At 35.9% G+C, this 57,671-nt stretch carries 51 protein-coding genes (2 of these 51 cut by a window edge); 32 read left to right on the top strand and 19 right to left on the bottom strand.

Translation table 11 applies throughout. The annotated features are described in order from the left end of the window. On the bottom strand, positions 1-1,383 hold the start of the coding sequence (locus CRV04_RS10205) for a molybdopterin-dependent oxidoreductase (protein ID WP_128996746.1). The gene continues 1,572 nt to the left of window position 1, outside the view; the window shows 1,383 of its 2,955 coding nt (coding positions 1-1,383); the start codon lies at positions 1,381-1,383; its stop codon lies off the left edge, out of view. A gap of 12 nt (positions 1,384-1,395) precedes the next feature. Beyond that, positions 1,396-2,514: a sulfurtransferase gene (locus CRV04_RS10200; RefSeq protein WP_228126535.1), complete on the bottom strand. Its 1,119-nt coding sequence runs from the start codon at positions 2,512-2,514 to the stop codon at positions 1,396-1,398. Positions 2,515-2,732: 218 nt separating this feature from the next. Here CRV04_RS10200 and CRV04_RS10195 point away from each other — a divergent pair, with 218 nt between their 5' ends. Genes CRV04_RS10195 through CRV04_RS10175 form a run of 5 tightly spaced genes read left to right on the top strand, consistent with a single transcriptional unit; the run spans position 2,733 to position 6,090 of the window. Beyond that, positions 2,733-3,287, top strand: coding sequence for a hypothetical protein (locus tag CRV04_RS10195; protein ID WP_128996745.1), 555 nt, complete (start codon positions 2,733-2,735; stop codon positions 3,285-3,287). Positions 3,288-3,291: 4 nt separating this feature from the next. After that, a complete protein-coding gene (locus CRV04_RS10190) occupies positions 3,292-3,660 on the top strand; it encodes a hypothetical protein (RefSeq protein ID WP_128996744.1) in 369 nt (122 codons plus the stop codon). Then, the gene (locus CRV04_RS10185; RefSeq protein ID WP_128996743.1) at positions 3,653-4,687 is read left to right on the top strand and encodes an Mrp/NBP35 family ATP-binding protein; all 1,035 of its coding nucleotides are present in this window, start codon (positions 3,653-3,655) and stop codon (positions 4,685-4,687) included. Before CRV04_RS10190 ends, CRV04_RS10185 begins: the two co-directional genes overlap by 8 nt. A gap of 46 nt (positions 4,688-4,733) precedes the next feature. Next, positions 4,734-5,501, top strand: coding sequence for a FlgO family outer membrane protein (locus CRV04_RS10180; RefSeq protein WP_228126534.1), 768 nt, complete (start codon positions 4,734-4,736; stop codon positions 5,499-5,501). 7 nt (positions 5,502-5,508) lie between these two features. Further along, entirely contained in the window at positions 5,509-6,090 is a 582-nt protein-coding gene (locus tag CRV04_RS10175; protein WP_228126533.1) for a FlgO family outer membrane protein, read from the top strand. Here CRV04_RS10175 and recJ read toward each other — a convergent pair. The 6 genes from recJ to mnmG form a co-directional block, all read right to left on the bottom strand. After that, on the bottom strand, positions 6,085-7,650 hold the full coding sequence (recJ, locus tag CRV04_RS10170; RefSeq protein WP_128996742.1) for a single-stranded-DNA-specific exonuclease RecJ: 1,566 nt from the start codon (positions 7,648-7,650) through the stop codon (positions 6,085-6,087). The two genes, CRV04_RS10175 and recJ, sit on opposite strands and share 6 nt — an antisense overlap. A gap of 5 nt (positions 7,651-7,655) precedes the next feature. Further along, positions 7,656-9,266, bottom strand: a complete 1,611-nt coding sequence (locus CRV04_RS10165) for a CTP synthase (RefSeq protein WP_128996741.1) — start codon at positions 9,264-9,266, stop codon at positions 7,656-7,658. Between the two features lie 129 nt (positions 9,267-9,395). Further along, a complete protein-coding gene (gene ccoG, locus CRV04_RS10160) occupies positions 9,396-10,781 on the bottom strand; it encodes a cytochrome c oxidase accessory protein CcoG (protein ID WP_128996740.1) in 1,386 nt (461 codons plus the stop codon). A gap of 443 nt (positions 10,782-11,224) precedes the next feature. Beyond that, positions 11,225-11,545 (bottom strand): branched-chain amino acid transporter permease, encoded by a 321-nt coding sequence (locus CRV04_RS10155; protein ID WP_128996739.1) that lies wholly within the window; start codon positions 11,543-11,545, stop codon positions 11,225-11,227. Beyond that, positions 11,532-12,227 carry an AzlC family ABC transporter permease gene (locus CRV04_RS10150; RefSeq protein WP_128996738.1) on the bottom strand — a complete coding sequence of 232 codons (696 nt, stop codon included), beginning with the start codon at positions 12,225-12,227 and terminating at the stop codon, positions 11,532-11,534. Before CRV04_RS10150 ends, CRV04_RS10155 begins: the two co-directional genes overlap by 14 nt. Before the next feature lie 21 nt (positions 12,228-12,248). Continuing rightward, positions 12,249-14,129, bottom strand: a complete 1,881-nt coding sequence (mnmG, locus tag CRV04_RS10145) for a tRNA uridine-5-carboxymethylaminomethyl(34) synthesis enzyme MnmG (protein WP_128996737.1) — start codon at positions 14,127-14,129, stop codon at positions 12,249-12,251. Between the two features lie 429 nt (positions 14,130-14,558). Here mnmG and ribE point away from each other — a divergent pair, with 429 nt between their 5' ends. Then, the gene (gene ribE, locus CRV04_RS10140; RefSeq protein ID WP_128996736.1) at positions 14,559-15,167 is read left to right on the top strand and encodes a riboflavin synthase; all 609 of its coding nucleotides are present in this window, start codon (positions 14,559-14,561) and stop codon (positions 15,165-15,167) included. Here ribE and mreC read toward each other — a convergent pair. Genes mreC through CRV04_RS10105 form a run of 7 tightly spaced genes read right to left on the bottom strand, consistent with a single transcriptional unit; the run spans position 15,151 to position 21,657 of the window. Continuing rightward, complete coding sequence (gene mreC / locus CRV04_RS10135; RefSeq protein WP_128996735.1) at positions 15,151-15,960, bottom strand: rod shape-determining protein MreC; 810 nt, start codon at positions 15,958-15,960, stop codon at positions 15,151-15,153. The genes ribE and mreC overlap by 17 nt on opposite strands. Beyond that, positions 15,953-16,984, bottom strand: coding sequence for a rod shape-determining protein (locus CRV04_RS10130; RefSeq protein ID WP_128996734.1), 1,032 nt, complete (start codon positions 16,982-16,984; stop codon positions 15,953-15,955). The genes mreC and CRV04_RS10130 overlap by 8 nt, the downstream gene beginning before the upstream one ends. A gap of 14 nt (positions 16,985-16,998) precedes the next feature. Next, entirely contained in the window at positions 16,999-18,219 is a 1,221-nt protein-coding gene (gene clpX / locus CRV04_RS10125; RefSeq protein WP_128996733.1) for an ATP-dependent Clp protease ATP-binding subunit ClpX, read from the bottom strand. A 23-nt stretch (positions 18,220-18,242) separates the two neighbouring features. Continuing rightward, the gene (lpxA, locus tag CRV04_RS10120; RefSeq protein ID WP_128996732.1) at positions 18,243-19,025 is read right to left on the bottom strand and encodes an acyl-ACP--UDP-N-acetylglucosamine O-acyltransferase; all 783 of its coding nucleotides are present in this window, start codon (positions 19,023-19,025) and stop codon (positions 18,243-18,245) included. Positions 19,026-19,031: 6 nt separating this feature from the next. Next, positions 19,032-19,475, bottom strand: a complete 444-nt coding sequence (gene fabZ, locus CRV04_RS10115; RefSeq protein ID WP_128996731.1) for a 3-hydroxyacyl-ACP dehydratase FabZ — start codon at positions 19,473-19,475, stop codon at positions 19,032-19,034. Positions 19,476-19,531: 56 nt separating this feature from the next. After that, entirely contained in the window at positions 19,532-20,575 is a 1,044-nt protein-coding gene (gene lpxB, locus CRV04_RS10110; RefSeq protein ID WP_128996730.1) for a lipid-A-disaccharide synthase, read from the bottom strand. After that, on the bottom strand, positions 20,572-21,657 hold the full coding sequence (locus CRV04_RS10105; protein WP_128996729.1) for an epoxyqueuosine reductase QueH: 1,086 nt from the start codon (positions 21,655-21,657) through the stop codon (positions 20,572-20,574). Before CRV04_RS10105 ends, lpxB begins: the two co-directional genes overlap by 4 nt. Positions 21,658-21,807: 150 nt before the next feature. Between CRV04_RS10105 and CRV04_RS10100 the strand changes: the two genes are divergently transcribed. After that, positions 21,808-22,101, top strand: a complete 294-nt coding sequence (locus tag CRV04_RS10100; protein ID WP_228126532.1) for a hypothetical protein — start codon at positions 21,808-21,810, stop codon at positions 22,099-22,101. On the opposite strand, the gene CRV04_RS10095 is transcribed toward CRV04_RS10100, so the two are convergent. Then, on the bottom strand, positions 22,091-22,816 hold the full coding sequence (locus tag CRV04_RS10095; RefSeq protein ID WP_128996728.1) for an IclR family transcriptional regulator: 726 nt from the start codon (positions 22,814-22,816) through the stop codon (positions 22,091-22,093). The two genes, CRV04_RS10100 and CRV04_RS10095, sit on opposite strands and share 11 nt — an antisense overlap. Positions 22,817-23,216: 400 nt before the next feature. Between CRV04_RS10095 and CRV04_RS10090 the strand changes: the two genes are divergently transcribed. From CRV04_RS10090 to CRV04_RS10065, 6 genes are all read left to right on the top strand, one after another. Beyond that, on the top strand, positions 23,217-24,350 hold the full coding sequence (locus tag CRV04_RS10090; RefSeq protein WP_128996727.1) for an HpcH/HpaI aldolase/citrate lyase family protein: 1,134 nt from the start codon (positions 23,217-23,219) through the stop codon (positions 24,348-24,350). A 15-nt stretch (positions 24,351-24,365) separates the two neighbouring features. Further along, positions 24,366-26,885: an aldolase/citrate lyase family protein gene (locus CRV04_RS10085; RefSeq protein ID WP_164969145.1), complete on the top strand. Its 2,520-nt coding sequence runs from the start codon at positions 24,366-24,368 to the stop codon at positions 26,883-26,885. A gap of 9 nt (positions 26,886-26,894) precedes the next feature. Continuing rightward, entirely contained in the window at positions 26,895-27,950 is a 1,056-nt protein-coding gene (locus CRV04_RS10080; RefSeq protein ID WP_128996726.1) for a MaoC family dehydratase, read from the top strand. 21 nt (positions 27,951-27,971) lie between these two features. Continuing rightward, on the top strand, positions 27,972-28,955 hold the full coding sequence (locus CRV04_RS10075; RefSeq protein ID WP_128996725.1) for an HpcH/HpaI aldolase/citrate lyase family protein: 984 nt from the start codon (positions 27,972-27,974) through the stop codon (positions 28,953-28,955). A gap of 306 nt (positions 28,956-29,261) precedes the next feature. Continuing rightward, positions 29,262-30,104 carry a DUF5718 family protein gene (locus CRV04_RS10070; protein ID WP_128996724.1) on the top strand — a complete coding sequence of 281 codons (843 nt, stop codon included), beginning with the start codon at positions 29,262-29,264 and terminating at the stop codon, positions 30,102-30,104. Between the two features lie 151 nt (positions 30,105-30,255). Then, positions 30,256-32,646, top strand: coding sequence for a methyl-accepting chemotaxis protein (locus CRV04_RS10065; protein ID WP_128996723.1), 2,391 nt, complete (start codon positions 30,256-30,258; stop codon positions 32,644-32,646). Between the two features lie 22 nt (positions 32,647-32,668). Here the strand turns inward: CRV04_RS10065 and CRV04_RS10060 are convergent, their stop codons facing one another. Both CRV04_RS10060 and CRV04_RS10055 read right to left on the bottom strand, forming a co-directional pair. Next, on the bottom strand, positions 32,669-33,232 hold the full coding sequence (locus CRV04_RS10060; RefSeq protein WP_128996722.1) for a flavin reductase family protein: 564 nt from the start codon (positions 33,230-33,232) through the stop codon (positions 32,669-32,671). Between the two features lie 45 nt (positions 33,233-33,277). Further along, positions 33,278-35,236, bottom strand: a complete 1,959-nt coding sequence (locus CRV04_RS10055) for a GGDEF domain-containing phosphodiesterase (protein ID WP_128996721.1) — start codon at positions 35,234-35,236, stop codon at positions 33,278-33,280. Positions 35,237-35,365: 129 nt separating this feature from the next. On the opposite strand from CRV04_RS10055, the gene nfo reads away from it, so the two are divergent. Continuing rightward, positions 35,366-36,208: a deoxyribonuclease IV gene (nfo, locus tag CRV04_RS10050; RefSeq protein ID WP_128996720.1), complete on the top strand. Its 843-nt coding sequence runs from the start codon at positions 35,366-35,368 to the stop codon at positions 36,206-36,208. A 188-nt stretch (positions 36,209-36,396) separates the two neighbouring features. Here the strand turns inward: nfo and CRV04_RS10045 are convergent, their stop codons facing one another. After that, positions 36,397-37,071, bottom strand: a complete 675-nt coding sequence (locus tag CRV04_RS10045) for an HNH endonuclease (RefSeq protein ID WP_228126531.1) — start codon at positions 37,069-37,071, stop codon at positions 36,397-36,399. 83 nt (positions 37,072-37,154) lie between these two features. Here CRV04_RS10045 and CRV04_RS10040 point away from each other — a divergent pair, with 83 nt between their 5' ends. From CRV04_RS10040 to nuoH, 18 genes are all read left to right on the top strand, one after another. After that, the gene (locus tag CRV04_RS10040; protein WP_128996719.1) at positions 37,155-38,669 is read left to right on the top strand and encodes a type I restriction-modification system subunit M; all 1,515 of its coding nucleotides are present in this window, start codon (positions 37,155-37,157) and stop codon (positions 38,667-38,669) included. After that, positions 38,656-40,047, top strand: a complete 1,392-nt coding sequence (locus CRV04_RS10035; RefSeq protein ID WP_128996718.1) for an RNA-binding domain-containing protein — start codon at positions 38,656-38,658, stop codon at positions 40,045-40,047. The genes CRV04_RS10040 and CRV04_RS10035 overlap by 14 nt, the downstream gene beginning before the upstream one ends. After that, complete coding sequence (locus CRV04_RS10030) at positions 40,044-41,270, top strand: restriction endonuclease subunit S (RefSeq protein WP_128996717.1); 1,227 nt, start codon at positions 40,044-40,046, stop codon at positions 41,268-41,270. Before CRV04_RS10035 ends, CRV04_RS10030 begins: the two co-directional genes overlap by 4 nt. 1 nt (position 41,271) lies before the next feature. Next, on the top strand, positions 41,272-42,369 hold the full coding sequence (locus CRV04_RS10025; RefSeq protein ID WP_128996716.1) for an FRG domain-containing protein: 1,098 nt from the start codon (positions 41,272-41,274) through the stop codon (positions 42,367-42,369). A gap of 11 nt (positions 42,370-42,380) precedes the next feature. Further along, on the top strand, positions 42,381-43,073 hold the full coding sequence (locus CRV04_RS10020) for a DUF3800 domain-containing protein (protein WP_128996715.1): 693 nt from the start codon (positions 42,381-42,383) through the stop codon (positions 43,071-43,073). Then, a complete protein-coding gene (locus CRV04_RS10015) occupies positions 43,070-43,618 on the top strand; it encodes a hypothetical protein (protein WP_128996714.1) in 549 nt (182 codons plus the stop codon). Before CRV04_RS10020 ends, CRV04_RS10015 begins: the two co-directional genes overlap by 4 nt. A gap of 142 nt (positions 43,619-43,760) precedes the next feature. After that, the gene (locus CRV04_RS10010) at positions 43,761-46,859 is read left to right on the top strand and encodes a type I restriction endonuclease subunit R (RefSeq protein WP_128996713.1); all 3,099 of its coding nucleotides are present in this window, start codon (positions 43,761-43,763) and stop codon (positions 46,857-46,859) included. Positions 46,860-46,908: 49 nt separating this feature from the next. Then, entirely contained in the window at positions 46,909-47,826 is a 918-nt protein-coding gene (locus CRV04_RS10005; protein ID WP_128996712.1) for an AEC family transporter, read from the top strand. A gap of 45 nt (positions 47,827-47,871) precedes the next feature. Continuing rightward, complete coding sequence (locus CRV04_RS10000) at positions 47,872-48,228, top strand: hypothetical protein (protein WP_128996711.1); 357 nt, start codon at positions 47,872-47,874, stop codon at positions 48,226-48,228. Beyond that, a complete protein-coding gene (locus tag CRV04_RS09995) occupies positions 48,229-49,962 on the top strand; it encodes an ATP-binding protein (RefSeq protein WP_128996710.1) in 1,734 nt (577 codons plus the stop codon). A 233-nt stretch (positions 49,963-50,195) separates the two neighbouring features. Beyond that, entirely contained in the window at positions 50,196-50,585 is a 390-nt protein-coding gene (locus CRV04_RS09990; RefSeq protein WP_128996709.1) for an NAD(P)H-quinone oxidoreductase subunit 3, read from the top strand. Then, positions 50,567-51,076: a NuoB/complex I 20 kDa subunit family protein gene (locus tag CRV04_RS09985; protein WP_128996708.1), complete on the top strand. Its 510-nt coding sequence runs from the start codon at positions 50,567-50,569 to the stop codon at positions 51,074-51,076. The genes CRV04_RS09990 and CRV04_RS09985 overlap by 19 nt, the downstream gene beginning before the upstream one ends. After that, a complete protein-coding gene (locus tag CRV04_RS09980) occupies positions 51,076-51,900 on the top strand; it encodes an NADH-quinone oxidoreductase subunit C (RefSeq protein ID WP_128996707.1) in 825 nt (274 codons plus the stop codon). Before CRV04_RS09985 ends, CRV04_RS09980 begins: the two co-directional genes overlap by 1 nt. Position 51,901: 1 nt before the next feature. Further along, positions 51,902-53,131 (top strand): NADH dehydrogenase (quinone) subunit D, encoded by a 1,230-nt coding sequence (nuoD, locus tag CRV04_RS09975; RefSeq protein WP_128996706.1) that lies wholly within the window; start codon positions 51,902-51,904, stop codon positions 53,129-53,131. A 12-nt stretch (positions 53,132-53,143) separates the two neighbouring features. Next, positions 53,144-53,449, top strand: a complete 306-nt coding sequence (locus CRV04_RS09970) for an NADH-ubiquinone oxidoreductase subunit E family protein (protein ID WP_128996705.1) — start codon at positions 53,144-53,146, stop codon at positions 53,447-53,449. Position 53,450: 1 nt separating this feature from the next. Continuing rightward, positions 53,451-54,251, top strand: coding sequence for a hypothetical protein (locus tag CRV04_RS09965; protein WP_128996704.1), 801 nt, complete (start codon positions 53,451-53,453; stop codon positions 54,249-54,251). Continuing rightward, positions 54,251-56,707 carry an NADH-quinone oxidoreductase subunit G gene (locus CRV04_RS09960; protein WP_128996703.1) on the top strand — a complete coding sequence of 819 codons (2,457 nt, stop codon included), beginning with the start codon at positions 54,251-54,253 and terminating at the stop codon, positions 56,705-56,707. The genes CRV04_RS09965 and CRV04_RS09960 overlap by 1 nt, the downstream gene beginning before the upstream one ends. Before the next feature lie 3 nt (positions 56,708-56,710). Then, positions 56,711-57,671 carry the 5' portion of an NADH-quinone oxidoreductase subunit NuoH gene (gene nuoH, locus CRV04_RS09955; protein ID WP_128996702.1) on the top strand. Its footprint extends 32 nt past the window's final position, so 961 of the gene's 993 nt are visible here — the first part of the coding sequence; it begins with the start codon at positions 56,711-56,713; the stop codon falls past the right edge of the window.

The raw sequence follows: 57,671 nt of genomic DNA, 5'->3' as shown, positions 1-57,671 counted from the left end.
GGCAATATCTTTTGCCAATTGCACAATCACATCCGGTGAAATGTTGACAAAACACTCTTTGGCACAATACTCTGGCGTAAAAGTTTCGGCATTTTTCTTCAGCATCTCAAATGCAGTGGTTACACGTCGTTTTTGTCCGTGTACTTCAATCTCCCACTCCCCTTCAAGTTCTGGTTCAATATCAAAATCATCCAATCGAAGTGTTTTATGTTCGCTTCCTTCACATCCAGGCATTAAAGCAATTTGTCCTGTTTTTTTATTCATACAGTAAAATTGTTCTTCGGCTGTATGATCCACTTTCCCTTTGGACATAAATTCATGTTCATCATGCCCTTTGATATCTGAGAGTCGCAGCAGTTTTTTACTCTCCACATCAACCAAGAATGGAAGATCCGTATAGACTTTTAAAAATTCTGGTTTATAAAGCTTTTCGTTTAATATGACATTGATTACCCCCATAGCAAGGATATTGTCTGTGCCGGGTTTAATAGGTAACCAAAGGTCCGCACTTTTGGCACTGGCATTAAACTCTGGCGTTATGACAATCACTTTAGCTCCGTTGTATTTTCCTTCCCATACAAAGTGGGCATCTGGAATTCTTGAAACTGAAGGGTTTGCGCCCCAAAATACTGCGGTGTCTACTTGATAAAGAAAATCATACGTACACCCCACATTTCCTTCCCCATAAGCAACAGCTGCACCAGAAAACATATCTCCTAAGTATGAAGCAGGGTAGATTCTGCTTGCTCCCAATTGAGTACAAAATCGAAGAGGTGCCCCTCGTCGACCTTCTGTTAAAAGACCCGTTCCTGCTTGAACCAGAAGTTTATCTGGCCCTTTTTCTTCATCGGTCATGGTGTCCCAAATTTTTTGCGCCACTTTTGTTGCAGCTTCATCCCAAGAAAGACGTTTCCATGTCCCTTTTCCTCTTTGTCCTACTCTCTCCATAGGGTATAAAATTCTGTCTTTTTCATACATGATTTGTGAGTGTTGAACCCCTTTATTACATCCACGTGGATTAAAATCAGGAATTTTTGCATTCACACTTGGGTATCGTGCACTTTGATTTTCTCGTGTGACCACTCCATTATGACTCCATACTTCCCATGCACAGTTACCTTGACAGTTGACACAGTGGTAAGCAAATCCATGCTCCTCTTTTTTCCCATAAGTAAATCCAAACTCATTTCGATACATGTTTTCTGTATAGGAGCTGTTTGGATAGTTGTCTTTTCCATTTTCTATGGTCATTGGTTCTGTTTTTGCAAACAAAAAGCTTTGACCTGCAATCATTGCTGCAGTAGCTCCTGAAATTTTAAGGAAATCTCTTCTTTTCTCTCCGCTTTCGTGCAGAATCTCTTCTTTATTGATTGGTTGCGTCATCTGCTCTTCTCCTTATCTGTTAATTGGTAGGTTCATATCATTTCCCCACTCATCCCAACTGCCGGTATAAACTTTTACATCTTTATACCCCAACATTCGAAGTGCTACAATGACTTCAGTACTTCGTCCAGCACCTACATGACAATATGCATAAATGGTTTGGTCTTTTTTAATGCCATATCGGTCAAATGTTTTTTGTAGAGTTTCAAGGTCCCTAAAAGAGAGTTTATTATCAAAATCAGTGATGTTGTTCCACTCTAAAAAAGTAGCTCCTGGAACATGCCCACCTCGTGCAACGTTGTCCATTTTTCTTTCACCAATAATCTCTGCCATACCTCGTGTATCGATGATTCGATATTTTGATTTTTTACCATTTTCAACCAAATCAAGACTGGCTTTGAGCACATCCTCTTTTGAAGCAATTAAGTCCCAATCGATTTTTTTCGTATCAATTGTATAAGTTACAGGAGTGATTTCGTGCTCTTTCCCTTTTTGAATGTAGGTTTTTTTACTGACGATTTTCATCTGCTTTTTAAGTTCATTGGCTTGTTTTTTATACTTCGCTTCTGATGATTTTTTACCTGCTTCTTTGGCCTCTTTGGCTGCTTTTTTAGCATCTCTTTGCTCATCTTTGAGTTGGTCATATTTAATCTGATTTGGGTCGATGGCTTTTATGGCATCCATTCCTCCATTTAAGATTTTTACTTTATCGTGACCAAAACTTTTAAAGAATGCCCAAACACCCGTTGCATTTGGTCCTCGAAAGTTATCGTAAGCAATTACTAACGTGTCATTGCTGATACCTTTAGAACCGATATACTCTTCGGCTTCTTTAGGACACATAAACAGAGGTGCACAATGCATATGACCCGTGATATCGGCATGGTGAAGATGGTGAGCATACATCTCAACAGAACCTTCAATATGTCCAATAGATTCATACGTATCGTGTGAATCCCCACTGACAAAGACAATATTTTTTTTGCCTAACAACTTAACGGCTTCTTGTGCACTTATTAAGTGCGCTTTCATACTTTTTGTATACCCTTTTGGCCCGTATACGTCATTGGCCAATAAACAGGCTGAAGTCGTTAACAGTAAAAAAAACAGTATTTGAAGTGTTTTTTTCATTGTTTCTCCTAGATTTATTTGAATTTATATCATTCTTGGGATGGAACTAATATAAGCAATTATTATATCTTGGTAGTGTAAAAATAGTGTAAAATTTTTATAAAAACTCCCAACTTTAGGGCTTCTTATAATATATATAAGAAAAAATTATAAAAATAAATTTATACAAGTTTAATTTTTTTCTGCTAACATTTTTGGAAATTTTATGAGGAATACAGATGCAAGAAGCAACGTGGCTTGAAGAGTTAGAGAATAAAGCTTTGGATATAAAAAGAGTGAAGGCAATTTTTGAAGAGGCAAAGGGCAATGCCAAAGTGGAATCGATGATTGCTATGAATCTCTCTTTACGAACTTCAGTGTATGATCCCATGAAAGAGAAAAGTGAAGAGATGAGTTATCTTCTTGAACAATTGGCACACTCTCAATCCATGGAGGCTCGTTGGGCAGTTGCAAAAAACCCTCACACCAGTGTGGAAGTATTGACGTTGTTATCAAAAGATAAAGTGAATTTGGTGCGAGCATTGGTTGCGTGCAATCCTCACACACCCACAGAGATTTTGGACAATTTTTTTAGTGATGAAAAGATTGTTAGAGATGGACTTTCTGGTAACCCTAATACTTCAGAAAAACTTTTAGATACACTCTCAGATGACAGTGATAAAATGGTAAGATTAAGAGTAGCAGAAAATCCTTCAACCTCTAAAGCAACTTTAGAGAAATTGACTCAAGACAGTGTGGTCGATGTTCAAAAAGCCGCACTCAAAAATAGGTGAGACAATGAAAAGAAAAAATCAAGAAGTAAACAAGTATCAATACCTTATTAATCAGCTTTTAACGCTCTTTTTTTCAGGGGTTTATATCACTTCCCAAGAGATGATAGATTTAGCAGCGAATTTGGGCATAGAATTGCCCAGTAAAAGCAGAGAACTCATATTAAAAAATCTCTTTTTAGAAGCAGAGCAAAGGGGTCAGTTAGAATCGCTTTTGGATGGTTTGATTATGTTGTTGCAAGAGAGAATTCAACAATACAATGCACTTAACAGAGACTATGCAGGCATTCAAGAGATTGCTTCTGTGTGGATACACAAAGCCAATACCATGATTCGACTGTTACATCAACAAAAAAGAGCCAACCCTTATGAATAGAACAGAGATTAAAGAGATACTCTCTACGGTCATTTATCCACGTTTAAACAAAAGTATCACGGAGCTTCAACTCATTGACTCTATTAAAGAGCATCAAGAGAGTTTAGAGATTGTTCTGTCTATTTTAGATGACGAAATGTTTGCTTTAGTGAGTGAACAAATTGAGAACACAGTTTTAACAAAAAAGTATGCACAATTGGATATTAAAAAGAAACAAAATGCACCTAAAAAAAGCATGAATTATGGCTCGACACAAAGCCCCAATAATCGAGCAGCGTATGCCAAAAAAATCATTGCAGTTACTTCAGGAAAAGGGGGCGTGGGTAAGAGTACCGTCAGTGCCAATATTGCAGTGGCTTTAGCTCAAGAGGGGTATAAAATAGGCATTTTAGATGCGGATGTGTATGGTCCTAATATCCCCAGATTTTTTGGCGTAGAAAAAGAGAAGATGCAGTGGAATGAACATAATAAAATCATTCCCAGTGAAAACTTTGGGGTGAAGATTATGTCCGTGGGGCTTACCACACCAAGAGCCGATACGCCATTGGTGTGGAGAAGTTCGGTTGCTATTTCTGCATTGATTCAATTTTTAGAAGATGTGGCATGGGGAGAGTTGGATTTTTTAGTGATTGATATGCCTCCAGGTACGGGTGATGTTCAATTGACTATGGCTCAGGAGTTACCAATTACTTCGGCTGTGATTGTAACCACTCCGCAACAAGTGGCACTGGATGATGTGAGTAGGGCAATTATGATGTTTAAAGATATCAACGTTCCTATTGGTGGTTTGGTTGAAAACATGAGTTATTTTATTGCTCCAGATACAAAAAAACAGTACGATATTTTTGGTTCAGGTGCAGGTGAAAAACTGGCCAATGAGTATGCGATTCCTTTTTTAGGAAAGATTCCATTAGAGATAGAAATACGCGAATATTGTGACAAAGGAAAGCTGGTGGTCGCTTTGGGTACAGATGCGCAAAAAGCTCATTATAAGGAGATTGCGAGCAATCTTTTCAAGAGTTTATAAGCAAACATTAAATAAAATCTAGTAATTTTGTATAAGGGGAAAATAGATGCTTAAATTACTTAAAAACTCGTGCTTGGCTTTAGTGGCGAGCGGGTTACTTCTATCTTTAAGTGCACAACAGTTACAAACAAAAGAGATGCCAGTGATGGATCAACCTAAAAAGGCACAAACTGAGCCTGCCGCTGTTCAAGAGATTGAACTTCATGAAGAGGTGATTCAACCAGCACCTGTTCAAGATCCAACACGTGATCCTATTGCTCAAACGGAGCAACACAAACTCGAAGCAGCAAAACAACGACTGGAAGTTGCAGCAAATGTTCAAAAAATTGTAACCACACAAGAGACATTAGAGTCAACCATTGCAAGTTTAGCAACACAAATGATGCAAAACAAAAAAATGCAAACACGAAAACCCGTATTGATTACAACATTCGTACGGTTAGACAACTTAAAGAAGACATCTGAGTTTGGACGAATTGTAAGTGAAAGCTTAATCAATGAGTTATCAAACAGAGGATTCAATGTGATTGAGTTCAGAGGTCAAATGGGTGTTTCTGTGAATGCTCAAGGTGAGTACTATATTACTCGAGATACAAACAAATTAAAAAGCAGTGTAGAAAACACATATGTGGTTGTGGGTACTTACTCAAGACAGTATAAAAACATCATGTTAAATGCAAGAGTATTAGATAACTCAACCGGACAAATCATTTCAACTTCACGATCAACATTTGCTCATGGGTTAAGAAATGATTGCGTCATCTTTAAAGATTGTAAGCCTCCAAGAAGCATCAAAATCGTAAAAGAAGATTAATTAAAATATGAAATTTAAGCATAATCCACTTTCAAGAATGAAGCTCTTCGTGGCTTCATTGCTTTTGCCTCTGCTGTTCAGTGGATGTTTTTATATGAACATTGATGGTTCCAATGACTTTGACAGAATGGTCAATGCCTTAGTGGAAGACTCCTATAAAAAGCTTAAGATGAATATTGAAAAAGATGAAGTGGTTTTGGTTTCAGATTTTGTGAACATTGACCGACTTCAAAACAAATCCAAGCTTGGATTTTTACTCTCTGAAACATTGAAAAATGTCTTATCAAATCAAAACATTATCATACGGGAAGTGGAACTGAGTCAAAACTTTGAAATAGGTGAGCATGGGTTTAATGTATTAAGCCGTGATCACAGTGAGATTGATTCAAATATCTATCAAGAGCGATTTGCAGTGGTGGGTACGTATTCAGTGACCAATAAACGGCTACGGATTTTTGTTAAATTGATTGATATTTATTCAGGGCATATTTTAGGTTCATCAAGTGCTTCAACTCCGATGAATTCAGAAATTGAACGACTTGAACATGTTCCAAAAGAGAACTATATCTACCGACCAATGGTCTTATAATATCTGTTGAACCAGAAACTGTGTTTGCACATTTCCTCTGAAATCATTTTTATTCAGTGATACAATAATATCAATAAACTCTTTGGAAATCAGGGTTGAGGTGTTAAATTTAATTGCTTCAAAAAGATGACCATCGGCACTCAGTTGCAGTTTTAAGTGGTTTTTATCTTTTCCAAAGAGTGTTGATTTGATGACTTGTGCTTGTGAGATTTTAAAGATTGGACGCAGGTTATCTAATCCATAGGGTTCATACTCTTCAATCATATTTAAAAACTCTAAGTCCACACTGGACAGATCCAACTCCCCTAAAGTATCAGGTTCAATATGAAGTGATACATGGCATTCTTGAAGTTGTTCGTTGATTCTTGCTTTAAAGTGTTGCAAGTTCTCTTTATGCAGGGAAAGACCTGCTGCATTTTTATGGCCACCAAAGCCGTGCAGTAAATCTTGTGCTTGTGTGATCACAGAGTGCAGGTTGATATCTCCATTAGCCCTTGCACTTCCTTTGGCCAAATCACCATTAATAGAGAAGATAAAAGCGGGTTTTTTAAACTTGCTTGAGAGTTGTGAAGCCACAATACCAATCACACCTTCGTGCCAATCTTCTCCCCAAACAACCACCGCATTATCTGAAACATCCACCTCATTAATCGCTTTTTGACAGATTTGTTCTTGCAAAGATTTACGATAGTTGTTAAGTTCATTTAAAACTTCCAGTGCTTCATTGGCTTCATACGAAGATTTGGACAATAAAAATGAGAGTGCCGTTGAGGCATCTTCCATACGTCCTGCACTGTTGAGTTTAGGGGCAATAAAAAAGCCTATATCATCCGAACTGAAAGACTCTTTTTGCATCACTTTATTCAGCTCTTTAAGCGCGGGTCTTTGAGAGGTTTTAATGTGTTTAAGTCCATGCTTGACCATGGTGTAGTTCAGTTGAGTCATGGGCATGATGTCTGCAATAATGGCAATGGCTAAGAGCTCTAAAAATTGTGTCATATTTACAGAAAGGTTTAACTCATTTTTAATGGCAGCACAAAAATACCACGCCACTTGTGCTCCACAAATCTCCTTAAAAGGGAACTGGCATCTCTCTTGTTTGGGATTGATAATGGCAATGGCTACTGGTAACTCTGCAGGTACCGTGTGGTGGTCTGTGATGATTAAATCAATCCCTTTTTTCTCAAGCAGTTGCGAAGCTTGTACCGCTGAAATTCCATTATCTACGGTGATAACCAAGCCTTCGTCAATGAGTTCAATGATTTTTGGTGAAAGCCCATAACCATGTTCAAAACGGTTGGGGATGATATACTCAACGGGGTATTGAATTTGCTGAAAAAAATCCACCATAATTGTTGTTGATATCACACCATCAACATCATAATCACCCACAATGGTGATTTTCTCACCATTACGAATGGCTTGAGCAACCCGTTGAGTGGCTTTATCTATATCTTTAAAACTGTTAGGTTGAGGAAGATGTGATAGTTTGGCATAAGGATTGCCCTTATGCCGTGAAGTTAAAATCTGAAAGAGTTTCTCTTTGGTTATTTTTTGCATCACAACTATTTTGCAGCTTGTTTAACAAACTCTAAAATAATTGGATTTGGTGTCTCTAAGTGAGAGGTAAACTCAGGGTGGAATTGTACCCCTACAAACCATTTGTGGTCTTTAAGTTCAACTGCTTCAATCAGACCATGAGACTCACCCGAGATAATCATACCCGCTTTTTCTAACGCCTCTTTATATTTAGGGTTGGCTTCATATCTGTGTCGGTGTCTCTCATAATAGGTCTCTTTATCTCCATACGCTTTTTGAAGTTTTGAACCTTTTTTAGGAGTAAATGGATACTCACCCAGTCTCATTGTACCACCCATTGGTGATTCGTGTGTTCGTACTTGTTTGTTTCCACTTTGGTCTAAGAACTCATCAATTAAGTATATCAGTGGGTTTTTGGCTTCGGGGTCAAACTCTACAGAGTTGGCATCTTCAATTCCCAATACATTTCGTGCGTACTCAATAACGGCCAGTTGCATACCTAAACAAATGCCTAAGTATGGGATGTTGTTGGTTCGTGCATATTCGATGGCTTTGAGTTTCCCTTCAACACCTCGGTGTCCAAAACCACCTGCAACTAAGACGGCATCGCATGTTTGAATCACTTCATATGCACCCGCATCTTCAATTCTTTCGCTGTCGCACCAGTGAATATTTATTTTGGCATTGATGTGTGCTCCTGCGTGAATCAGGGCTTCGGTGAGTGATTTATATGACTCTTTAAGATCCAAATATTTTCCAACAAAAGCAATAGTAACCTCTTCTTGAGGTAAAATAATGTGTTTAACTAAAGTCTCCCATTTTTCCATGTTGGGTTTTAAATTAATGTTAAAGTGCTCACAAATAGGCGTTAAAATCCCCTCTTTTAAGAAGTTCATTGGTACTTGATAAATGGATTGTGCATCCCCCGCTTCAATAACGGCATTGTTGTCAATATCACACGAAATGGCCAATTTCTTTTTTAACTCTTTTGGAAGAGGCTTTTCTGTACGACATACAATCATATGTGGTGTGATACCAATTCTTCTTAACTCTTGAACAGAGTGTTGTGTTGGTTTGGTTTTAAGTTCACCTGCCGCACTGATATAAGGTACTAACGTTACATGAATATTCATCGTATTGGTTTTTGGTAATTCGTGTCGAATCTCTCGAATGGCTTCCATAAATGGTAATCCTTCGATATCTCCAACCGTACCACCCAATTCAACGATTAAAAATTCGTACCCTTTTGCTGCTGCAAAAATTCGGTCTTTGATCTCATCTACAACGTGAGGAATAACTTGAATGGTTTTACCTAAATATCCACCTTCACGCTCTCTTTTAATAACGCTTTGATAGACTTGTCCTGTTGTAAAGTTATTTTGTGCACTTAAAGTTGTATCAATAAATCTCTCATAATTTCCTAAGTCTAAGTCTGTCTCTGCACCATCTGCAGTAACGAAAACTTCTCCGTGTTCTAATGGGCTCATTGTCCCTGGGTCAACATTTAAGTAAGGGTCAATTTTAAGCATACTTACTTTTTGACCTGATTGTTTTAAAATAGTTGCAATAGAGGCTGAAGTAATCCCTTTCCCTAATGAGCTTAATACCCCACCTGTTACAAATATAAATTTTGTCATTTATTGATACTCCGTTGTGAATGATGAATAATTATTTCGCGATTATAACGCAGAGTTGGTTAAGGAAGGGTTAATTAAAACCGAAGTGAAAAAAGTATAAAAAGAGAGACAAAGCTCTCTTTTTATCGTTTATTTATTGAGTTTGTCCGCTCTTGGATAGATGAATACCGCTTTTCTAAATACTTGAATTTTTTCTGGTTCATCAATAGCATAGGCTCTTACTGTTACAGTAATTGGCGTATCTTTTGTGCTGTCATTAACAAGCATGGTATCTGTTGAAAGAATAACCACTTTTTTTGCCAGCTTTTTAGGACTGAGTGTAAATGGTTTGAATCGTTCAATATAGATGTCATCATTGTCAATTATTTCAAGCGCATACTTGTGCTCTTTTGAATCGGTGTTTTGGAACAAGAACAAGAAGTTATTTGAAACTTTGTTGTCTTCTTTAATTTTATAAAGTTGTGTTGTTTTATTAACGTTTAACAACATGTGCTCTTTTTCTCCACCCATAATAAACAAGAGTCCTAAGATAATGACTAAGGCTGCAGTGTACATAATGGTTGATTTTCGTACCACTTTTGTTGGTGTGTCATTGACAATTTCATTGGTACTTGACCATTGAACCAGCGAAGGTCGTCCTAATTTTCCCATGACTTTTGTACAGGCATCCACACACTCTAAACAGTTGATACATTCAAGTTGTAACCCTTTTCGAATATCGATGTGTGTTGGGCAAACCGTAACACAGGCTTCACAAGTGGTACACTCATTACCTTCTTGCAGATCATCAGTTTTGAAAACGACTTTCTCTTTGTGTTCATTGTAAATATTACCACCTCTTTTAGTTGAGTAGATGGCTTGAACGGTGTCATTATCATAAAGTACCGATTGTACTCTTGAGTAAGGGCAAATATAGACACAGAAATCCTCTTTTAATCGAACCACATCATAGATTAAGAAGCCTGCAATAGAAACCACAATGATGATTAAGAACATGTGTTCTGTTGGGTCTTGTAAATATGCAAAGAAGTCTTCAGGTGGAACAAAATACCACATAAAATCTGCAGCAGCTATAAATGCTAATACTGACCATATCAAAATACCGATGATTTTTTTAGAAGCATTTTGTGGTTTTGAGTAATCCGGCTCTTTTTGCTTATTTTTAATTCGACGTAAACCTAAAAGTTTACTCTCAATTAAATCTCTGTAAATCACACGAAAGATGGTTTGAGGACAGGCCCAACCACACCATGCACGACCACCAATAGCAGTAACAGCAAAGATTCCTAAAAAAAGCAACATCAATAAAAATGGCATCAAATAAAGCTCTTGCATGTCAAATGCAACACCCATCAGATGCAGTTGCTTTTTATCAAATGAAAGCAAGAAGATATGATTTCCATCAATTCGGATGAAAGGAATCACCAATGACATTATTGATACCACAAGGTACATATAATATCGTTTGATTCTGTACGGTGACTGTTTAGTCTCTACGGGTTGTGAATTCTCCATAAAATTTCCTTATATAAGCCAAACTTATAGTTTGGCAGGCTCTGATTTTCAGAATTATAAATAAACTAAGCTTATAATTAACATAAATATATATAAGTTCAACTTATAATAAAACAGACTAAAATCGTTCTAAATACCTATAATATGGGTTTTGTTGCTTTTAAAAGATGAGAAAGTAGATTTGTTAATTTTTCGTTTGTGAAATTTCTTATAAAAATCATGCTCATTTTTGTATGTTTCAAAATAAAAAGCAATTTTCCCAATGTATATCCCAATAAACAGAACTTTGCATATCATTCAGACGTTTAAATCTGTATTCTATAGACTCTTTTAGAACAGGTTGATTTCAAAGTTTCAATATACTCCTCTTCATCTAAAATAGAACTGAAATAAAAGGTGAATAAAAGTTCATTTTTGAAATTTTTTTTAAGAATTAATGCAAATCAAAGAAATTGTACCAAGCCCATGTATGAAAGTGTTCCCACGCAAATGGATATAAGATAGTTGTTCAATTTGATATGTAAAAAGGCCGTAATGAGAATGGCGCTTAACTCTTTAAATCCATAGAGTTCATTTTCAAACTCAATATGAGAAAGAGTATAAAAAATAAGTATGGTCATAATAATAGGGGGAAAACTCTTTTCAATAAACACAATCCATTCAGGTGGTGTTTTTTTAACAAAAAAGATAAACGGTAAAACGCGTGTGAGTAAATTGGCAGCAGCCATCACAGCAATAGCAAGAAAGATTTCAGTGTGTGTCATGTTGTATTAATCTCTTTTTTAATAAAAACATACCCACAAGGGCGCATACAATGGATACGATTAACATGTTATCTAAAGGAAAAACAATAAATGCCAAGACAGATGCAACGGCACCAATGAGAAAAGGGGTGTAACTCCTTTTGATTTTGTATTGTTCAATCGCAAGTACAACAAAAAGGGCAGTTAAAGAGAACTCTAAACCATTGGTATTAAAAGTAATAAAGGAACCCAAAAGTGTTCCAAGAAGAGTTCCAGAAACCCAGTAGAACTGATTGAGGGCACTTAAATAGAAGTAGTAATAGTGCTTTTTAAGTTGAGCATCCTCTTTAAGTGTGGTTAAAAGTGCATAGGTCTCATCGGTCAGACCAAAAATCAAATAGGGTTTTAATTTGTTGGATTTTTTAAATTTTTTTAAAACCGATAAACCATAAAAAGCTTGACGAATGTTCACAAACAGCGAAGTGATAAAAATATCCAGTAAACCCAGTTTTGAACTGAAAAAGGTCACCGCTAAAAACTGTAATGCTCCGGCATAGATAAAAAGTGACATTAAAAGGGCGATGTACCACTCATATTCAAAACTTACAACCAGTAATCCAAACGCAAACCCCAGTACAAGGTAACCCATCATTACTGGAACAGAGACTTTTAATGCACTGAAGAATTCGCGTTTATGAAACATCAAAACTACTCGAAGTTAAAACTATTGTTGTGTTTTATTTTGTCGTAAATTAATGTACAGATGAATGACATCAATCGCTGCAGGCGTAATTCCTGAAATTTCACTTGCGTTAAAAAGGGTGGGTGGATTGAACTTTTTAAGTTTTTCAATGGCTTCATTTGAAAGTCCTGGAACACTTCCAAAGTCAAAGTTTTCAGGTATTTTCATTTTCAGCATTTTTTTCATTTTATCGATTTGTTTTCGTTGTTTCTCAACATATCGGTAATATTTTGCTTCAATGATGATTTGCTCTTTTAAATAGGCATCCAACTCTTTGTATTGAGGAACAAGCGCATCAAACTTTTCAGCAGTTACGGTGTTTCTCCCCACAACGTCAAGCAGAAGTACACGATCTTTGATTTTATCTTCACCCAAACTTGCAAGCAGTTCTAAGTTCTCTTTTTTAGAGGTGAACCACTCTGATTTTAAGTATTCAATTGCTTCATCAATCACTTTTGTTTTATGCTCTACTTGTTTGAAAGTTGCTTCATCAATTAAGCCCAACTCATGTCCATATGGAGTAAGTCGCATATCGGCACTCTCTTCTCTTAATAATAGACGATATTCTGCACGAGAAGTGAACATTCTGTAGGGTTCATTGGTTCCTTTTGTAACCAAGTCATCAATTAAAACCCCGATATAGGCTTCATCTCTTCGAAGAACAAAAGGCTCTTTTCCATCAATAGCTAAAGAGGCATTGATCCCTGCCATTAATCCTTGCGCTGCTGCTTCTTCGTAGCCTGTGGTTGCATTGATTTGCCCTGCATGGTACAAGTTGTTGATTTTTTTAGTCTCCATAGAGTGTTTGAGTTCGGTTGGATCCACATAATCATACTCAATGGCATATCCGTATCGGATGATTTTGGCATTTTCCAATCCTACAATGGAGTGAATCATTTCTTTTTGTACATCAATAGGAAGCGAAGTTGAAAGGCCGTTGATATAGTACTCGGTGCACATTGCTGTTTGTGGTTCTAAAAAGAGTTGATGTCTCTCTCTTTCACTGAATCGATTCACTTTGTCTTCAATACTGGGGCAGTATCGTGGACCACTCCCTTTGATTTGACCTGTAAAAAGAGGGGCTCGATCAAAGTTACTGGTAATGGTATCGTGCGTACTTAAGTTGGTGTACGTAATATAACATGGGTACTGTTTTGGACTGAAGTTTGCTTTGTCTGTTCTAAAAGAGAAAGGCGTAGGGATTTCATCTCCGCCATGCGCATCCATCACTGAAAAGTCAATGCTGTTTGCATCAATTCTTGCAGGCGTACCTGTTTTAAGGCGTCCTACATTTAACCCCAACTCTTTAAGCTGTGTTGATAACGTTGAAGAGGGAAGCTCCCACGCTCGACCTGCATCATAGGTGTTTTCACCAATATGAATTAAGCCTTTCATAAAGGTACCTGTGGTTAAAATCACTTTGTTAGAGTTGAACTCTTCACCCAGTTTGGTTTTAACCCCATACACACTTTGTGTGCTTTCATCGTATAAAAGGGCACTCACTTCATCTTGATAGACTTCAAGATTAGGGGTGTTATGGCACACTTTTCTCATATAGTGTCGATACTCATCCATGTCGATTTGTGCTCGACTTCCTTGAACGGCTGCCCCTTTTGAAGCATTTAATACTCGAAATTGAATTCCAGCATAATCCGTACAAAGGCCCATTTCACCACCAAGTGCATCGAGTTCTCGTACCAAGTGACCTTTGGCCAATCCTCCAATAGCAGGGTTACAACTCGCAGCTCCAATTTGCTCAACGAGCATCGTGATTAAAAGGGTTTTTTTACCCATACGTGCAGATGCCAGAGAGGCTTCTATTCCCGCATGTCCTCCGCCGACGACGATAATGTCATATTCCATTAATTTTCCTTTGGAAAAGCCTCTTATGAACCATTACTGCGTTTACAATTTTAAGCAACATAAGTCATTTACGTAGTAGTAAACTCCTTATATTACTTAAAATCAAGCCATGAACTGATTCACAATATGCTTTTCAGATTTTAATCTCGTGTAAAAAAGGGGATAATTCAATTATTTCTTCGTTTACAATTCTTTAAAATGAACTCATTTACTTGAAGTAAACTCCTTCATCAAAAAAAATCAAGTCTTGAAATATTTGTTTCTACCCTTTTTATTTTTTTGGTCTAGGAAATTTTTTAGATAAATGTTTTCTTCCACTTATCTAAAAAATTTGTCATTAACCTCTTAATAAATTTTCGGTATTATATCACATTGAAGTTAGCGTATACTTTATATTAAAAATTAATCATTTAATCACAAAGGATTTTTTTGTTTACAGGTCTGATTCGAGAGATGGCTGAGGTGCTCAGTTTTCAAAACAATTTTTTAACACTTAAAGCCAAACACCACCCTAAAATTGGAGACTCTATTGCAGTTAATGGGGCATGTTTAACCGTTGTTCGAGTCAGCAATGATACGTTTACGGTAGAGCTTTCACCTGAATCACAAAAAATTCTTGCCATGGAGAACTACAAAGGTCAAGTACACATTGAACCCGCCATGATGATGGGTGATCGTTTCGAAGGGCACATTGTGCAAGGTCATGTGGATTGCTTGGGTGTGATTAAATCCATAAACAACAATGGAAACTCAACGGATTACATCGTAGAGTTACCACAAGAATTTATAAAATATATCATTCCAAAAGGCTCTGTTACGATTGATGGCGTTTCTTTGACCATCAATGATGTGATGAAAAACAGTTTCAGACTCACCATCATACCTCATACCATTTCAAATACACTGTTTAAACGATATAAAGTGGGAACAAAGGTCAATTTAGAGACCGATATGTTTGCACGATATATTTATAATATGTTTAAGAACAAAGATGATTTGACGTGGGACAAAGTGGATGCCATTATGGCAAGGTACTGACGTTAGGCTTTTTGATTTTAGGGGTTTTGACTTTCAGAGGTTCCTCTTTGGTGTAGATATGGAAGTACTCTTTTTTAAGAACTTGCGCATAAGGTAGAACAGTTGCTTCTTGGATATCCGCCATTCTTTTTATGTGAACCACTTTTCCTACTTTTAATCCTTCAAAGAAAATATTATCCATCCCTGAAGTGACCACTTCATCGCCTACTTTAATATCGATCCAAATAGGGATGTATTTAACCGTGATGTATTTGCTCTCTTTATGTTCATGCGTAATACCAGGCGCTTTGTTTTCGCCAATAAACACCGAGTAGTTGCACTTCTCATTTCCATTTAAAAGTGCTTGTGCATAACCTGACTTGTTGATGACAATTCCCGCACTGTACTCGCCATCAATCAAAGCTTCAATCTTATTATCCTCTTTTTTCAAATCCAACCATACTTTGGTAAAGTCATTCATGTCCACATAAGAAAGCACTTTGGCAAGTTTGACATCTTCTTCAATGTTGTGCACAGAATCAATGGCAGCTTGAAGGTTTTGCAATTGAGTCTGGGTACTTTGAAACAGAGATTGGAATTTGACCAACTCTTCATTTTGAGCTTTGAGCTCTTTGATCGTTTGGGTTTGTTTAAAATAGGTTTGAGCAATCTCTTCAAAGGTGATTACTTTTTGAATATATTTTGCTTTGAGTTCATTCATAATAGGGTAGTTGTCAGACAGCAGTCTATCTTTTTTAAAGATATAGACCACTGTTACAATCAAAAGTATAAAAAGAAAAACGAGTTTATTCATTAGAGATCAGTTTCAGTAACTCTTCTTCATTTAAAACATTACTTGTACCATATGCTACTGCTAATAATGGTTCATCTGCTACGTTTACAGGAAGTTTAATAATGTCAGCAAGATAAGTATCAAGCCCTCGAATAAGTGCTCCACCTCCTGTTAAGATAACACCGTTATCTACAACGTCACCTGCTAAATCGGGTGGCATGTCCTCTAAGACATTTCTTACAGCAGTAGCTATTTCTTTAAGAGGTTCTTTAATCGCACTTCGTACCCCTTCACTTCCAAGTTCAATGGTTGAAAGAAGTCCTGAATTGTCTCGACCTTTTACTTTGAGTTTAAGTTCAGTCTCTAATTTAACCGCTGTACCAATCTCAATTTTAATATTTTCAGCTGTTCTTTCACCAATATAGAGGTTGTAGTTTTGTCGAACATAATCAATGATGGCTTTATCAAATCGGTCACCTGCAACTTTGATTGATTTACTTAAAACCAATCCACCTAAAGAGGTAACACCAATCTCAGTGGTACCACCACCGATATCAACAACCACATAACCATCTGGGTCTGATACTGGAATTCCTGCACCAATGGCAGCGGCCATTGGCTCTTCTACAAGGAATACTTCTCGTGCTCCTGCACTTAAAGCAGACTCTTTAACCGCTTTTCTTTCCACTTGAGTAATTCCATGAGGAATACAGATGATGATACGTGGTCGAATAAACGATTTTCGTGAGTGCGCTTTTTCAATAAAGTATCGAATCATTCGTTCTGTCATTTCGAAGTCCGCAATAACCCCATCTTTCATTGGACGTACCGCTTGGATATTGAGTGGTGTTTTACCAATCATCTGTTTGGCTTCTTGTCCTACTGCTAAAATCTTATCAACACCATATCGGTCATGCTGTACAGCAACAACTGATGGCTCGTTGATGATGATTCCTTTCCCTTTAACAGAAACGATTGTGTTGGCTGTTCCTAAGTCAATCGCCATATCATTTGAGAAAAGTCCTATTACTTTGTCTAAAAACATATTTTTCCTTTCTTTTATACTACTTTTGGTTCTTTGGATTTGAGTACCACATCTTTAGTGATGGTCACAGTTTTACCTTTAAAGGTGGGTAAGTCATACATAATATCTAACATAATGTCTTCTAAAATTGAACGAAGTCCTCGAGCACCTGTTTTTCGCTCTAAGGCTTGTTTGGCTATTTGTTTAAGTGACTCTTTATCAAATTTCAGAGTTACTTCGTCCATCTTAAAGAGTTTTTGGTACTGTTTTACTAAGGCATTTTTTGGTTCACTTAAGATGTGCACCATGTCATCTTCAGTGATTTCATTGAGTGTGGCAATCATATGTAACCGTCCAATGAGTTCAGGGATAAGACCATATTTAACCAAGTCGTCTGGTTCAACCAGTGTGATGGTGTTTTTATCGTCAGATTTTCCTTTTTTCACTTGGTTAAATCCTAAGACGTTGCCTCCTTGTCGTTTTTCAATGATGCTCTCTAATCCATCAAATGCTCCACCGCAGATGAAAAGAATATTGGTTGTATCCACTTGAATGGCGTCTTGTCCAGGATGTTTTCTTCCCCCTTTTGGTGGAACGTTTACGACACTTCCTTCGATGATTTTAAGCATCGCTTGTTGAACACCTTCACCTGAAACATCCCGTGTGATTGAACGGTTTTCACTCATTCGTGCCACTTTATCAATCTCATCGATAAAAATAATTCCTTGTTGTGCTTTTTGAACATCGCCATTGGCTGCTTGAAGCAGTCGTGTCACCACATTTTCAACATCATCCCCCACATAACCAGCTTCTGTTAAACTGGTTGCATCCGCAATGGCTAATGGCACATCTAAATGTTTAGCAATGGTTTGAGCTAGAAGTGTTTTACCGCTTCCTGTTGGTCCAATAAGCAATACGTTTGATTTGTTAATCTCCGTATCGTCTTCATCTTTTGTTTGTTTAAAAATTCGTTTGTAGTGGTTGTATACTGCCACACTTAAGACTTTTTTAGCACGGTTTTGACCAATGACATAATCATCTAAAAGTGCTTTGAGTTCACTTGGTTTTAAGAGTATTCTCTCTTCGTTTTGAGGTGCTGTCTCTTCTTCTATATCATCTTCAGCTGGTGTAACCCCTGTCATAATATTGTGTGCTGCTGTGACACAAGCTTGACAGATGCACGCTCTATCACCCGAGATGATAGGGTTCTCTTCGCTGTCTTTTGCACCACAAAAATCACATATTAAATTTTCCATATATTACCTATTCTTAGTTTGAATTATTTCCTTGTAAAAGGAATGCCTCGTTTTGTATTAAGTACAAAGTTGGCAAATGCCAAAACGTGTTCGTTATCACTGCTTTGTATAATCTCTTGCGCAACATCACCAATAGGATGCCCACTTTCAAAAATCGCTTTGTACGCTTTTCTAATTGCATCAATATCCGCACGGTCACTGAAACGTCGTCTTAAACCATTGAGATTTAAACCTCGTAAACTCGCACGGTTTCCTTCTGCTAAACAAAATGGCGGAATATCTTGTGTTAAGACTGAACCCCCACCAATCATAGCATGGCTTCCAATTTTGCAAAACTGATGCACAGGAGTGAGACCACCCACAACCACGTAGTCATCAATCTCAACATGACCTGCAAGTGTTGCAACATTTGCAAAGACACAGTTGTTTCCTACAATTACGTCGTGCGCAACGTGTGTGTATCCCATAAAAAGGTTATTATCACCAATTTTAGTGATGCTTCCTCCCCCTTTGGTTCCTGGGTTAAAAAGAGTGAACTCTCGGATTTTGTTGTTGTTTCCAATGATGAGTTCCACATCTTCTCCATCAAATTTCAGATCTTGTGGAATGGTTCCAATGGCTGCATGCGAGAAGATTTGATTGTGTTCACCAATGGTTGTTTTCCCTTCAATAACCGTATGTGCACCAACGCTTGTTCCATTGCCTATTTTTACGTTTGAACCAATGATGCTATAAGCACCAATGGTTACATCATCGCCAATAATCGCACCATCTTCAATGATGGCAGTTTTATGAATATTGCTCATAAAAGACTACTTGTCTACAACCATGGCTTTTAATTCAGCTTGAGCAACAAGTTTATCATCCACATACGCTTTACCGTCAAGTACAATAAGGGTTCCTTTTAATTTTAAAATATCAATTTTGTAAACAAGTTTATCACCTGGTTTTACAGGGCTTCTGAACTTTGCTTTGTCGATACTCATGAAGTAGATTACTTTGTTTTGTAACTCTTCAGTGGTTAAGTCATTGCTTTTTAGTGCTAACACACCACCTGCTTGTGCCATACCCTCTAAAATAAGCACACCTGGGTAGATTGGGTGACCAGGAAAATGTCCCATAAATGCGGGTTCGCTGATGGAAATATTTTTAAATCCAGTAATGCTTTGCCCTTTTTCCATATCGGTGATTCGATCAACGAGTAAGAAAGGGTATCTATGGGGTAGAATCTCTTGTATTTGTGTTACATCTAACATTAATTGTCCTATTTGTTTATAAGTTATAAATTTGGGATATTTTAGCTAAAAGAAAATTATTTTTCAATCAGTTCGGCCACTCTTTTTGAACTGCCATGTTTCAAGTAGCTTCGAAGCAGTTTTGCATTTTCTAAAAACTGCTCTTTATTAATGGCGTGATACTCTTGCATGAGGTTTTCTAATGTGACGGCTTCTTGTAAGAACTCTTTATGCAATGGTGGCAGACCCATTTTATCAAAAAAGATGTTTGCCAAGCCAATATAAGGCAGTTTTACAAACTTTCTTCCTATATAATAGTCCACTTTTTTTGCAATATAGTTCAAGCAAAATGGGGTTCCAATAAGTGCTGCTTCAAGCGTGGCTGTACCACTGCAAATAAATGCAAACTCTGCTTCAATGAGACTTTGGTGTGCACTGTTTGAAATGGTAAAATTTGAAATATCACCATAAGTTTTTTTAATATAGTGCGCATCAAAATGCGATGGAATAACCAAAATGGGCTCTTTGTTTTCAAGTTTGGCAATGATTTTTCGGTAAATGGGCATGAGATTTGTAATCTCAGTTTTTCGGCTTCCGGGCATAAAGACAATTTTATTGCTGTGTGAAAGCTTCTCTTTAAAGGTGGTGATTTCATCCAATAAAGGATGTCCTACATAGTGTATTTTCTCTTTTTTAGAGTACATCTCTTGTTCAAACGGTAAAATAGAACAAAGCGTATCGCAATAGGTTTCGAGTTTCTGTACACGTTTTTTCTTCCATGCCCACGCTTGTGGTAAGATGTAGTAGATAATCTCTTTTTGTGGGTATTGGGCTTTGATTTTTTTAGCCAAGGGCAAGTTAAAACCAGAAGCATCCATAAGTAAAATCTTGTCTGCGTTCTTTGCGAGTTCAGCCATTTGTTTGTTGAGCTTTAAAAAAAATGGCAGTTTTTTAATGGCATCCGTGAATCCCATCACTGCTAATGAGGTTAAGTCATACGTAGGGGTACCTAAGTTTTTATCAAAAATCCCAATAAGCTCAATATCTTTAGGCAGGTATTTAAGCAGCTCTTTTAAGTGAATATTGGCTGAACTTTCCATGGCACATACTAACAGTTTCATTCATTTTCCTTGATGATGACCTCTTTGACGTCATCGTATGTTTTGGCATTGATTTTGATGTCATATCGCTCAGTGTTGAGCTCTTCTAAAACAATTATGGCACTTAAATCATAAGGGTTTTGAGTGATGTGATGTCTGATTTCAAGCTCTTGTTTAAAAGATAAGGGATGAAAATAGAGTTCCTTAATCGTTGCATAAGAGGTTTGGGCAAGGGCATTAAAGGTGTTTAAATCCAAGAGTTTGACTTCATCACGGTTGAGATAGCTAATGCCTTCATGGGTATATTCAATTCGACCACCAGTGTTGTTGCGATTAATCGTTGAGTAACACAGAATATAGGAAGGGATGGTTTGTTTTTTTTGTTGTACCCATCCATGAAGCAGTCGATAGTTTAAAAACCGTTGTTTGATGATTTTATAAGGGGTGTTATTTTTGGCATAGGTATTTCGTTTGCTGTAGAGTTCGAGTCGCTCTTCAATGCTCTCTGGTGTGATTTGAGCATTGACACTTACAAACATCTCATCCATGAGTTTGTCTTGTTGCTCTCTTTGTGCACTCAATCCAAAGATACATCCGCAATAGTTTTGTCGATACAAGCTATGCTTTTTAACGACTTCTCCTTGCAGTTGGGTTCCTTGACCACTTCTGTAATCTTTAAAAATAAACTCCATGTTGTGTTTTTCTGCCAATTCATGGCCGATTTTATCAAGCTTATCTTGCGATTTTTTAGGAGAGATTAAAAGGGTAGTTGTAAATTTATTATGTCCCAGTTCTTTGGCTTTTTCTACACTGTTGCTGAGTCTATCATCAAAACAGACCGTACAACGATCCCCCTTTTCAGGTTCGTTCTCTAAGCCTTTCACACTTTTAAGCCACGCTTCTAAATTGTAAGGTCCTTCAAGCAGTTCAATACCTAATCTGTCACATGAGTATTGTACGTCTAAAAAACGAAGTGCATACTCACTGTAAGGATGAATGTTGGGGTCATAGAAGTACCCGACCAGTTTTTCATCAGGGTATTCTTCTTGGATTTTTTCTAAAAAGTAGTGGCTGTCAACGGAACAACAAATGTGGACAAGCAAAGAGACTCCTAAATCTAATTTGGTATTATTATAGTAAAATATTCCAAAACAAAAGGAATCCATATAAAGAAGCTGTTTTTTTTAACCCTGATTTTATTTTTAAGTGGTTGTGCCATAAAACAACCGCTTCATACCAACAGTGCCACGATTTTGATTAAAACGCCTGCCATGAAGTTTTATGATAAAGGGTTTATCAACCACTATGCCAACTACACACAAGTGCAAGTTTTTTCTGCTGGGAATGTGGTGTTAAATCTTAAAATCTATGACGATCGAGTCTGTCGAGATACCTTTGAGTGTCAAACGCTCAAACAGTTTAACAAAGAGTATTTAAGCGCGTCGTATGAGGATGATTTTATCCAAAAACTTTTCTCACAAGATAATAAAGATATCTATTTTAAAGACAGTGAAAACGGCGTGCTGATTAAAGTCATTAAAGAGTAGGGTTCACCAGTTGAAAAATCTTTTGACCATACTCGTGTAGGGTCTCTAAAGGAAGTCGTACTGACAGACCTGAAATCCCAACTGTTCCTACAAAATCGCCTCGTTTGTCAAAGTAAGGTACGGCCAATGAACACAGACCAAACTCATGCTCTTCATGCCCAATGGCATACCCTCGTTGACGCACCAATTCAATCTCTTCAGTGAATTTTTGCTCATTGGTAATGGTGTGAGGAGTGTATTTTTTTAAAGCAATGGTAGCAATATCAACTTCACCAAATGCAACCAAGATTTTACCAAACCCATTGGTGTGTAAAGGGGCATGCAATCCCACAGAGTCTCTGGTTTTTAAAACACGTTTTGATTTGTCCACTTGGTTCAGATACAACACCGAGTGATTGTCTAAAACACCAATGTATGCACACTCTTGTGTGAGATAGAAAATTTCATCGAGTAAACCTTGTGTGCGTGCGATGATTCTATCACGGTCTTTTTTATAAACAATATTACGCATCAAGTCACTTAAAACAATCTCTTTAGAGTTCTCCACATACTCAATAAACTCTTCGTGTACGAGTGTGGTAATCAGTCTTGACATTGTGCTTTTATCAATATCCAAACGTTGACACAAGGTGTTGGCTGTCAGAGGTTTAGATGAGCGCATGATCTCTTTGAGTATGGATAAGCCTTTGGTCAATGACTTGTTTTGATTTTGCAAAGGTGGCCTTTAAAATTTTTTTTAATAGTAGCATCTTTATATTAAACAATATTTATAAAAATTTTACAGAAATTTTTCAAAAGTTTCTACCAATATAGTAAAAAAGTGTAATTTTTATCAAAAAAATGAAGAAATTTTTTTCAGATACTAAGAATATCAAAAACAATATTCTCACTATGTGAAACTCTTAAATCCTCACCTCTTTAATAGCCCTAAGTTCCGAGTCTCTAGGCTTTATAAAATTTATCTTAAATTAAAAAATTGCTTTTAAAACTTCTGATTCAACTTATACTTTGTATGGATTAATTCGACTACACATTCACATAGAGTGCATGAATAAACATAAATTTTTTCATGATAAATGAATGAAAAATTTAAATAAAACAGAAAGGTAAAAAGTATGACTTCATCATTCGCAGATTTGTCGAAATTGACTGAAAAAGATGATTTAACACCAGTACTTGGTGGATACTGGCCTGGAATCCAAATATATTATCCTCCCATCAAGTTTAATCCACTTGATGGTACATATGAGAGTTTAGAACAAGCAAAGTTTCGATTACAAAAACACGCTTATAAAACAAAAGCACATACACTATTATTTGACTTAGAAGATGGATGTCGAATGAAAGAGATGTCAAGAAAACTCTTGATTGAGGAGTTACCAAAATTTCCAGAACGTGATTTTCAAATCGCTATTCGTATTAACCCTTTTAGAACGGACGAGTACGAAGAGGATTTAAAAATGTTAAAAAAGATTCACAAATATATCGATGTGATTGTTTTAGCAAAAGCGGGAGAAGTCTATGGTGATGCAGAGATTCGAGACCTTTCATCATGGTTGGTTTCTATTGGAAGTAATTTGACGATTCAGCCTATTATTGAGCACCCAAAATCGTTACAAATTGCCGATAAATTAATGAGTCACTCAACCGTACAACATGTTGTATTTGGTATTCATGACTTCTCAAAAGCGATGGCGTATAAAATCACACCTCAAGGGTGGATTGATGAATTGGAGACATTCTTTAATATGTTGACCATGGAAGCCAGAGTTAAAGGACGAGGCGTCATTGGAGGAGTTGAAGTATTGTTAACGCCCAATTCATTGCCCGATTCGTGTCAAGAGAAAAAAGATATTCGACGTTGGTTGGATCTGCATGGCGATGATGCTTCACGACATGTATACTCTCACGCAAAACGAGAGACAGCCATGGGGCTTACAGGGAAGCAAGTAATTACGCCAAACCACATTAATATTTGTAAAGTGGCGTTTACTCCTTCACCCAAAGAGATTGCACGAGATATCGATATCTTAAAAGCAGCGATGGACGCGGATGCTCTTTTAAGTGGAGCGATTCGATATAAAGAGGAGATGTTGGACCCACCAATGTTTGGTAAGTCTTTACAAAACATCTTAAGAGCGTATGCATTGAGAAGTTTAAGTGCTGATGATCAGAAGTTTGCATTAACAGTATTGAATAAAATGCCACTGCATACATTTAAAGAGAACTGGCCTTACGGTCTTATTTAAAAAGGAAGGGATACTATGAAATTGAACGAATACCCACAATTTGAGATAAACGTACCTGAATTTTTAAATATCGGGGTGGCGTGTACGTCAGCACATTTGAACACGCCAAAAGAGAGTGCAACGGCGATGATTATTGAAGACAGTGATTTAGGTACAGCTGAAATCACCTATAAAGAGCTCTCTGACAAATCAGACCGTTTCTCAAACTTTTTAGGAACGATTGGGTTGGATGTACGTGACCGAGTTTTGATTTGTCTGAAAAACTCATTGGCATACCCAACGGCATTTTTTGGAGCGATTAAATCAGGAATTGTAGCCGTACCTACTTCAACACTGTTAAGTGGTTCAGAAGTGAAGTACTTAGCTACGGATTCTCAAGCAAAAGCGATTGTACTGTCGGCTTCAATGTATGACAACTTGTTGCCCTATTTGCAAAATGTGGATGATTTAAAGCACATCATCATTGCAGGTATTGATAGCGTGGATGGGATGGCTCAACCAAAAGGGATGCATATTTATGCTCTTGATGAGGTGTTAAATAAAGCCAGTGCAAAACCAAACCACTACAACTCAAAATCAGGTGAGCCAGCGTATTTGGTTTATACGTCTGGTACAACTGGGTTTCCTAAAGGAGTGTTGCACTCTCACAGGTCATTGGTAGGACGAGAGCCAGCAAGTGAGTTTTGGTTTGATTTTAAAGAGAACGATAGAATCATGCACTCAGGAAAATTCAACTGGACGTATGTTTTAGGTTCAGCGTTGATGGACCCCTTGTATAAAGGGCATACGGTCATTGCGTATGAAGGGCAAAACGATGCAAAAACATGGGTGGAGTTGATTAAAAAACACCAATGTACGATTTTTATAGGCGTACCAACGATTTATCGGCAAATCCTTCAAAAGACCGATTTTACAATCGAAGATTGTCCAAGTTTGAGACACTGCATGAGTGCAGGGGAGCACTTATCATCTGAGATGGTAGGGCTTTGGCAAGAGCGATTCAAACAAGATATTTTTGAAGCGATTGGAATGAGTGAGTTCTCTTATTATATTTCACACTCAAAATACAGACCTATTCGACCGGGTTCAGCAGGTTTTGTTCAACCAGGACACACCGTGAAGTTATTGAACCCTGAAACACTTGAAGAGGTGGGTGTGGAAGAGGAAGGAATGATTTGTATCAGTGTGGATGACCCAGGGTTGTTCTTGGAGTATTGGAACTTAGAAGAGGATACCGCAAAAGTGAAACGAAACGGCTACTTCTTTACAGGAGATTACGCCAAACGAGATGAAGATGGATATATTTGGTTCTTAGGACGAAAAGATGACATCATCAATACTTTTGGATATAGAGTATCTCCACATGAGATTGAAAGAGTGATTAAAACCCACCCAAAAGTGGCAGATTGTGTAGCACTTGGGTTGGATGTGGATGCAAACAAAACGATTGTTGCTATTGCAGTATTGGCTGATGGTGAAATAAGCTTAGCAGATGAAGAGGACATCTTAAAGTATGGACAAGAGCATCTTGCAAAATACAAAGCACCAAAGCAGATTCATGTACTGCAAGAGTATCCAAAAACAAAAAATGGAAAAGTGCTTCGAAAAGAGTTGATTAAAACGCTAAATGCAAGCAACACGCATGAGCTTTTACCCACAGAGAATTACCGAGCACGACGTTCAATGCTGTTTGTTCCAGCATACAATGAAAGAAACGTGCAAAAATCACGAGGTGTGTTAGCTGATGCGGTGATTTTTGACCTCGAAGCTATTTTAGAAGAGCAAAAAATTGGTGCTCGAGCATTGCTTAAAAAAGTGTTCGATGAGAACAGCTCATTTGGAAGCAGTGAGAGAGTCATACGTGTGAATAAACTTGATAATGTTGAAGCACTCAATGAAGACATTGCGTTAATCAAAGAGTTGGATATCGATGCGGTACTGTTTTCAAATATAGAGAGTGCACAAGATGTGCAAAAAGCAGAAGCCATTATCAATGAGATTAATCCAGAGTTGGAGTTTATGATAATGATTGAGTCCCCTTTAGGGGTGTTAAATGCACAATCAATTTGTGCTGAGAGTGAAAAGTTACGTTGTGTGGTGATTGGTTCAAATGCGTTAGCGCAGAAGATGCAAATCAACATCAAAAACAACCCAAAAGCAATTTTCCACTATATGACGCAAATCAGTCTGGCGGCACGAGCGTATAATAAAGTTGTGATTGATGGACCTCATTTTGATATTGCCGATGAGTTCAGTTGTGAAGCCAGCTCTAAAGATGCGTTCAGTTTAGGATGTGATGGAAAAGCAGCGATGCACCCAACACAGTTGGAGTATATCAATGATATCTTCACGCCTAAAAAAGCGGAAGTGCAAGAGGCACGAGATATGATTGAAGCGTATGAAAGTGGTCTTAAAGAGGGTAAAGAGATTATTCAGTTTGGATGTGATTTGGTCGATGAACGACGTATTCAATGGGCACAACGAGTTATTACACTCTATGATAAATACAGAGAAATCGGGCAAACGGCGTTTTAAGGAGTGAGTATGAGCAGTAAAATTAATACAGGCAACTATTTTGAAGATTTTAAAATCGGTCAAAAAATCATTCACCCACTTCCACGTACCATTACAGATGGGGATGTCTCTTTGTACATCGCTTTTACAGGGAGCCGGTTTGCGCTTCATTCAAGCGATGTTTTGGCACAAGAGTTTGGGTATGAAAAAAAGCCTTTAGATGACTTGTTGATGTTTCACTTGACATTTGGAAAATCGGTACAAGATATTTCGTTAAATGCCATTGCCAATTTAGGGTATGCCGAAGTATCTTTTCCTAACCCAGTATTTGTTGGAGATACGGTTCGACTAGAAACTCAAATCATTGGCTTAAAAGAGAACTCAAATGGTAAAAGTGGGGTGGTGTATGTGCACTCAATTGGGTACAACCAAAATGGTTTGGAAGTTCTGAACCTAAAGCGTTGGGTGATGGTACACAAACGAAACAAAGGGGAAATGAGTGGTATCAATGAGGTTCCAACATTTGCACCCACCACACCGATTGCCAAAGAGGTGAATATTCCTGTAGCAAAAAATATTGATACCAATGCCACAGGAGGAAGTTTCTTTTTTGAAGATTATGAAGTGGGTGAACGGCTCAATCATATTGAGGGAATCACGGTGGATGATTCTGATCACACATTGGCCACGAAATTGTACCAAAACAATGCAAAGGTACACTTCAATGACCATATGATGAAAAGTACTCCTATGGGTGAGCGTTTGATGTATGGAGGTCATGTTATCTCTATGGCACGAACGATCTCATTTAACGGGTTACAAAATGCGCAATGGATTTATGCAATCAATGCAGGAAGTCATTGTAATCCAACGTATGCAGGCGATACAATTTATGCCTACAGTGAAGTGTTAGAAAAAATTGAACTTGAAGGTCGCAGTGACATTGGGTTATTACGACTAAGAACAGTGGCATTGAAAAATGAAACGCCACAAGCAATTGAATCAGCAAAAGGTGAAGATGGTAAGTATCTTCCAAATGTTGTATTGGATTTAGACTACACGGTAGTCATACCAACAAAAAAATAAAAAATGATATAAGGAAACAAAATGACACATCCAAATGAAGCACTATTTGAAGCAGGTAAAAGTTTACCAATTATTCCAACATGCGAGCACTTTGCAGGAAGTGAAAAGTTGATTAAAAAAGGGTTCGAGATGCAACGAAAACTGGGACCTGTATTTGATATCACATGCGATTGTGAAGATGGCGCTGAAACAGGAAAAGAGGTTGAACACGCACAGATGATTGTACGAGTGGTGAACTCCCAAGAGAACCCTTATGGTATGGCTGGAACACGAATCCATGACTTCTCACACCCTGATTGGAGACAAGATGTGGACATCTTAGTTCCTGGAGCTGGTGAAAAGTTAGCGTACATTACATTGCCAAAAACAACATCATATGAAGATGTTAAAACGCAAATTGAGTATATTCAAAAAGTAGCCAAAGATTCAGGGATTACAAGAGAGATTCCTATTCATATCTTGATTGAGACACATGGAGCACTTCAAGATGTAGAGAAGATTGCAACATTGCCTTGGTTACAAGTTCTTGACTTTGGTTTGATGGACTTTGTTTCAGGATACCAAGGAGCCATTCCCGCAATCAACATGAGAAGCCCGGGTCAGTTTGAACACCGATTGATTGGTGCAGCAAAAGCAAAAGTGTGCCAAGCAGCGATTCAAAACCATGTGATTCCTTGTCATAACGTAACGCTTGATTTGAAAAACCCTTATCAAACATACAAAGACGCAGAACGTGCACGAAACGAGTTTGGATTTATGAGAATGTGGTCAATTTACCCAACACAAGTTCAAGCCATTGTAGATGCAATGAAACCAGACTTCACTGAACTAGAAGCAGCACAAAATATTTTAGTCGCAGCTCAAGATGCTGAGTGGGGACCTATTCAGTATGATGGAGAGTTGCATGATCGAGCCACATACCGATACTTCTGGGAGTTAGTACAAAGAGCAAAATACTCTGGAACCAAACTTCACGATGAGGTTGAGAAGCGATTCTTCTCATAATCTTAGATTGAAAAGATAAGAAAAAAATTTAAAGAAAACTTTTAGGAAAAGAGGTTATCCTCTTTTTCTATTTTATTCGAAAGGACATACAATGAAACAACTGATTCAAACAGTCGTCACACATCTCGCCGTCGCCCTTGGGCTTGTCAAGGTCGTCAAAATGGCAGAGTATAGTAGGCGCTGTTAAAAGTTAAAAAAATTTAAAAACTAACAGAGACTCTTTTCTCAACTTCTACTATACACAAATCCTGTCAATACAACTCAACTGTAAAACTTCTGTTAAATATATAACACAAGGTTAATATTATGAACAAACATACATTTTCATTAGAGGATTTAAAAGATTATTTAGGTTTTGGTGTTGCTGGCAACTTTGCAAATCACTTAGGTGAAGCAGGGGAGGCTGATGGTTTTTCTCAAATTCAAACAAAAGAGAAAGATGCACCCAAAGGGCTTTTCCCGTTTTACATACCAAATCACAACAGTTTTTTAGGAGAATTTCCTATTTGTAATAACACGATTAATCACAATGAGATTGAACAACTTCAAGTTGAAGCCGAAGTTGCTTTGATTTGTGATTTTAAATATAAAGAGGGGAAGTTGCTTGACATTGTTCCTCAATACTTCAGTGCGTTTAATGATTGTTCCAATCGTATTCAAAATGATAAGAAGTTGAGTACGAAAAAGAATTGGGGCAAAGCATCAAAAGGGATTTCATCTGAGTTTATCAAGATTGATGAATTCACACAAAAAGGTGTTTTAGACAAATTTCATATCGCTTCATTTGTACGACGAGATGGGATTTTACAAGATTATGGGACGCTCAGTGCCGTTAACTCTTATTCATACTTTTTTGAGCAGTTAAAGACATGGATGATAGAGAAATTCAATGCTCAAGAAGATTGTGGACCACTTGAAGAGTTAAGTCCATTGATTCAAAACATTGAAGGTAAAAAAGGTTTGCTTATCGCTGCAGGAGCGACGGCATACACCGAGTTTGGGAAAACCAACTTTTTGAAAAAAGGAGATGAAGTTTTTATTTATGTATATAATGCACACTTCCACTCTTATCAAGACATCATCAACGATATTTCAGGAGGGGACGTACACCTTTCTCAATGCAGTAAGTTGCACCAAATTGTAGAGTAATAGGGTGGGTTTATTCTGCTTATATTAAGAGCAGAATAAGCCATTGCTGATTTTTTTAAAATAACGATATGATTTATTTTTTAATCCTATTTGATACCTTTATGCTACCAATTTATGTTATGATTATTGTATAAGAATAAAGGAGCGTGAGATGGACAAGTCAAAATATAAAAGTTTTGGAAATAAACTTTTAGTTTATATATTAGGAACGACATTTGTAACGTTTAGTTTAACAATTTTTTTTGTGACTAAATTCTCTTATGAAACCGCACAAAAGGGTGTGCAGAGTTTGATATCTGAAGCTTCAGGGAAATATTCAGCAGAGATACAAAATAGGATTAACCAAACCATTGTGATAGCTAAAGCAATGGCATTTAAATTTGAAGAGTCTCTTAATACTGATACAAAATTAAGTGAGCAAGAGACGATAGCGTATATCAAATCTTTATTAAAATACAATGACGACATTTTAGGTTTTTGGTTTAAAATCAAAGACAAAGAGCTTCTTTTTAGTGCAAATATGGATTCAAAGTCTCAAAATGGATATGATAAATTTGGTCAATTTAACCCCTATATTGTTAAATCAAATACGGGCATAAAAGTTCAAGCAGGCGCACCTTACAATGAAGAGGATGCTTGGATTGGAGGCCCTAAAAAGGCGGGAAAAACATATATTACTGAGCCTTATTTGTATGATGTGGATGGTCAAAAAGTGTTAATGGCAACCATTGGTATTCCATTGTATCACAATGGAGAATATTTTGGAGTCTGTGGTATTGATATCAGCTTAGATACGCTTAATAAAATGATCGATTCTGTTAATATTTTTGAACATGCCTATGCTTTTATTATTGACAGTCATGGTATTATCGTCAGCCATCCCAATAAAACGTTAAGAACGAAAAAATTGATTGAAGTGGCGAATAATGATGCAGATTATATACAATTGCTTGAAAACTCAAAAGCCAATAAAGATACGCAGTTTATGAAAATTTCTTACGAAGATGGTTTGGAATCATTGTATTATTCTAACCCCTTCAGTATTATTGATACAGGAACCAATTGGACGTTTGTGATTAATGCACCCAAAAAAGAGTATCTGGCCAATGCTAATTTTATCAGAAATTTTTCTATTACAGCTTCAATTGTGTGTTTGGTCATTATCGCAATCATCATTTTCTTAATCGTTCGAAAACTCAATTATAACCTCGAAGCCATTTCTACAGGGTTAGCTTCATTTTTCAGATATTTAAATAAAGAATCTAATAACACAGAGCAGATCACAATGGTATCCAATGATGAGTTTGGAAAAATGGCCAAAGAGATCAATAATAATGTAGAGATTATAAAAGTAGCCATTGAAAAAGACAATAAACTCATTGATGAAGTTAAAACAATTGTTAACAAAGTGAGTGATGGATACCTTGATGGGCATATTAATGCCAGCACAACAAATGATTCATTAAATGAATTAAAAAATCTTTTAAACGATATGTTACTTAATTTACAAACTCTTATTGGTAAGGATTTAAATGAAATCAGTGATACCTTAGCAAAATATACACAAAGAGATTTCACAGCCAGACTCGATGTTCAAAAGAGCGGTAAGATAGGTAAAGAGCTTATTAAAATGAATAAAATGATGACCGATATGTTGCAAAGCAGTCAAAATGATGGGCTTTCATTGAAAAAAAGTGCTGATGAATTAAGCAGCAGTGTGGGGACATTGAGTAAAAATGCGAGCGAACAAGCGGCTTCACTGGAAGAGACTGCCGCATCCATTGATGAAATCACTGGAAACATTCAACAAACAAGTGAAAAAGCACAAGAGATGTTAAAGGTTTCTAATCATACAAAAACATCGGCCAATGAAGGTAAAAATTTGGCAAACGATACGGTTAAAGCAATGGAACAAATCAATGAAACAGTACAAAATATCAATGAAGCCATTTCGGTCATTGACCAAATCGCATTCCAAACCAATATTTTATCACTCAATGCCGCAGTGGAAGCTGCAACTGCAGGAGAAGCAGGAAAAGGCTTTGCTGTAGTTGCACAAGAGGTACGTAACCTTGCAGCACGAAGTGCAGAAGCCGCCAAAGAGATTAAAGAGTTGGTTGAAAGCGCAACGGTTCGTGCTGATAATGGGAAAGTCATCAGTGGTAAAATGATTGAAGGATTCAGTGAATTAGAACAGAAAATTGAAACCACGAATACTTTAATCGATGATGTTTCCAATGCCGCCAAAGAGCAAACCATTGGTATGACACAAATTGCTGATGCCATGAATCAATTGGACAAATTCACACAAGAGAATGCGGCCATTGCGGATAAAACAAATGACATTGCCAAAGAGACCAATCTCATTGCACTTGAAGTGGTTAAAAATGTCAACAGAAATAATTTTGAAGGTAAAAATATACAAGGGCAGAGTATTTCAATGGAGCAAACAACCAAAAAAGTGCCTAAAAATACAGCCAAAGTTGAGTCTAAGCGTGAAATAGAAACAGAACAAGAGAGTGAAGAGTGGGAGAATTTTTAAATTCTCTCACAATATTGTGCGCTTATAAATCTTCCATTTTTTTAAAAACAATGCCGCTTCGCCCAATGTTATCGGGCATACCATCAAAGCGTTCATTAAAAAGACCGTCTTGGGCATATTGAGATTTGATTTCAAGTAGGATGGGCGTGGTTTTCCCCGGCAAATCTATTTTGTCATAAAACTCACAAAACAGTGCGGTTTGTGAAGAGGCAATCATCGGAGGAAACTGCTCCAACACTCTTTTAGTTTCTATGTTATATGTTTCTACTTCACTTTCATTTTTATCAAGCATATTGGCGCACAGTTTCACCTCTTCCACATTTTTTTCATTGGCAAAACAGATGGTTGCTTTTTTGTGTTTTAAGATGTTTGCTAAAGAGTCTTTAGGGATGCCTTCCTCTTTTTGCCCAATAGAAACTATTATCACAGCTGGGTCACTTGAAAGTGGGGTGAAGTATGAAAAGGGTGCTGCGTTGATGATGCCTTCATCTTCCGTTACTATCCAAGCAATGGGTCTTGGAATAACGGTATTGGACATGAGTTTGTATCGTCGTATAGATTCTAATTCGTTGTAGTTAATAATCATAAAAAGCCTTTACAATATTTTTATGATAGTGTACCAAAGAGTTTTTTAAAGCTCTTTTGGTTCACCGAAGAAGTATCCTTGTGAGTAGTCAATACCAATCTTTTTGACCGCATTATACACATTTTGAGAGTGGATATACTCTGCAATGGTTTCAATGTTCATCTTTTTCGCAAACTCTAAAATGGTTTGAGTCACCAGTTGTGATTTTGGATTGGTATCAATATCTTTGATCATGGATGCATCAATTTTAATGTAATCGACTTTGAGTTTCATGAGATATTCAAAGTTTGAGTATCCTGTACCAAAGTCATCAATCGAGATTTTTGCGCCGTAGTTTTTCACTTCATTGATAAATTCAAGTACCTCTTCAAAGTTTTCAATCCCTTCAGACTCAATGATTTCAAAGACCACGCGATCCCCCAGTTTGTATTCAGAGAGTTTATCTAAAATGGTTTTGTGTACCATTTCGTTTAAAATATCTTGCACGGTGATATTAATAGAGACTTGGTACGGCAAGTGTTTGAACTTGCTGAAGGTTTTATCCAACATGATACGTGTGAGTTGAGGATAGAGTTTATTCTTTTTGGCCAACTCTAAAAAGTGAATTGGTGAGATATAATCCCCATTGTCATCCACCATTCGCATAAGCGCTTCATATTTGACCACCTCTTGTGTTTGAGTGTCCACGATGGGTTGGAACAGAGGTTCAATTTTGTCATTGTATATGGCATCTTTGATACGTTGTGACCATTTTAAGTTTTGTTCATACTCATGCTCAATATTCATACTTGCTTCATAAATAAGATACTTTTTCTTTTTCTTTTTCGCCAGTTTCATCGCAATATCGGCATTGTTCAATAAGTAGTTGTGTCCGTATGCCACCCCGATGGTGGCGTTGATAAAGACTTCTGAATGATTGGCAATATAGGTATTGTTTTCAATTGTGGTATTAAGCATCATGGCAAAGGTTTTGATCTCTTCATATTCAATATCTTTGGGATAATAAATCGCATATTCATCCGCATGCAGTTTAAACAACACCGCTTCAGCTGGTATGCTTCTTTCTAATACTTCGGCAGTACTTTTTAAAACATCATCACCTACCTCTTCTCCATAAAGGTCATTGAGTTCTTGGAACTTATCAATGTTTAAAATCAGTAAAATGGCATTGGTTTTTGAATTCATCAGTTCAAGCAGTCGTTTTCGGTTTGGAAGTCCTGTGAGTTCATCGTTGTAAAATTGGAACTCTAAAGAGTCAAGCATATTGTTAAAGACGGTTTGCATGGAGTGAATCTCTTGAATATCGTGTTCTTCCACGAGTCTTTGAGTGATGTCTTTATTGGTTGAAATTTGGTTAACGTTGGTGACAAAGTTTTTAATTGGTCGGATCAAATATCGGTCAAGTTTTACAAACAGTGCAATGAATACAATGATTGAAAAGGTGATGACAAATCCTACAAAAAAGTTAATGAGTGAGGAGAGTGAAATTTTCAGATCAATGATGGGATACGAAATATCAATCACCCCTAAAACACTTCCAACTTGCGCTTGTGTATGACAGGTTAAACACTCTTCTTTGGCAATGACGGGATAGTAGTACTCAATGTTTGAGTCATCAATGAGGTTGAATACCTCCTCTTTATTGAGTGCTTTTTGAATGTATGGATTGGTGGTTCGAGCTTCCAAATCTCGTGATATTTCTCCAAATTGTTTGGATACAACATCGCTTCGGTAGACATTGACAAGCATGTTTTCATCAATATTATTGACTCTTTGAATGATGTTTTGTAAGTCCTGTTTAGTCCACCCTTTTGACATGGAAGAGTAGAGCGTTTCAAACACCAATTGGGTCGTTTTTTTGGCATCAATACGCGTGAGTTTCTCAATGGCGTCTTTCTTCATCACTTGTGCATAGATAAATGCAATCGCCAAAGTGATTGCAAGTGTGATCAGAATACTGCGTAATATAAGTTTTTTGTAGGTGGTTTTTTTGCTGTTGGTCATAAACCCTCTTGTAACATTTTTGATATATTCTATTGTATACTATATTAGCTTTAAAGTTCGTTTTGACTATCATAAATTAGAAATAAAATAAGCAAAATAATTTTTTTTCGTTAAAAATAAGGAAATTTTATGAAATATGTTGGAGCACATGTCAGTGCCAGTGGAGGAGTCTTTAATGCTCCGATTAATGCCACGGCCATTGGCGCAAAAGCGTTCGCCCTTTTTACAAAAAATCAACGACAATGGGCGGCTAAAGAGTTGGATACAAAGACCATTGATAAGTGGTTTGAAGAGTTAGAAAAGAGTCAAATACAACCTAAACACATTTTACCTCATGACAGTTATTTGATCAATTTAGGACACCCTGAAGAGGATAAACGACAAAAATCGTTGGAGAGTTTTATTCACGAACTGCAACGATGTGAGACGTTGAAACTGGATCGACTGAACTTTCACCCTGGAAGTCACTTGCGTAAAATCAGTGAAGAGCAGTGTTTGGATAGAATCGCACTTTCGATGAATCAAGCCATTGATGCGACCAATGATGTGAAATTGATCATTGAAAACACAGCGGGTCAAGGAAGCAACTTGGGGTATAAGTTTGAACATTTGGCGTACATCATTGATAAAATAGAAGATAAAAGCAGAGTGGGGGTCTGTATTGACACCTGTCATATGTTTACAGCAGGGTATGACATACGAACACGCGAAGCGTATGATAAAACATGGGCTGAGTTTGACAACATTGTAGGGCGAAAATACCTTATGGGAATGCACTTAAATGACTCTAAACCAGAGCTTGGAAGCAAAGTTGACCGACATGACTCTTTGGGAAAAGGGAAAATTGGTTGGGATGCGTTTGAGTTTATTATGAATGATGATAGAATGGATGATATTCCGATGGTACTTGAAACGATTGATGAGGAGATTTGGGCGGAGGAGATTGCTAATTTATATAAATTAGTGAAGTAGACTTAAAATAACAGACAGCTTTCGTCATATCTCTGCGTTGAAAAGAAAAATTTACATAGTCATTTACCTCACGTAAACTCCTACGTATATTTTTCTTTTCTGCCTTAATCTATCTAAAAATCTGACTATTCTTTTAAGTCTTTTGAAATATATTTTATAAACATTGTTTCTTTGGAATTTTAATATTTTTAATTAATTATAGCTTTTAACTCATTAACCGTTAACCAAGGTTTTCGTCTATGTAACATTTTATGGCAGTTTGAACAAACAAGGGAGATATCCTCTATCCTTGTCTTTTGATCTTCTTTTAGTTCTGAAACGCCAATATTATGATGCCCTTCTATAAAATCTGTTCCAATTTTTCCATAGGTTTTTTCAAAGTCAAATCCACAAACTTCGCAATATAATTTTCCTATCTCTTTTTTAAATTTTATTTTTGCAAGTTTTATAATTTTTGAGTCTCTTTCTCTTACAAGATGTCGTCTGTATTTTGATTTTCCTTCTTGTACTGAATAGTCATTATCTATTATTTCAATTGAATTTTCTAATAACTGTAAGTTTTCTACTTTCCAGATGGATTTTATTTCTTTTACTTTATGTATATTTTTTATAAGAGGGATATTTTTCAAAAAGTAATGATATAAACCTTCTATTTTTTTTCTTCCAACATTTTTATCTAAATACATTTTCTTAGTAGCAAGATTACTAAGTAGTGCATTTACTGTTCTCGATGGAGTTTTTGCCTCTTTAAAACCATAGTAGTTATTTAGTATTATATGCTTATAAACATCTTTATAGCTAGAAGGTTCATTTAACTCTTCAAGACTTTTTAGTATGGCATTATATAAAGTATTTGTTTTCATATAAACATTATAACAAATACCTAATAGAATATTAGATAAAATCATTAGTAAAAATTATTTATGAAAACTTAGGAATAAAATATATGACAACTACTGCAAATGTAGGATTTGAAAAAGAACTTTTTAAGATGGCTGATAAGCTTAGAAACAATATGGATGCGGGAGAGTATAAACACATTGTTTTAGGTCTTATTTTCTTAAAATATATCTCTGATAAATTTAATGAACGTTATGAAAAACTTGTACAAGAAGGTGATGGTTTTGAGGAAGATAAAGATGAATATATCATGGATAATATTTTTTGGGTCCCAAAAGAATCAAGATGGCAAGTTTTAAGAGATAATGCAAATTCACCAGAAATAGGAAAATTAGTAGACAATGCCCTTTTGCAAATAGAAAAAGAGAATAACTCTTTAAAGGGTGTAATGGACAAAAGATATGCAAAACCAGATTTAGATAAAACAAAACTTGGAGAGCTTATTACTTTGATTACAAATGTATCTGCAAAATATCATGATGAAAAAGATTTGATGGGTAGAGTATATGAATACTTTTTAAATGCTTTTGCTGATATTACAGGGGGTGAGTTTTATACTCCAACTTCTGTTGTAAAAACTATTGTTGAGATGATAGAACCATATAAAGGAAGAGTGTATGACCCAGCTTGTGGAAGTGGTGGTATGTTTATTCAGTCTGGAAAATTTATTCAAGAGCATTCACAAAATATAAATAATATCTCAATATATGGGCAAGAGAGTAATCCTACTACTTGGAGATTGTGTAAAATGAACTTGGCTATTCGTGGTCTTGATGGGAATCTTGGTGCTCACCATGCAGATAGTTTTCACAACGATTTGCACAAAAATCTTAAAGCAGATTTTGCTATGGCGAATCCCCCTTTTAATATCTCTGATTGGGGAGGAGAGAGACTTAAAGATGATGATAGATGGCAATGGGGAATTCCTCCTGTTGGAAATGCAAACTATGCTTGGCTATCTCATATCCTAACTCATCTTGGAACTAGAGCAGGACTAGGTGCAGTTGTACTTGCAAATGGAAGTCTTAGCTCAAATACTTCAAATGAAGGCAATATAAGACGGGCTATGATAGAAGATGACAAAGTAGATGCCATCGTTGCACTTCCTGATAAACTTTTTTACTCTACAGGTATTCCTGTATGTCTTTGGATACTTTCTCAAAATAAATCCCATGAAAACTATAGAAATAGATGTGGTGAAACACTTTTTATAGATGCAAGAAATCTTGGGGAGATGGTTACAAGAAAACACCGTGAATTAAGTGAAGAGGAAATTAAATCCATAGCTAGCACTTATCATGCATATAAAAACAAAGAGGGAAATTATAAAGATATAAAAGGATTTTGCAAGTGTGCACGCCTTGAAGAGATACAAAAACATGATTATGTGTTAACTCCTGGGCGATATGTAGGAATAGCTCAAGAAGAAGATGATGGTATACCTTTTGAAGAGAAAATGACAAAGTTATCCACTCAACTAAAAGAGCAGTTTGAGAAGTCAAATATTTTAGAAAAACAGATAAAAGAGAATCTAAAAGGCTTAGGCTATGACATTAATTGAGCAGATTACTTTAGGAGAGAGTAAGACTTTAGAGTTTAAGCAAGAACTACCAGAAAATAAAAAAATAGCTAAAACAGTAATCTCTTTTTCCAATACAGCTGGAGGAAAACTAATCATTGGAGTAGATGATGATAGAAATATAGTAGGAATAGAAGAGGAAAATATCTTTGAAGTTCAAGATAAAATAGCTTCTATTATCTATGATAACTGTACTCCAAATATTCTTCCTGAAATCTATACTGTAAATTGTGAAGAAAAACTCCTTTTAGTAGTAGAAGTTTTTAGGGGAAACCTTTTGCCCTATTATCTAAAAAGTGAAGGTAAAAATCAAGGAACTTACATACGAGTAGGTGCAAGTAATAGAAAAGCAGAGTATGAAAATATCCTTGAACTAGAGAGACAAAAAAGAAATATAGGTTTTGATGAAGAGGTAAATTATGAGATTGAATTTGAATCTTTAGACTTAACACCACTATATGAGAGTTTTAAAAGTGCAGGAAAAACTTTAGATGAGAAAAAGTTAGAGAACCTAAAACTTATCAAAAAAGAGTCAAGTAAAACCTATGCTACAAATGCTTTGCTTATCATCCTTGGAACCTTTTCTCACACTAGTGTAAAGTGCGCAAAATTTAAAGGTATCACCATGGATATGTTTATAGATAAAAAAGAGTACCAAAGAGATATTTTCTCAAACCTTGAAAATACACAAAACTTTATACTAAATCATATAAATCTAAAAGGTGAGATAAAAGCACTCCAAAGAACAGATACCTATGAGATACCCCTTGTAGCCCTAAGAGAAGCTTTGATAAATGCTTTTATTCATAGGGACTATACCAATAGTGGAAGGGATATAAAAGTAGGGGTCTATGATGATATTGTAAATATTGTAAGCCCTGGAAGCTTCCCAAATACTATCACAAAAGAGGATATAGAAAATGGTCGAAGTGAGACTAGAAACAAAGTATTAGCAAATATTTTTAAAGAGTTGGGACTAATAGAACAGTGGGGAAGTGGAATAAAAAGGATAAAAAACCTTTGTCTTGAAAGTGATTTAAAAGAGCCAATGATAGAAGAAAAAAATGACTTTGTAGATGTGGAGTTTTATCGTCCGAAAGATATAAAAACGGACGATTACAAACGAATACCGCCGGAAACCGCCGGAATACCACCGGAAACCGCCGGAATACTAACTGAGCAAGAAAAAACAGTGCTAGAACAAATATATTTAAATAAAACTATTACCCCAAAAGAGGTAGAAAAGCTTTTAAATCTAAAGGATAGAAGAGTAAGGGAAATACTAAGCCAAATGCTTGATAAGAAAGTGATTATAAGATGTGGAAGTGGTAGAAATACTTATTATGAGGTGGCAAAGTGAGTAATGGATTACCTCAAGGGTGGAAAGAAAAACAGCTTAGTTTATTTATTGATATTAAACATGGATATGCCTTTAAAGGGAAAGACTTTTCAGATAATGAGACAAAATATATTCTTTTAACTCCTGGAAATTTTAAAATATTAGGAGGATTTAAATCTGATAAATTTAAATATTATTCAAAAAATGGATATATTCCTGAAGAGTATATTTTAAATCAAAATGATTTATTAGTTACAATGACTGATTTGAGTAAGGCGGGAGATACTTTAGGATATCCATTATTAGTTCCAACCCTAGATAATAAAGTTTTACTACATAATCAAAGATTAGGGAAAATAGAATTTCTTAATGATGATTTACATAAAATTTTTTTATATTATATTTTTTGTTCAAATGATTACAGAGGTCATGTATTAGGAAGTGCAACGGGAACAACAGTCCGACATACAGCTCCAAATAGAATTATGAATTTTCAAATAAAATATCCATCAGATATAAATGAACAAAAAAGAATAGCAGATATTTTGTCTGGTTTTGATGATAAAATAGAAACCAATAATCAAATAAATCAAACCTTAGAAGAGATGGCAAGTACACTTTTTAAAGAGTGGTTTGAAAACTTCAATTTTCCAAATAATCAAGGCAAACCCTATAAAGATAGTGGTGGAGAGATGAAACCAAGCGAATTGGGGAAAATACCTATTGATTGGGAAGTGAAAAAGCTCGAAAAAATTGTCTCAATGAAATATGGGAAAATGCCTAATAAAAAAGATTTAGTTTCTAAAGGTTATCCTGTTTATAGTGGTTACAAAATTTCAGGTTTTCATAAAGAGTATTTATATGAAAATAGTGAATTAATTATTGTAGCAAGAGGTGTTGGGGGAACTGGGGATGTCAAGTTTTCACCTAAAAAATCATGGATAACTAACTTATCAATTGTATTACCATTAGATGAGGAAGAAATTAAATATTACTTATTTTATGTCTTAACTAGAAAGAAGTTAAGATATTTAGATTCTGGTTCCGCACAGTCTCAAATAACAATAAGTGATTTAAATATGCTAAAAATAATATTTCCTAAAAAAGAAATTTTAGATAATTATTATACTTTATCAAAACCAATTTTTGAACAAATCCAACAAAATCAACAACAAAATAAAATATTAAAACAACAAAGAGATTCTCTTTTACCAAAACTTATAAGTGGTGAGATAAGGGTATAAGATGACAATAAAACATGTAGAGGATTATTTGAAAAGTGTCAAAGAACAAATAAAAAGTTTGGAATTACCCGCAGAGAAACAATATACCAACTATTTTAGAGGTCAAAGTAATGCAAATTGGGATTTGGTACCAAGTGTATTTCGAGACCATCTGTTCAATGAACACAATCTTTACCATGAAATGGAAAGAAACCTTTATAATGAGATGTCAAAACTTAGTTCAGTCATAGATAAGCTTGTATATATGCAACACCAAGGCTTACCAACTAGACTTTTAGATATCACAAAAAACTCTTTAGTGGCTTTATATTTTGCTTGTATTACTCATCAAAAATGTGAAAAAGAGTGTACTGATAAGAAAGATTGCAAAAAATGTAGTGACGGAGCGGTATATATTTTTAGCGAACTTGAAAATTATGATAAAAAAGAGGTAGATATTATCTCTTTACTTCCAAAAGTAAAGTATGATTTTGGAATAAATAGTTTTTATAGTTTTGTAAAAGAGCAGTTAGGCATAGAGCTTTCAAAAAAAGAGTTAGAGAGAATACTTAACAAAGAGTTTGCATTAGTAAAAAGTAATAAAAATAATAACAGAGTGATAAAACAAGATGGAGATTTTTTTATTTTTTCAAATAAAAGCAGCTATGATAAAAAAATAAAATTTGATGTAAAAAGGGATGAAAATAGAATTATCATTCCTAAAGAGTATAAAAAACAATTGCTTGAAGAACTTGATCAAATAGGAATAAATAGATATAGCTTATTCCCTGAACCAGAACATTTAGCAAAATACTTAAAACACAACTATGTAGACAATGAAAGTGAGAAAGAAAAAGTAGTTTCTTATGAAGAGGTAAGTGTAGAGATAGAAGAGAAAAAAGATTATAAAACAAAAGTTTTAGAATATATAGAAAAAAGATTCCCTCAAAATAAAGCACTTTATGAGTTTATTGTAAACAATGATATATCAAGAACAAAAGTAAGAGAAAAACTTTCATTGTTAGGTTACGAAGAGATAGGTGTTTTAGATATGGATAAATTTGATAATTTTATTGATAGTTTAGAAATACCAAAAAATATAAATGATTTGGTTTTATAAAAGGTATAAAAATGGAATATAAAGTATTTTTCGATGAAACATGCCACTTAGAGAATGATGGTATAAATATTATGGGTGGAGGAGCAATCTTTTGTAAAAAAGAGAAATTTACAGAAGCCACTAGATATATTAAATACTTAAAATATAAACATAATGCTTTTCATGAGCTAAAATGGACTAAAGTTAGTCCATCTGGGATAGAGTTTTATAAAGCACTAATAGATTATTTCTTTGAAAGCGATTTTTTGAGATTTCGTGCGATTACAAGTGATAAAACTGTATTAGACCACAATACTTATAATGATGGTAGTCATGATAATTTTTATTATAAACTGATGTATTTAGCTTTTGAACCGATGTTAGAAGTAAACAATAATTATTATGTTTATACAGACTATAAAGACTCCAATGGAGCTGAACAATTAAGGATCTTAGAACAATATTTAGTATCAAAAAAACATCATAATATTATTCTAAATTTTCAAATGATTCGTTCCCATGAAGCAGTATTATTACAGTTAGCAGATTTTTTAATAGGTGCAATTGTATACAAAAAAAGAGAAGATATAGAACATAGAAGTGAGATTAAAAATAAAATTTATGACCATATAGAACAAAAACATGGACGAAGTTTATTACTGAATACATCAAGAGAAGAGTCAAAGTTTAATATCTTTCATCATCAAGCAGGATACGGTAGATGACAAGTCTTATAGTTCAATATGATAGTACTAAAACAGTTAGGGAAAATTTAGAAATTTTATACAAATACTTTGAAGATGATTTTATAATTAATACAACAGTTTTAAATAATCAATATAATATTGATATAGATATGAATTCAATGAAAAGAAGTAAACCTAAGATATTTTGGCATGTGATAACAAGAGAAAAAGAAGTTTGGGTTAGAAGAGGTAGAATTAAACAAAAGAAAAAAATAAGAAAATTTGATAAAAATCGTGCAAAAAGAATAAGATGGATAAAATATCTAATACAAAATTTTAATAAAATTGAAGAAAATATATTTGCTTTTTTTTATAGAGAGACAGAAGGTCAAAATAGAGGAAAACTTCGTTTGTATATTTGGGCAAAATCGCATGATTATGTTGTAATTATAGAAAAACTAAATATAAACAGCAGTTTTTTAGTAACAGCTTTTTATATTGATGATAATTATAATAAATCGACATATCAAGATAGATATGAAAAGTCAGGTGATTTGAATTTAGGATTGTCAACATGGATTTAATAAAAAATGGTCGCCAGTTTGGGCAGGCGAGCACCCCATCTCTTTTTACATCTTTGGTAAATGAGCATAAGAATTATTACTTATATGGGATTAAAGATTACTTAAGTACGGACTTTACTATAATTGAAAGGGTTTTAACCTAATGAATAACTTTTACGAAAACAATTTAGAACAAGCAGTAATACAAATCTTTGAAAATGATTTAGCTTATGAGTATAAAAGTGGTATAGATATAGCTCCAGAAACAGTAGAGAGTGCTAGAGATGATTTTCATGAAGTTATTCTAAAAGAGAAATTCTTTGATAGCTTAAAAAGGATTAATCCTACTATTGCAAAAGATATTTTAGAAGATGTATTCAAACAAGTTATTCACCCAAATTCACCTATGATGAGTGAAAATAATAAGACCTTTCATAAGTATTTAGTAGAAGGTGTGGATGTTGTCTATAAAGATAAAGATGGAAATGACAAAGGGGACAAGGTATATCTTTTTGATTTTAAAGATATTTCAAAAAATGAATTTCTGATAGTCAATCAGTTTACTATCGTAGAGTTTGATGAGAGACGACCTGATTTGATAGTTTTTATAAATGGCTTGCCTCTGGTTGTTTTTGAGTTAAAGTCCTTATCAAATGAAAAAGTAGGGTGTGAAAAAGCTTATAATCAATTGCAAACTTATATAAAAAAGATTCCAAGTCTATTTAATACAAATGCTTTTATGGTGATAAGTGATGGAGTAAATGCCAAAGCTGGAACCATAAGCTCAAATCTTGAGAGATTTAGTGCTTGGAAAAGTGTAGATGGAGTAAAATTAAATTCACATATTCAAATAGAAACTTTACTTTTAGGAATGTTTGAAAAAAGTAGACTTTTAGATATTATAAAAAACTTTATTGTTTTTGTAGAAGATGGGGTAAAAAGCACAAAGATATTAAGTGCCTATCATCAATATTTTGCAGTAAAAAAAGCAGTGGATTCTACGGTAAGCTCAATCTTAGAGAAATCAAAAAAAGCAGGTCTTGTATGGCATACACAAGGAAGTGGAAAATCACTCTCTATGGTATTTTATACAAGCTCTATCATACAAGCTTTGAAAAATCCTACGGTAATAATATTAACCGATAGAAATGATTTAGATATGCAACTATTTACTACTTTTTCAAAAGCAAATAGTATCTTAAGACAAACACCAATACAAATAGAAGATAAAGATGATTTAAGAGATAAGTTAAATAGAGAAAGTGGAGGAATAATATTTACCACAATTCAAAAATTTGCTCTAAAAGATGATGAAGTACAAATAGAGTGTTTAAGTGATAGAAGGGATATTATACTTATTGCAGATGAAGCCCACAGAAGTCAATATGGCTTAGAAGCAAAGGTTGACACAAAAACAGGGAAAATAAGCTATGGATATGCCAAACATATTAGAGACGCCTTACCAAATGCAACTTTTATAGGTTTTACAGGAACTCCAATAGAAAATAGTGATAAATCCACAAGGGAGATTTTCGGGGATGAGGTTGATATTTATGATATGACCCAAGCTGTAGAAGATGGCTCAACTGTAAAGATATATTATGAAAGTAGAATTGCAAAACTAAAATTAGATGAAAAAGTTTTAAATGAGATTGATGAAGAGTATGAAAAACTAGAAGATGAAGGCGCACCTATAGAGCTTATTGATGAATCAAAAAGAAAATTCACAAAGCTAGAAGAGATAGTAGGAGATGCCCATAGACTAGAGATGTTAGCTATGGATATAGTAACTCACTATGAAGACAGAGAACTAATACTTGCTCCAAAGTTTTTAGACAAAGCGATGATAGTTTGTATGAATAGAAAAATAGCAGTAAATCTTTATGACCAAATTATTAAACTTCGACCTTCTTGGCATAGTGATGATATGGATAAAGGAAAAATAAAAGTTGTTATGACATCAAGTGCAAGTGATGATGAACTTTTAAAAAAATATGAAACCACAAAAGAGGATAGGGTTTATTTAGCAAAAAGAATCAAAGATATAAATGATGAATTAAAAATAGTAATTGTTGTGGATATGTGGCTTACTGGATTTGATGTACCTTCTATGAGTACAATGTATATTGATAAACCTATGAAATCACACAATCTAATGCAAGCTATAGCTAGAATAAATAGGGTTTTTAAAGACAAAGTAGGTGGACTTGTAGTTGATTATATAGGAATTATGGGCTCACTAAAAGAGGCATTACAAACATATACAAGAAGAGATAAGGATAAAGTTGAGTTAAACCTTGATGAAGCTTTCCATAAGTTAGAAGATTCTTTAACTTTCTTGAGAAAACTTTTTTCAGCTTTTGATTATAGTAGTTTTAAAACAGGAAGCGATAAAAATAGATTAACTCTTATTGGTGATGGTCTAGAACACGTTTTAATAGAAAGTTATGGTGAAGAAAATATAAAAAAAGAGTTTAATAAAAAAGTAAGTGAATTAAATGCAGCACAAACACTTTGTAACTCAATGCTTGATGATGATATGAAACTAGAGATTGCTTATTTTAAAGCAGTAAAAAGTGCTTTAAATAAACTAGAAGGGAAAGAGTTTAATCTAAAAGAGATAAATCAAAGAGTTTTAACTTTAGTAAAAGATTCTATTCAAAAAGATTCAATTTTAGAACTTAATGATATTTTAGGTATCAAACAAAGTGAGTTGGATATTTTTAATGAAGAGTTTCTAAAAGAGATATCTTCAATGAAAAGAAAAAATATAGCTTTAGAACTTCTAAAAAGATTATTATCAAATAAAATAAAAGCGTATGAAAAAACAAACTTAGTTCAGAGTGAAAAATTCTCATTTTTGATGAATGAAGTGATGAACAAATACAATAATAAAGCCCTTACAAATGCAGAAGTGATAGATGAACTTTTAAAAATGTCAAAAGATATGATGGAAGATTTCCTAAAAGGGAATGAACTGGGACTAACAGATGAAGAAAAATCATTTTATGATGCCCTGACAAAGTTTGATACTGTAAAAGAAGCTATGGATGAAAGTGTCTTAAAAGAGTTAGCAATAGAACTTACAAAAACAATACAAAATTCTAAAACAATAGATTGGCAATACAAAGAGAACACAAGAGCTAGAATGAGAAGAGAAGTAAAAAGACTTCTTAAAAAATATAAATATCCACCAGACAATGCAGTAGAAGCTTTAGCTTTAGTGATAAAACAGGTTGAATTGAGTTGTGAAGACTATTAGAATATTTAGTATTCCTTGTGCTCTAACCTTTCTGTGATATAATACGCAAATGCAAAATATAATAACAACACTCATACCCATTTTTTTATTGATTTCGATGGGATATTTCCTAAAGCGATTGAAATTTCCTTCATCAGATTTTTGGCCAATGGCCGACAGATTTACCTATTATATTCTATTTCCTTCTCTTTTGATTTATAAACTCTCAACGGCAAACTTAAGTGAAATCAACAGTTTTGATGTGGTTTTAACAGGGCTTATTGCACTGGTTGCAATGTTGCTTTTAACGATATTCATAGGCTTTTTTAAAAAAGTCAACCCTGCCTCTTTTACGTCCGTCATACAAGGTGCGATTCGTTTTAATACGTACGTCTTTTTAGCCTTGGTGGACGCCTTGTTAGGCGACACGGGGTTAATCACGGCGGCTGTGTTAATTGCGTTTGCCATACCGTTTATCAATTTTTTATGCATCGGGGCGTTTTCATACTATGTGAACAAAGAGGATTTAAATGTCATCAAATTTATTAAATCCATCGCAACGAACCCTTTGATTGTGGCGTGTTTCATTGGTGGAGCGATTAACTTTTTAAGTGTACCCCTGCCTCTGTTTTTTATAAAGATGCTCTCTATTTTAAGTGCCGCGGCACTGCCTTTAGGACTTCTCTCCGTGGGTGTTGGTTTGGAACTGACACATATTAAATCAGCCAAGTATGAACTCTTTGTGGCCACTATTTTAAAGCTGGCGGTTTTCCCTATTGTGATTTTTGCCGTGGGCATGCTCTTTGGTTTAACGCATGAATCCTTAGTTGTGGTGGTGCTGTTTGCATCCATGCCAACGGCCAGTTCAAGTTATATCTTAGCAAGACAACTGGGAGGAGATTTAAAACTGATGTCCTCTATTATCACCGTGCAAACTCTCGTCTCCATTCTCTCCATTGCTTTTATTTTGGGTACCATAAACGCTTAAGAGTTTTTTGTGTATCATCATTGATATACATTTCAAAGGAAGCGTATGATTTTTTTAGTGTTAGTGGGTGTGATTGCCCTTGTGGTGCTGGGACTGAACTGGCACGACAATAACAATTTAGAACAAATAGAAAACCATTTAAAAGCCAAAAAGTGCCAAGCTGTTATCTACTCAAAAGGGGAGTATAAAGGGTTGTGCCCCGATGGTTTATATATTGTACCCAACAGTTTTCGTTTGGATATAGAAAAAAGTCAAACTGTAGTACAATATAATCGTATTAACAATATAGAACAACAAAAAGAGAATCTTTTTCTTCACACCGATGAAAACATCGTTGAAGTAAAGTTCAAAAATGAAAAAAATTTACAACGCTATAAAACAGCGTTACAGGACAAACAATAGATGAAAGATATTATCAAGTTTTTAGAACTTCAAGATATGGAACAAAGCGATATCTATACACAATTGAAGTGTACGGTGGAGGAAGCACGTATTTTACAATACATGCTTAAACAGTATGTGGGAAGCAATGACATTGTGTTGGTGTATGACATATTAGCTGAGTTTTATGATGTGAAAAAACATGAACATCTTGATAAGTTAAATCAGATTAAATCGCTTTTAGAGTTGGGATGGATTGTTCAAAGCAACTTTAACCATCTTAAAATGAGTGAAATCGCAACACTGGAGCTTCTGAATTCAAGTGTGACTTTAAGCAGTATGTTTTTAAAACTACTAGAAGGTGGTTTGACTGAGTTTGTACTTCCTGAAGTCAAACAATACAGCGACCACTTGGAGTATTTGCAAGATCAGTTTTTCAAAATCGATTTGGCACAAAAACTCAATATCTCTAAACACAACTTTGATGCAAGCAGTCCCAATATCAACCGCCTAAAGTCAAAGTTGACCATGCTTGAAAACCGTATCAAAGAGCGTGTGAAGGTCACACCCACTGAAATCATGCTCGAAGGGTTTTTTAAAGACCACGATTTGAATGAACAAGAGCAGACGCTGTTTTTAGCGCTGCTTAAAGAGGAGTATGCAGGTGGGGATGAGTCTATTCGAGATATGAATACGCTTATTGAACTCATTTCAAGTGATGATTATGAAAAAATCAAACACCGAAGTCTGCTTGAAGAGAGTTCAAAACTCGTTTCAAGTGGATTGGTCGATTATGACGAGATGCTCACCCCTTTTGGAGGGATTAATCGAAACTTCTATATTCCTGATGATATTTTGTACAAGATTTCACACCCTACAAAAAAGAAGAGCCGACAAGATAAGATTAAACTTGATGCGTTGATTAAAGAGCAAGATATGTTTGAACTTATTTCATCCAATAAAAGCTTGGACGATGTGGTCTTAAACCCAAAAACAAGAGAGACGTTGGATGCATTATTGAAACAAGTTGACAAAAATGTTGTCAACCGACTCAAAGCGTGGGGAATTAAAGATAAGAAAAAAGGCATCGATGCCAGAATCATCTTTTACGGTGCTGCTGGTACAGGGAAAACATTGACCTCTTTGGCATTGGCTAAATCACTTAAAAAACAAGTATTGAGTTTTGACTGTTCAAAAATTCTTTCCATGTATGTAGGAGAGAGCGAAAAGAACGTACGAGGCATCTTTGATACGTATAAAGAGTTGTGTGAAAAGACCAAAACTGAGCCCATTTTACTTCTAAATGAAGCCGATCAGTTTTTAAGTTCACGTTCAACGGATGGTATGTCAGGCAGTGAAAAGATGCACAATCAGATGCAAAATATCTTTTTAGAACAGATAGAACGCTTTGACGGTATATTAATTGCAACTACAAACTTGCTTGAAAACATTGATAAAGCATTTTCAAGAAGATTTAACTATAAAATTGAGTTTGTAAAACCAAATGAAGAACAACGATTAGAGTTATGGAATAAACTATTGCCAGAAAATTTGCCGCTTGAAAAGAACTTTGATGTCAAAAGCTTGGCACAATACTCTTTAACCGGAGGGCAAATTGAGATGGTGATTAAAAACAGCGCCTATAAAGTGGCGGTCGAAGATGAACCCGTTTTTAAAACTCAAACATTTATTGAAGAGATTGAAAAAGAGTTGAAATCACAATTTGATAAAGAGAGCAAAGTGGGCTTCTTTTAAAAGAGGCCTTTTGTTTGAAATAAGCCTTTTCGGCTTTAATATATCCTTAACACATATTTCGTTTTAATTAGGTATCTGCAAACGAAATAGTCATATCCATTTTGAAGAGGGTGGATGTAATAATTACATGTAACCAGTCGCGATTTAGTAGCATTTTAGCCTCTATTGGCTAATATATAGCATTTATTACTATGTGTAATTATAATTTTTTAATTATATTCAAGGAGACACTTATGAGTCATATGGACTTTGCTCATCCGTATTTTGGTGCATTTTTCATGTTTTTATTGACTTTTGGTGCGTTTATTGCCACAGTGGCATTGGCACGATTGGTCAGTCGAAAACTTGCACGTTTAGATACAGAGAAGCTCAAAACCACACTGTATGAATGTGGACCAGAGGTAACAAAACAGCCAAACACTGTCTCAGTACAATTCTATTTAATGGCACTTTTATTTATTTTGTTTGATGTTGAAATTATCTTTATGTTCCCGTGGGCAGTGGACTTTAAAGTATTGGGATGGTTTGGATTTATTGAGATGATTCTGTTTATTCTTTTATTGACCATTGGATTCATCTATGCATGGAAAAAAGGAGCGCTGGAATGGCACAGCATAAAGTAAACTATTTAAAAGATGGGGGAGCTCCTATCGTTTTAACCTCGATTGATAAGTTTATTAATTTTGGACGAAGTAACTCTGTTTGGCCCATGACATATGGGTTGGCCTGTTGCGCGATTGAGATGATGGCAACGGGTGCTTCACGATATGACTTTGACCGATTTGGTACAATTTTTAGAGCCTCACCAAGACAATCAGACTGTATCGTGATTGCAGGAACACTGACAAAAAAACACGCCGAGTTCATGAGAAGACTCTATGACCAAATGCCTGATCCAAAGTGGGTGATTTCTATGGGAAGTTGTGCCAACACAGGCGGTATGTTTAACACTTATGCAACTGTACAAGGGGCAGATAGAGTCGTTCCTGTAGATATTTATCTTCCAGGGTGTGCACCACGGCCTGAGACACTTCAATACGCCTTGATGATGCTGCAAAAGAAAATCCGAAGAGAGCCTGCAAGTAAAGCCATGAAACGAAAAAGGTTGGTGTAATGAGAGCATATAGTCCTAAAAAAGATGTACAGAGAAAATCGTACTACACAGACAGATTTCATGTGGTACCCCATACGCCTCGATATGATGTGAGTGAAGATACCCTGTTTGCAAAAGATCTTGAAACTATCAAAGCAAAGTTTGATGTCATTGAAGCCTTTTTAGAGCAAGAACACTTGGTTTTTTATATCAAACCAGATGATAACGTCAAAGTATTAACTCTGCTTAAAGAAGAGTTGGAGTTTGATATGCTTATGGAGCTTTCGGCCATTGATTTTATCGCCCAAAAAGGTGGCTTTGAAATCTTCTATGAAATGCTTTCAATGAGCAAACATAAGCGACTTCGAGTGAAAACATTTATCCAAGAGAAACAAGAGCTTCAAAGTGTTGAGGGTGTTTTTAAAATGGCCAACTGGAGTGAACGAGAGATGTATGATATGTATGGGGTGAAAGTGATTAACCACCATAAACTCAAACGAATCTTAATGCCCGATGATTGGTACGACCACCCATTGAGAAAAACATACCCACTTCAAGGGGATGAAGCCGCACAATGGTACGAAGTGGATAAAATTTTTGGTAAAGAAGCCCGAGATATCATTGGACCTGAAGAGCGAGATGGTGCAGCCATTGACCGATACGACACAGAACGATTTGCACGATTGGGGCATGAAGTACCATTTGGTGTCGATATTACCAATGGGAAAGAGCCAGAACATACGCCGTTAGCGTACCAAGAAGAGGGTGGTGTGAAACTCTTTGGTGCACGCATTGTCAAAGAGCTGGATGAAAAAAAATCGGTTCAATTAAAAGAGAGAAGATAGTATGCAACAAAAAGTTAACAGATTAAAACCATTTTTTGAGAACTTAAACTTCGAGCGTGAAGACAACACGATGGTGGTCAACTTTGGACCACAACACCCATCCGCACACGGTCAATTACGACTCATACTTGAACTTCAAGGTGAAGAGATTGTAAAAGCCGTACCTTCGGTAGGCTATCTGCACCGTGGTATGGAGAAAATGGGTGAGAATATGATGTACAACGAGTTCTTACCTACAACAGACCGTATGGACTATATTGCGTCTACTTCAAACAACTACGGGTTTGCATTGGCCGTTGAAAAACTGCTTGGTATTGAAGCACCACGACGAGCAGAAATCATTCGAACCATGCTTTTAGAGCTCAATCGTATCATCTCTCACCTTTTCTGGTTGGCAACACACGCATTGGATGTGGGAGCAATGTCGATTTTCCTTTATGCTTTTAGAGAGCGTGAATTTGCCATGGACTTAATGGAAGACTATTGTGGAGCGCGACTCACACACAGTGCAGTAAGAATTGGAGGCGTGCCTTTAGATCTTCCTGCTTCATGGTGTGAAGACTTAGAGAAATTTTTAAAAATCTTATCTGAAGAGGTTGACAAGTATGAAGGTCTCTTAACAGAGAACAGAATTTGGCGAATGCGTTTAGAAAATGTAGGAATCATCACGCCTGAGTTGGCAAAATCGTGGGGATGTTCAGGCGTGGCATTACGAGGAAGTGGTTTCAAATGGGATTTACGAAAAGAGATGCCATACGGAATCTATCCCGAGCTTGATTTTGAGATTCCATACGCAAATACCTGTGACGCATATGGACGATATAAGTGCTACATGCAAGAGATGAGAGAGTCATCAAAAATTTTACGACAGCTTATTTCTATGTATAAGACAAGTGAACCACAACTGATGGCACACGCACCTGAGTATATCTCCGCTCCTAAAGAGGACATCATGACGCAAAACTACTCTTTAATGCAACACTTTGTACTTGTAACTCAAGGGATGCGACCACCTAAAGGGGAAGTTTATGTGGCAACCGAGTCTCCAAAAGGGGAGTTAGGTTTTATGATTGTCAGTGATGGTTCTCCATACGCATACAAAATGAAGCTTCGTGCACCATCATTTTGGCACACAGGGTTACTTGAAGATTTACTACCAGGACATCAATTGGCGGATGTTGTTACACTCATTGGTAACTTGAACATCGTCTTTGGTGAAATCGACAGATAGGCAAAGACAGAAATGAAACGATTTGATTTAAGACCATTAAAAGATAATTTTTATGACCGTTTGCTTGAGTTGATGGACAAAGAGATTGCACCCAATGAAAATGCAATATTTTTGTTTGAAATTGGGGATTTTAGCCCCATCCAAAAAGTGGCTGATGTGGTGTATGAAAATGACTATACGTTGATGAACTCACTGAAATTCAACGAAGTTGACTGGACGGTTGTGGTTAAAAAAGTAAAAGATGATACGCCACGTGTTAAAGCAGAAGAAGAGCCACCTGCAAAAGCAGTTGTTGCTGACGATGATGAGGATGAATAAATTGAGTAACATCATTCAAACAGATTTGTCCTCACTTGCTCAAAGTGATTTTGTCCTTGTTTTAGGAGAACCTCTGTTTTTAAACAAGGCACTTCAAGAGGCATTGGCAAAATGTGAAGGTTATATTGCTTATATGAATCCCATGGATTATAAAAGTGATGCAATTAAATTTTCACAATACAGCAAGTATGAAGTAGGAAGTGAAGAGGGAATTTGTGCACTTCTTTTAGAGTTTTTTGCACAAGGGTGCTCTTTCGAAGTTCAAGCATTTATTGATGACTTGGATGTGGGGTATTTAAGTGCAGAATCAAGTGTGGGAGAAGAGGAGTTTGAGCAGATGCAAACTGCATACAATCAAGCTTCAACACCAACTTTGGTTGTAAGTACGGATCTATTTGGTCACAGCAAGGCACAAAATATCATGAAGTTATTAAACGCTTTAAACCAATACAGCCAGTTTGCTGTGACTGTCTTGGGTGCCACACCAAGTTTAATTGAAACAATCAATGAAAGCGATGAAACTCTTGAAGAGGTTGAGGAGTTGGATTCGTTTAATGGTGTGGCTATTTATGCCAATACATACTCCTCAAAAGAGTATTTAGTAGGGGGAAGCTCGTTTGCGCGTATTGCAAAAGTGAACGACAATGACCAAGTGAGTATCGTATTTGGTTCCAGTAAGATACAAAAAAAATTTAAACTCGATACAAATTTACAAGGGATGGTTGCACTGTGTAATGACGCAGGGGTAAATGAACTTGATTACCGATATAAACAAGTAAAGATTGAAAAGGTTGATGCATAATGAGTGATATGATTACGTTAACAATTGATGGAAAGACCTGTCAGGCAAAAGAGGGTGAATACCTTTTAAATGTGGCACGAGCAAATGGGATTTATATTCCAGCAATTTGCTACTTAACACGATGTTCTCCCACTTTAGCGTGTCGTTTGTGTTTGGTTGAAGCCGATGAAAAACAGGTGTATGCCTGTAATGCCAAAGTAAAAGAGGGAATGAGGGTTAAAACCGTCACTGAAAGCATTGCCAAAGAGCGACGAGCTATCATGGAAGTGTACGATGTGAATCACCCTTTACAGTGTGGCGTGTGTGACCAAAGTGGAGATTGTGAACTTCAAAACAATACACTTTATATGAAAGTAGACTCACAAAGTTATGCTGTACAAGACGTGCATCGACCAACGGCTCATTGGGGTGTGATGACCTACGACCCAGGGTTGTGTATTGTGTGTGAAAAGTGTGTGACCGTATGTAAAGATATGATCGGATCCAATGCATTAAGCACAGTTAAAAGAGGGGCAGAGGCTTTAGATAAAAGCTATAAAGAGAGCATGCCAAAAGATGCGTATGCGATGTGGAACAAACTTAATAAATCACTCATTGGTTTTGAAGAGGATAAATGTATTGATTGTGGGGAGTGTATCTCTGTGTGCCCCGTTGGAGCACTTGTAAGTACGGATTTCCAATACCGTTCAAACTCTTGGGAGCTGACAAAAATCCCTGCATCAAATCCACATGCCAGTGATTGTTCTCTGATGTATTATGAAGTCAAACACACCTCGATTGAAGATAAAAACCCCACCATTTATCGAGTGACTAATGAACACCATTATGCGAGTTTAAATGGTGCAACGCGATTTGGTTATGATTTTGCCAATACAACTGCAAGTAAAGATGAAGCACAATTTGAAGAGGCGATTGCCGCATTTAAAAAGGCTCAAAGCATCAAGTTTAACTCATATATTACTAATGAAGAAGCACTTATCTTAGAAAAACTTCGAGAGAAATTGGGTGTAAAACTCATCAATGAGGATGCAAAACGATACCAAAACTTCATGAGTGCATATGCCAAAGCCAGTGGCAGTTCACTTTATAGTGCCACACTTGAAGATATTCACAATGCAAACTTTGTGGTTTCTGTTGGGTCATTCTTAAAATCGGATGCACCAAGTGTGAAGTATGCATTTAATAATGCCATCACACTTAATAAAGGGGCAGGGTTATATTTTCACCCCATTGCAGATCCACATATTGAAGGGTTTGGGAAAAAGGGCAAAACCATTGAAACCATTGCACACCGACCAATGAATGAAGAGGCAATTTTGTTTTTACTCTTAGACCTCTTTGGCAAAGATTTACCGCAAGATGTGGCAGATTATTTGACAAGTTTAAAAGAGAAACGAGTTAAAACCATCACTGAAACCATCAAAGAAACAGTCGTTGAAATTGTTAAAGATGAAGAAACGGGTGAAGAAAAAGAGGTAAAGAAGATGGTGCCTAAAAAAGTAGAGACGCAAGTGGAGTATGAGTATACAAAACTGTTGGACTCTATTGGAAGTGATGAGACACTTCTGGATACCATCAATGCCATGTTGGATAAAAAAGACAGCTTTGCACTTATTGTAGGAGAAGATGTGATTTTTCATCCAAAAAGTGAAAACATGGCACGTCTTTGTGGAATGATTGAGAAATATACACCGTTTAACGTGATGGTTGTACCAACACAAACCAATACTTTAGGTGTGAGTCTTATTTGTCAACTTGATGATGAAGCAGAAGGTTTCACCATTGGGTACAATGAAAAAGCCAACTATGAGTTAAGTGCTTTAGGTGATGGCAACTTAGATATGCCAGCACTCAATCAGCAAGAAGGAACATTCACTTCATTAGATAAACGTGTGGTACCAACCAATGTGGCACTGCCATATGGTGGATATGTCTTGAATGATTTGGCCAATGTATTGCTTGAAGAGGATGTGGAATATACCATTGAGTACACTCAAAGTTTACCAACTGCTCAAGGGTTTAAAGCCATTGAGTTTGATGAATTGTCCAATGAGTATAAAAATGACCGAACACAAAACCGAGGCTATGAGCTTAATGCTGCTTCTTTAGAGTGTGAGACATCATTTAGTTTCTTAGAAAAAATTGAGATGATAACAAGCAGTGTGATTTATAAAGCCAATCCAATCAATCAATTCAATGCCTTTACAGCAAAAGCAAAACAACTCGATGATAAAAATGGTTTGTATCTCTCTGAAAGTTTAGCTGAAACCCTCTCTTTAGCAAGTGGAGACAAAGTAAGCATCAGTGCAAATAACGTAGAAGTGATTGCAGATGTAACGGTGGATAATCAAATTGAAGGTGAAGTTGCGTATGTCTCTTATTTTGAGAAAAATTCAGAGACAGAACAACTCTTTACCAACAGTCGTTACAACAGCGCAACCATAAAGAAGGTGTAAGATATGGAAACAAGTATTATCATAGAAACCATTGTTAAAGCCATCATTGTTTTAGCAGTGTTTTCTGCATTAGCAGGATTTACAACCTATATTGAAAGAAAAATCTTAGCATTCATGCAACGAAGACTTGGACCTATGAACGTAGGGCCTCATGGGGTTTTACAACTCATTGCCGATGGTACAAAACTTTTTTGTAAAGAGGATTTTATCCCTGCAAATGCGGTGAAACCTATTTTTAAGATTGCACCAATTATTACTGCAGCAACAGCATTTATTGCCATGACAGCTGTGCCATTTTTCCCCGAGTTTGAGATGTTTGGCTACACCGTACGACCGATTATTGCTGATGTGAACGTTGGGGTTCTGTTTGTGATGGGTGTGGCAGGAATTGGGCTTTATGGTCCACTGTTAGCAGGTATGAGCAGTGCCAATAAGTGGTCGCTTCTAGGTGGAGCACGTACCGCCATACAACTGCTTTCGTATGAGGTGGTTTCGGGACTTTCAATTTTAGCCCCACTGATGATGGTGGGAAGTTTGTCGTTGATTGATATTAACAACTACCAAGCAGGCGGGATTTCAGACTGGTTAATCTGGTCACAACCGTTGGCTTTTGTTCTGTTTGTAATGGCAGGCTTTGCAGAAACCAACCGAACACCGTTTGACTTGCTTGAGCATGAAGCTGAGATTGTTGCAGGGTATGCAACAGAGTATTCTGGTATGCGATGGGGAATGTTTTTTATTGGTGAGTATGCCAACTTATTTACGGTTTGTTTCTTAATTTCACTGATGTTCTTAGGTGGATTTAACGACTTTTATTTTATTCCAGGTGGATTGGCAATTGTTTTAAAAGTGATGTTCTTAATCTTCTTTTTCTTATGGACAAGAGCATCATGGCCACATATCCGACCCGATCAATTGATGTGGTTATGTTGGAAAATATTAATGCCACTGGCAGTAATTAATA

It is taken from the genome of Candidatus Marinarcus aquaticus, from assembly GCF_004116335.1.
In the GTDB taxonomy this organism is placed as follows: domain Bacteria; phylum Campylobacterota; class Campylobacteria; order Campylobacterales; family Arcobacteraceae; genus Marinarcus; species Marinarcus aquaticus.
The sequence above is the reverse complement of the archived record's forward strand: the minus strand, read 5'-3'. Positions and strand labels throughout refer to the sequence as shown.

Coding starts and splice junctions, on each gene's coding strand:
- clpX (WP_128996733.1), bottom strand. CDS start 18,219: ATGGAAAATTTAATATGTGATTTTTGTGGTGCAAAAGACAGCGAAGAG.
- lpxB (WP_128996730.1), bottom strand. CDS start 20,575: ATGAAACTGTTAGTATGTGCCATGGAAAGTTCAGCCAATATTCACTTA.
- CRV04_RS10085 (WP_164969145.1), top strand. CDS start 24,366: ATGAAATTGAACGAATACCCACAATTTGAGATAAACGTACCTGAATTT.
- CRV04_RS10075 (WP_128996725.1), top strand. CDS start 27,972: ATGACACATCCAAATGAAGCACTATTTGAAGCAGGTAAAAGTTTACCA.
- CRV04_RS09960 (WP_128996703.1), top strand. CDS start 54,251: ATGAGTGATATGATTACGTTAACAATTGATGGAAAGACCTGTCAGGCA.
- fabZ (WP_128996731.1), bottom strand. CDS start 19,475: ATGTTAGATGTAACACAAATACAAGAGATTCTACCCCATAGATACCCT.
- CRV04_RS09970 (WP_128996705.1), top strand. CDS start 53,144: ATGAAACGATTTGATTTAAGACCATTAAAAGATAATTTTTATGACCGT.
- CRV04_RS09995 (WP_128996710.1), top strand. CDS start 48,229: ATGAAAGATATTATCAAGTTTTTAGAACTTCAAGATATGGAACAAAGC.
- nfo (WP_128996720.1), top strand. CDS start 35,366: ATGAAATATGTTGGAGCACATGTCAGTGCCAGTGGAGGAGTCTTTAAT.
- CRV04_RS10185 (WP_128996743.1), top strand. CDS start 3,653: ATGAATAGAACAGAGATTAAAGAGATACTCTCTACGGTCATTTATCCA.
- nuoD (WP_128996706.1), top strand. CDS start 51,902: ATGCAACAAAAAGTTAACAGATTAAAACCATTTTTTGAGAACTTAAAC.
- CRV04_RS10150 (WP_128996738.1), bottom strand. CDS start 12,227: ATGTTTCATAAACGCGAATTCTTCAGTGCATTAAAAGTCTCTGTTCCA.
- CRV04_RS09985 (WP_128996708.1), top strand. CDS start 50,567: ATGGCACAGCATAAAGTAAACTATTTAAAAGATGGGGGAGCTCCTATC.
- CRV04_RS10000 (WP_128996711.1), top strand. CDS start 47,872: ATGATTTTTTTAGTGTTAGTGGGTGTGATTGCCCTTGTGGTGCTGGGA.
- CRV04_RS10055 (WP_128996721.1), bottom strand. CDS start 35,236: ATGACCAACAGCAAAAAAACCACCTACAAAAAACTTATATTACGCAGT.
- CRV04_RS10070 (WP_128996724.1), top strand. CDS start 29,262: ATGAACAAACATACATTTTCATTAGAGGATTTAAAAGATTATTTAGGT.
- CRV04_RS10175 (WP_228126533.1), top strand. CDS start 5,509: ATGAAATTTAAGCATAATCCACTTTCAAGAATGAAGCTCTTCGTGGCT.
- recJ (WP_128996742.1), bottom strand. CDS start 7,650: ATGCAAAAAATAACCAAAGAGAAACTCTTTCAGATTTTAACTTCACGG.
- mreC (WP_128996735.1), bottom strand. CDS start 15,960: ATGAATAAACTCGTTTTTCTTTTTATACTTTTGATTGTAACAGTGGTC.
- CRV04_RS10040 (WP_128996719.1), top strand. CDS start 37,155: ATGACAACTACTGCAAATGTAGGATTTGAAAAAGAACTTTTTAAGATG.
- CRV04_RS10200 (WP_228126535.1), bottom strand. CDS start 2,514: ATGAAAAAAACACTTCAAATACTGTTTTTTTTACTGTTAACGACTTCA.
- CRV04_RS10060 (WP_128996722.1), bottom strand. CDS start 33,232: ATGATTATTAACTACAACGAATTAGAATCTATACGACGATACAAACTC.
- lpxA (WP_128996732.1), bottom strand. CDS start 19,025: ATGAGCAATATTCATAAAACTGCCATCATTGAAGATGGTGCGATTATT.
- CRV04_RS10035 (WP_128996718.1), top strand. CDS start 38,656: ATGACATTAATTGAGCAGATTACTTTAGGAGAGAGTAAGACTTTAGAG.
- CRV04_RS10080 (WP_128996726.1), top strand. CDS start 26,895: ATGAGCAGTAAAATTAATACAGGCAACTATTTTGAAGATTTTAAAATC.
- CRV04_RS10010 (WP_128996713.1), top strand. CDS start 43,761: ATGAATAACTTTTACGAAAACAATTTAGAACAAGCAGTAATACAAATC.
- CRV04_RS09990 (WP_128996709.1), top strand. CDS start 50,196: ATGAGTCATATGGACTTTGCTCATCCGTATTTTGGTGCATTTTTCATG.
- mnmG (WP_128996737.1), bottom strand. CDS start 14,129: ATGGAATATGACATTATCGTCGTCGGCGGAGGACATGCGGGAATAGAA.
- CRV04_RS10130 (WP_128996734.1), bottom strand. CDS start 16,984: ATGTTTTTAGACAAAGTAATAGGACTTTTCTCAAATGATATGGCGATT.
- CRV04_RS10190 (WP_128996744.1), top strand. CDS start 3,292: ATGAAAAGAAAAAATCAAGAAGTAAACAAGTATCAATACCTTATTAAT.
- CRV04_RS10155 (WP_128996739.1), bottom strand. CDS start 11,545: ATGACACACACTGAAATCTTTCTTGCTATTGCTGTGATGGCTGCTGCC.
- ccoG (WP_128996740.1), bottom strand. CDS start 10,781: ATGGAGAATTCACAACCCGTAGAGACTAAACAGTCACCGTACAGAATC.
- CRV04_RS10065 (WP_128996723.1), top strand. CDS start 30,256: ATGGACAAGTCAAAATATAAAAGTTTTGGAAATAAACTTTTAGTTTAT.
- CRV04_RS10165 (WP_128996741.1), bottom strand. CDS start 9,266: ATGACAAAATTTATATTTGTAACAGGTGGGGTATTAAGCTCATTAGGG.
- CRV04_RS09980 (WP_128996707.1), top strand. CDS start 51,076: ATGAGAGCATATAGTCCTAAAAAAGATGTACAGAGAAAATCGTACTAC.
- CRV04_RS10020 (WP_128996715.1), top strand. CDS start 42,381: ATGGAATATAAAGTATTTTTCGATGAAACATGCCACTTAGAGAATGAT.
- CRV04_RS10180 (WP_228126534.1), top strand. CDS start 4,734: ATGCTTAAATTACTTAAAAACTCGTGCTTGGCTTTAGTGGCGAGCGGG.
- CRV04_RS10045 (WP_228126531.1), bottom strand. CDS start 37,071: ATGAAAACAAATACTTTATATAATGCCATACTAAAAAGTCTTGAAGAG.
- CRV04_RS10005 (WP_128996712.1), top strand. CDS start 46,909: ATGCAAAATATAATAACAACACTCATACCCATTTTTTTATTGATTTCG.
- CRV04_RS10090 (WP_128996727.1), top strand. CDS start 23,217: ATGACTTCATCATTCGCAGATTTGTCGAAATTGACTGAAAAAGATGAT.
- CRV04_RS10195 (WP_128996745.1), top strand. CDS start 2,733: ATGCAAGAAGCAACGTGGCTTGAAGAGTTAGAGAATAAAGCTTTGGAT.
- CRV04_RS10015 (WP_128996714.1), top strand. CDS start 43,070: ATGACAAGTCTTATAGTTCAATATGATAGTACTAAAACAGTTAGGGAA.
- CRV04_RS10025 (WP_128996716.1), top strand. CDS start 41,272: ATGACAATAAAACATGTAGAGGATTATTTGAAAAGTGTCAAAGAACAA.